The organism is Mesorhizobium sp. M0016 (assembly GCF_040324035.1).
GTDB lineage: Bacteria > Pseudomonadota > Alphaproteobacteria > Rhizobiales > Rhizobiaceae > Mesorhizobium.
The window spans coordinates 1-56,893 of sequence record NZ_JAMYVM010000034.1 but is presented as its reverse complement, the minus strand read 5'-3'; the positions used below and the strand labels follow the sequence as shown (position 1 = coordinate 56,893).

General features: G+C 64.0%; 50 protein-coding genes and 3 pseudogenes (1 of these 53 cut by a window edge). 22 read left to right on the top strand and 31 right to left on the bottom strand.

Going from position 1 to position 56,893, the window contains the following annotated elements; genetic code table 11:
- From NKJ88_RS30530 to hisS, 5 genes are all read right to left on the bottom strand, one after another.
- Positions 1-564: the 5' portion of a calcium:cation antiporter gene (locus NKJ88_RS30530; protein WP_023823631.1), read on the bottom strand. Its footprint begins 540 nt before the window's first position; 564 of the gene's 1,104 nt are visible here — the first part of the coding sequence; the start codon lies at positions 562-564; the stop codon falls past the left edge of the window.
- Positions 565-660: 96 nt separating this feature from the next.
- Positions 661-2,421, bottom strand: a complete 1,761-nt coding sequence (locus NKJ88_RS30525; protein ID WP_023823632.1) for an AMP-binding protein — start codon at positions 2,419-2,421, stop codon at positions 661-663.
- A gap of 231 nt (positions 2,422-2,652) precedes the next feature.
- On the bottom strand, positions 2,653-3,354 hold the full coding sequence (gene hisG / locus NKJ88_RS30520) for an ATP phosphoribosyltransferase (RefSeq protein WP_023710119.1): 702 nt from the start codon (positions 3,352-3,354) through the stop codon (positions 2,653-2,655).
- Positions 3,351-4,472, bottom strand: a complete 1,122-nt coding sequence (locus NKJ88_RS30515) for an ATP phosphoribosyltransferase regulatory subunit (protein WP_352446649.1) — start codon at positions 4,470-4,472, stop codon at positions 3,351-3,353. Before NKJ88_RS30515 ends, hisG begins: the two co-directional genes overlap by 4 nt.
- Before the next feature lie 172 nt (positions 4,473-4,644).
- Positions 4,645-6,150, bottom strand: coding sequence for a histidine--tRNA ligase (gene hisS / locus NKJ88_RS30510; protein WP_023823633.1), 1,506 nt, complete (start codon positions 6,148-6,150; stop codon positions 4,645-4,647).
- A gap of 203 nt (positions 6,151-6,353) precedes the next feature.
- On the opposite strand from hisS, the gene NKJ88_RS30505 reads away from it, so the two are divergent.
- The gene (locus tag NKJ88_RS30505) at positions 6,354-6,596 is read left to right on the top strand and encodes a hypothetical protein (protein WP_023735722.1); all 243 of its coding nucleotides are present in this window, start codon (positions 6,354-6,356) and stop codon (positions 6,594-6,596) included.
- 124 nt (positions 6,597-6,720) lie between these two features.
- Here NKJ88_RS30505 and NKJ88_RS30500 read toward each other — a convergent pair whose 3' ends face one another.
- Positions 6,721-7,359, bottom strand: a complete 639-nt coding sequence (locus tag NKJ88_RS30500; protein ID WP_352446648.1) for a DNA-3-methyladenine glycosylase I — start codon at positions 7,357-7,359, stop codon at positions 6,721-6,723.
- A 209-nt stretch (positions 7,360-7,568) separates the two neighbouring features.
- On the opposite strand from NKJ88_RS30500, the gene NKJ88_RS30495 reads away from it, so the two are divergent.
- Complete coding sequence (locus tag NKJ88_RS30495; protein WP_023715642.1) at positions 7,569-8,312, top strand: L,D-transpeptidase; 744 nt, start codon at positions 7,569-7,571, stop codon at positions 8,310-8,312.
- 271 nt (positions 8,313-8,583) lie between these two features.
- Positions 8,584-9,504 carry a bifunctional 5,10-methylenetetrahydrofolate dehydrogenase/5,10-methenyltetrahydrofolate cyclohydrolase gene (locus NKJ88_RS30490; protein ID WP_352446647.1) on the top strand — a complete coding sequence of 307 codons (921 nt, stop codon included), beginning with the start codon at positions 8,584-8,586 and terminating at the stop codon, positions 9,502-9,504.
- Positions 9,505-9,508: 4 nt separating this feature from the next.
- On the opposite strand, the gene glcF is transcribed toward NKJ88_RS30490, so the two are convergent.
- The 4 genes from glcF to NKJ88_RS30470 form a co-directional block, all read right to left on the bottom strand.
- On the bottom strand, positions 9,509-10,834 hold the full coding sequence (glcF, locus tag NKJ88_RS30485; RefSeq protein WP_023745707.1) for a glycolate oxidase subunit GlcF: 1,326 nt from the start codon (positions 10,832-10,834) through the stop codon (positions 9,509-9,511).
- Positions 10,835-10,838: 4 nt separating this feature from the next.
- Positions 10,839-12,050 (bottom strand): FAD-binding protein, encoded by a 1,212-nt coding sequence (locus NKJ88_RS30480; RefSeq protein WP_352446646.1) that lies wholly within the window; start codon positions 12,048-12,050, stop codon positions 10,839-10,841.
- Positions 12,051-12,285: 235 nt separating this feature from the next.
- Entirely contained in the window at positions 12,286-13,782 is a 1,497-nt protein-coding gene (locus NKJ88_RS30475; protein ID WP_352446645.1) for an FAD-linked oxidase C-terminal domain-containing protein, read from the bottom strand.
- A gap of 258 nt (positions 13,783-14,040) precedes the next feature.
- Complete coding sequence (locus NKJ88_RS30470) at positions 14,041-15,363, bottom strand: DUF3422 family protein (protein ID WP_352446644.1); 1,323 nt, start codon at positions 15,361-15,363, stop codon at positions 14,041-14,043.
- Between the two features lie 205 nt (positions 15,364-15,568).
- Between NKJ88_RS30470 and NKJ88_RS30465 the strand changes: the two genes are divergently transcribed.
- From NKJ88_RS30465 to NKJ88_RS30455, 3 genes are read left to right on the top strand one after another with little or no spacing between them, the layout of a single operon-like run.
- Positions 15,569-16,366, top strand: coding sequence for an FCD domain-containing protein (locus NKJ88_RS30465; protein WP_023815111.1), 798 nt, complete (start codon positions 15,569-15,571; stop codon positions 16,364-16,366).
- 12 nt (positions 16,367-16,378) lie between these two features.
- Positions 16,379-17,515 (top strand): alpha-hydroxy acid oxidase, encoded by a 1,137-nt coding sequence (locus NKJ88_RS30460; RefSeq protein ID WP_352446643.1) that lies wholly within the window; start codon positions 16,379-16,381, stop codon positions 17,513-17,515.
- Between the two features lie 55 nt (positions 17,516-17,570).
- A complete protein-coding gene (locus NKJ88_RS30455; protein ID WP_352446642.1) occupies positions 17,571-18,338 on the top strand; it encodes a metallophosphoesterase family protein in 768 nt (255 codons plus the stop codon).
- On the opposite strand, the gene NKJ88_RS30450 is transcribed toward NKJ88_RS30455, so the two are convergent.
- Both NKJ88_RS30450 and NKJ88_RS30445 read right to left on the bottom strand, forming a co-directional pair.
- Positions 18,335-18,475 carry a hypothetical protein gene (locus NKJ88_RS30450; protein WP_006206855.1) on the bottom strand — a complete coding sequence of 47 codons (141 nt, stop codon included), beginning with the start codon at positions 18,473-18,475 and terminating at the stop codon, positions 18,335-18,337. The genes NKJ88_RS30455 and NKJ88_RS30450 overlap by 4 nt on opposite strands.
- A 371-nt stretch (positions 18,476-18,846) precedes the next feature.
- The gene (locus NKJ88_RS30445) at positions 18,847-19,545 is read right to left on the bottom strand and encodes a type 1 glutamine amidotransferase (protein ID WP_023681838.1); all 699 of its coding nucleotides are present in this window, start codon (positions 19,543-19,545) and stop codon (positions 18,847-18,849) included.
- A gap of 86 nt (positions 19,546-19,631) precedes the next feature.
- Between NKJ88_RS30445 and NKJ88_RS30440 the strand changes: the two genes are divergently transcribed.
- The 4 genes from NKJ88_RS30440 to NKJ88_RS30425 all read left to right on the top strand — a co-directional run bounded on the left by NKJ88_RS30440 (position 19,632) and on the right by NKJ88_RS30425 (position 23,687).
- Positions 19,632-20,279, top strand: coding sequence for a hypothetical protein (locus tag NKJ88_RS30440; RefSeq protein WP_023692351.1), 648 nt, complete (start codon positions 19,632-19,634; stop codon positions 20,277-20,279).
- A 31-nt stretch (positions 20,280-20,310) separates the two neighbouring features.
- Positions 20,311-21,045 carry a 16S rRNA (uracil(1498)-N(3))-methyltransferase gene (locus NKJ88_RS30435; RefSeq protein WP_023681840.1) on the top strand — a complete coding sequence of 245 codons (735 nt, stop codon included), beginning with the start codon at positions 20,311-20,313 and terminating at the stop codon, positions 21,043-21,045.
- A gap of 113 nt (positions 21,046-21,158) precedes the next feature.
- Entirely contained in the window at positions 21,159-22,532 is a 1,374-nt protein-coding gene (locus NKJ88_RS30430) for a glutamate--cysteine ligase (RefSeq protein WP_023681841.1), read from the top strand.
- Positions 22,533-22,622: 90 nt separating this feature from the next.
- Entirely contained in the window at positions 22,623-23,687 is a 1,065-nt protein-coding gene (locus tag NKJ88_RS30425) for a DUF937 domain-containing protein (RefSeq protein WP_023753910.1), read from the top strand.
- Positions 23,688-23,920: 233 nt separating this feature from the next.
- Here the strand turns inward: NKJ88_RS30425 and NKJ88_RS30420 are convergent, their stop codons facing one another.
- Positions 23,921-24,211 (bottom strand): DUF1127 domain-containing protein, encoded by a 291-nt coding sequence (locus tag NKJ88_RS30420; RefSeq protein ID WP_023753909.1) that lies wholly within the window; start codon positions 24,209-24,211, stop codon positions 23,921-23,923.
- Positions 24,212-24,389: 178 nt separating this feature from the next.
- Between NKJ88_RS30420 and NKJ88_RS30415 the strand changes: the two genes are divergently transcribed.
- Positions 24,390-25,346, top strand: coding sequence for a LysR substrate-binding domain-containing protein (locus NKJ88_RS30415; protein WP_023695095.1), 957 nt, complete (start codon positions 24,390-24,392; stop codon positions 25,344-25,346).
- A gap of 6 nt (positions 25,347-25,352) precedes the next feature.
- Here the strand turns inward: NKJ88_RS30415 and NKJ88_RS30410 are convergent, their stop codons facing one another.
- Positions 25,353-27,551, bottom strand: coding sequence for a bifunctional diguanylate cyclase/phosphodiesterase (locus tag NKJ88_RS30410; protein ID WP_352446641.1), 2,199 nt, complete (start codon positions 27,549-27,551; stop codon positions 25,353-25,355).
- 91 nt (positions 27,552-27,642) lie between these two features.
- Between NKJ88_RS30410 and xseA the strand changes: the two genes are divergently transcribed.
- Positions 27,643-29,304, top strand: a complete 1,662-nt coding sequence (gene xseA, locus NKJ88_RS30405; RefSeq protein WP_352446640.1) for an exodeoxyribonuclease VII large subunit — start codon at positions 27,643-27,645, stop codon at positions 29,302-29,304.
- Positions 29,305-29,312: 8 nt separating this feature from the next.
- Entirely contained in the window at positions 29,313-30,431 is a 1,119-nt protein-coding gene (locus NKJ88_RS30400; RefSeq protein ID WP_023823645.1) for a DmpA family aminopeptidase, read from the top strand.
- A gap of 33 nt (positions 30,432-30,464) precedes the next feature.
- Here NKJ88_RS30400 and NKJ88_RS30395 read toward each other — a convergent pair whose 3' ends face one another.
- The 7 genes from NKJ88_RS30395 to NKJ88_RS30365 form a co-directional block, all read right to left on the bottom strand.
- Positions 30,465-30,707: a DUF768 domain-containing protein gene (locus tag NKJ88_RS30395; RefSeq protein WP_023670565.1), complete on the bottom strand. Its 243-nt coding sequence runs from the start codon at positions 30,705-30,707 to the stop codon at positions 30,465-30,467.
- 620 nt (positions 30,708-31,327) lie between these two features.
- The gene (locus tag NKJ88_RS30390) at positions 31,328-32,221 is read right to left on the bottom strand and encodes a sugar phosphate isomerase/epimerase family protein (protein WP_023818662.1); all 894 of its coding nucleotides are present in this window, start codon (positions 32,219-32,221) and stop codon (positions 31,328-31,330) included.
- A 66-nt stretch (positions 32,222-32,287) separates the two neighbouring features.
- The gene (locus NKJ88_RS30385) at positions 32,288-33,226 is read right to left on the bottom strand and encodes an ABC transporter substrate-binding protein (RefSeq protein ID WP_023753907.1); all 939 of its coding nucleotides are present in this window, start codon (positions 33,224-33,226) and stop codon (positions 32,288-32,290) included.
- Between the two features lie 76 nt (positions 33,227-33,302).
- Positions 33,303-34,295 (bottom strand): ABC transporter permease subunit, encoded by a 993-nt coding sequence (locus tag NKJ88_RS30380; protein ID WP_023701287.1) that lies wholly within the window; start codon positions 34,293-34,295, stop codon positions 33,303-33,305.
- A complete protein-coding gene (locus NKJ88_RS30375) occupies positions 34,292-35,788 on the bottom strand; it encodes a sugar ABC transporter ATP-binding protein (RefSeq protein WP_050588083.1) in 1,497 nt (498 codons plus the stop codon). Before NKJ88_RS30375 ends, NKJ88_RS30380 begins: the two co-directional genes overlap by 4 nt.
- Before the next feature lie 44 nt (positions 35,789-35,832).
- Positions 35,833-37,212, bottom strand: a complete 1,380-nt coding sequence (locus tag NKJ88_RS30370; RefSeq protein ID WP_023695088.1) for an FGGY-family carbohydrate kinase — start codon at positions 37,210-37,212, stop codon at positions 35,833-35,835.
- Positions 37,209-37,991, bottom strand: coding sequence for a DeoR/GlpR family DNA-binding transcription regulator (locus tag NKJ88_RS30365; protein WP_352446639.1), 783 nt, complete (start codon positions 37,989-37,991; stop codon positions 37,209-37,211). Before NKJ88_RS30365 ends, NKJ88_RS30370 begins: the two co-directional genes overlap by 4 nt.
- Before the next feature lie 192 nt (positions 37,992-38,183).
- Here NKJ88_RS30365 and NKJ88_RS30360 point away from each other — a divergent pair, with 192 nt between their 5' ends.
- From NKJ88_RS30360 to NKJ88_RS30350, 3 genes are read left to right on the top strand one after another with little or no spacing between them, the layout of a single operon-like run.
- Positions 38,184-39,227: a class II aldolase/adducin family protein gene (locus tag NKJ88_RS30360; RefSeq protein ID WP_023738259.1), complete on the top strand. Its 1,044-nt coding sequence runs from the start codon at positions 38,184-38,186 to the stop codon at positions 39,225-39,227.
- Positions 39,211-40,500: an FGGY-family carbohydrate kinase gene (locus NKJ88_RS30355; RefSeq protein ID WP_352446638.1), complete on the top strand. Its 1,290-nt coding sequence runs from the start codon at positions 39,211-39,213 to the stop codon at positions 40,498-40,500. Before NKJ88_RS30360 ends, NKJ88_RS30355 begins: the two co-directional genes overlap by 17 nt.
- Positions 40,497-41,348, top strand: coding sequence for a TIGR01459 family HAD-type hydrolase (locus tag NKJ88_RS30350; protein WP_352446637.1), 852 nt, complete (start codon positions 40,497-40,499; stop codon positions 41,346-41,348). Before NKJ88_RS30355 ends, NKJ88_RS30350 begins: the two co-directional genes overlap by 4 nt.
- Positions 41,349-41,423: 75 nt before the next feature.
- On the opposite strand, the gene NKJ88_RS30345 is transcribed toward NKJ88_RS30350, so the two are convergent.
- Genes NKJ88_RS30345 through NKJ88_RS30330 form a run of 4 tightly spaced genes read right to left on the bottom strand, consistent with a single transcriptional unit; the run spans position 41,424 to position 45,347 of the window.
- Positions 41,424-42,605, bottom strand: coding sequence for a hypothetical protein (locus tag NKJ88_RS30345; protein ID WP_352446636.1), 1,182 nt, complete (start codon positions 42,603-42,605; stop codon positions 41,424-41,426).
- 21 nt (positions 42,606-42,626) lie between these two features.
- Positions 42,627-43,637 (bottom strand): succinylglutamate desuccinylase/aspartoacylase family protein, encoded by a 1,011-nt coding sequence (locus NKJ88_RS30340; protein WP_352446635.1) that lies wholly within the window; start codon positions 43,635-43,637, stop codon positions 42,627-42,629.
- Between the two features lie 2 nt (positions 43,638-43,639).
- Positions 43,640-43,984: a RidA family protein gene (locus NKJ88_RS30335; RefSeq protein WP_023670576.1), complete on the bottom strand. Its 345-nt coding sequence runs from the start codon at positions 43,982-43,984 to the stop codon at positions 43,640-43,642.
- Positions 43,985-44,021: 37 nt separating this feature from the next.
- Complete coding sequence (locus NKJ88_RS30330) at positions 44,022-45,347, bottom strand: alanine racemase (RefSeq protein ID WP_352446634.1); 1,326 nt, start codon at positions 45,345-45,347, stop codon at positions 44,022-44,024.
- 71 nt (positions 45,348-45,418) lie between these two features.
- Between NKJ88_RS30330 and NKJ88_RS30325 the strand changes: the two genes are divergently transcribed.
- Positions 45,419-46,360 carry an amidohydrolase family protein gene (locus NKJ88_RS30325; RefSeq protein WP_352446633.1) on the top strand — a complete coding sequence of 314 codons (942 nt, stop codon included), beginning with the start codon at positions 45,419-45,421 and terminating at the stop codon, positions 46,358-46,360.
- On the opposite strand, the gene NKJ88_RS30320 is transcribed toward NKJ88_RS30325, so the two are convergent.
- The 4 genes from NKJ88_RS30320 to NKJ88_RS30305 are packed head-to-tail and all read right to left on the bottom strand — an operon-like array spanning position 46,334 to position 50,843.
- A complete protein-coding gene (locus tag NKJ88_RS30320; protein WP_352446632.1) occupies positions 46,334-47,305 on the bottom strand; it encodes an ABC transporter permease in 972 nt (323 codons plus the stop codon). The genes NKJ88_RS30325 and NKJ88_RS30320 overlap by 27 nt on opposite strands.
- Positions 47,302-48,267, bottom strand: a complete 966-nt coding sequence (locus NKJ88_RS30315; protein WP_352446631.1) for an ABC transporter permease — start codon at positions 48,265-48,267, stop codon at positions 47,302-47,304. Before NKJ88_RS30315 ends, NKJ88_RS30320 begins: the two co-directional genes overlap by 4 nt.
- Positions 48,264-49,763, bottom strand: coding sequence for a sugar ABC transporter ATP-binding protein (locus NKJ88_RS30310; protein WP_352446652.1), 1,500 nt, complete (start codon positions 49,761-49,763; stop codon positions 48,264-48,266). Before NKJ88_RS30310 ends, NKJ88_RS30315 begins: the two co-directional genes overlap by 4 nt.
- A 27-nt stretch (positions 49,764-49,790) precedes the next feature.
- Entirely contained in the window at positions 49,791-50,843 is a 1,053-nt protein-coding gene (locus NKJ88_RS30305) for an ABC transporter substrate-binding protein (RefSeq protein ID WP_023748647.1), read from the bottom strand.
- A gap of 235 nt (positions 50,844-51,078) precedes the next feature.
- Between NKJ88_RS30305 and NKJ88_RS30300 the strand changes: the two genes are divergently transcribed.
- The 5 genes and pseudogenes from NKJ88_RS30300 to NKJ88_RS30280 all read left to right on the top strand — a co-directional run.
- Positions 51,079-51,879 carry an IclR family transcriptional regulator gene (locus NKJ88_RS30300; protein WP_352446630.1) on the top strand — a complete coding sequence of 267 codons (801 nt, stop codon included), beginning with the start codon at positions 51,079-51,081 and terminating at the stop codon, positions 51,877-51,879.
- A 1,486-nt stretch (positions 51,880-53,365) separates the two neighbouring features.
- Entirely contained in the window at positions 53,366-53,683 is a 318-nt protein-coding gene (locus NKJ88_RS30295) for a hypothetical protein (protein ID WP_023704493.1), read from the top strand.
- A gap of 47 nt (positions 53,684-53,730) precedes the next feature.
- Complete coding sequence (locus tag NKJ88_RS30290; protein ID WP_023729077.1) at positions 53,731-53,859, top strand: hypothetical protein; 129 nt, start codon at positions 53,731-53,733, stop codon at positions 53,857-53,859.
- Between the two features lie 181 nt (positions 53,860-54,040).
- Positions 54,041-54,169 (top strand): annotated as a pseudogene (locus tag NKJ88_RS30285) (glutathione-dependent formaldehyde dehydrogenase); the annotation flags it as partial.
- Positions 54,170-55,001: 832 nt separating this feature from the next.
- Positions 55,002-55,109 (top strand): annotated as a pseudogene (locus tag NKJ88_RS30280) (SDR family NAD(P)-dependent oxidoreductase); the annotation flags it as partial.
- Positions 55,110-55,300: 191 nt separating this feature from the next.
- On the opposite strand, the pseudogene NKJ88_RS30275 reads toward NKJ88_RS30280, so the two are convergent.
- Together NKJ88_RS30275 and NKJ88_RS30270 are read right to left on the bottom strand one after the other, a co-directional pair.
- Positions 55,301-55,951, bottom strand: a pseudogene (locus tag NKJ88_RS30275) (SDR family oxidoreductase); the annotation flags it as partial.
- A gap of 113 nt (positions 55,952-56,064) precedes the next feature.
- On the bottom strand, positions 56,065-56,893 hold an 829-nt coding region (locus tag NKJ88_RS30270), incomplete at its 5' end, for a gamma-glutamyltransferase family protein (protein ID WP_352446629.1).

Genomic DNA, 56,893 nt, shown 5'->3' with positions numbered 1-56,893 from the left:
AAAACTTGCATAGAGCAGCACGGAAAGTACGCTCACAAGGCCAAGCTGAGCTGCCGAAAATGTGCCGGGATCGGTGGTCCGTGTATAGGTCGGCAGGATAAGCGTCATGACGGTCAGTGCGGCCAGAACCGCCAGATATGCGCTTGTCCCTTGCCGGACAATTGCCTGCTTGCGATGACGCCAGCCGCCAAACGTGAGACACGTCCCCACAACGCCGGTGGAGGCAATCATCACCGTCGAGAAGACGGACTCACGTGCAAGCGTGGGGTTGTTCTCTCCATGCAGCATCATGGAAACGATGATCGACACTTCGATTGCCGTCACGGCAAAAGTCAGCACCAATGTGCCGTAAGGCTCCCCCACACGGTGGGCCACCGCCTCGGCGTGATCGAGCACCACGAAAATAGTGATGAACATGATCGCACTCGAGAGCGCTCCGACGAGAATCCTGACGCTCGGCGAACCTTCGTCCACCGATAGCCCGCTGACTCTGACCGCAACGGCTAGTGCCAGCGCGGCCAAAGGCATCGCATAGGAAGTCGCTGATCGTGCGAAACCAGTCATTCAAGCCCCAATGCGTTCGGCGAACCTTGCGGAAGCCTGTCGAGCACCCCAGTGTCGTTTCGAAGCCGGGCAGTCCCGTCCCCCGGCGTTCAACCCTCAAGCCGTCTTCTGCACCACCAGCCCCAGTTCCTCCACCATCGCCTCGCGCATCAGAAACTTCTGCGGTTTTCCCGTCACCGTCATGGGCAGTTCGGTGCGGAAGCGGATGTAGCGGGGGATTTTGTAGTGGGCGATCTGGCCGGCGCAGAAATTCTTGATCTCCTGCTCGGTGGCGATCTGGTTGGGCTTCAGCACGATCCAGGCGCACAGCTCCTCGCCATATTTGGCGTCGGGAATGCCGAACACCTGCACCTCCTTGACCTTGGGATGGCGGTAGAGGAATTCCTCGACCTCTCTGGGATAGACGTTTTCGCCACCGCGGATGACCATGTCCTTGACCCGGCCGACAATGTTGCAATAGCCCTCGGCGTCGATGGTGGCGAGATCACCGGTGTGCATCCAGCCGTCGGCGTCGATCGCCTCGCGGGTTTTTTCCGCGTCGTCCCAGTAGCCTTTCATGACGGAATAGCCGCGGGTGCACAGCTCGCCCGGCGCGCCGACGGCGACGGTGGCGCCCTCGGCGTCGATGGCCTTGACCTCGACATGCGGATGGATGCGGCCGACAGTGGAGACGCGTTTTTCCAGCGGATCGTCGACGCTGCTCTGGAACGAGACCGGGCTGGTCTCGGTCATGCCGTAGGCGATGGTCACCTCTTCCATATGCATCAGCGTCACCACCTTCTTCATCACCTCGATCGGGCATGGTGAGCCCGCCATGATGCCGGTGCGCAGGCTGGAGAGATCGAAGCTGGTGAAGTCGGCGTGGTCAAGCATGGCGACGAACATGGTCGGCACGCCGTAGAGGCCGGTGCAGCGTTCCTGCGCCACCGCCTTCAGCGTCGCGCCGGCGTCAAAACCCTCGCCAGGAAACACCATGGTCGCGCCCTTGGTGACGCAGCCCATCGTGCCCATCGACATGCCGAAGCAGTGGTAGAGCGGCACCGGGATGCAGAGCCGGTCGTCGACGGTGAGCTTGATCGCAGCGGTGACGAAATTGCCATTGTTGACGATGTTGGTGTGGGTCAGCGTCGCGCCCTTGGGCGCGCCCGTCGTGCCTGATGTGAACTGGATGTTGATGGCCTCGCCCGGCTTCAGCCCTTCGGAGATGCGGTCGAGGCTGTCATGCTCGTCGCGGCCGGCCATCGACAGCACATCGGCGAAATTGAACATGCCGGGCGAGTTGTCGTCGCCCATGCGAATGACGATCTTCAGCGTCGGCAATTTCTGCGCCTTGAGCTTGCCGGGGGTGGCGTTGGCGAGCTCCGGCGCCAGCTTCTCGATCATGCCGAGATAGTCGGAGGTCTTGAAACTGGCGGCGGTGACCAGCGCCTTGCAGCCGACCTTGTTGAGGGCATATTCCAGCTCCGTCAGCCGGTAGGCCGGGTTGATGTTGACCAGGATCAGGCCGATGCGAGCGGTGGCGAATTGGGTGACCAGCCATTCCCAGCGGTTGGGCGACCAGATGCCGACACGGTCGCCTTTTTCGAGGCCGAGCGCCAGGAAGCCGGCGGCGAGCGTATCGACCGTGTCCGACAATTCGCTCCAGGTGAAGCGCTTGTCCTGTCCGACGAAGACGGCAGCATCCTGCGTGGCGTATCTGCCGACCGTGTCGGAGAAAAGCTGAGGGATCGTCTTGTCGAGCAGCGGCACCGAACGGTCGCCCGACACATGTGCCCGGCCGTCGAGCGGAGCGATGAACGCCCTGCCGCGCCCGCGCAGATTGGTGGCGTTCTTGAGCTCGTCGAGATTAATCGCCATCGCCGTTTCCTCCCGATGAGTGAGCCTAGCAGCCTGATGGGGTGGTGGAAAGTACAGGCGGTTCCCCTCCCCCTCGAGGGGAGGGTGCCTCGCGAAGCGAGGCGGGTGGGGTCCTCGGCGAAGTGCTCGGCTTCCTTGGTCACGGTCGACCCGGCTTGGGTGGTCTCGCGTCGAGCACTGCCGGAGCGACCCCACCCGTCCATCCGCCTTTGGCGGCTGTCCACCCTCCCCTCAAGGGGGAGGGAGCGCGCTCATCTTCGCGGCTATTTCCCGCACTAGCGCCTCATCCGCCGGCGCACGATCTTTCCGGGCAGCCACCAGGCAAGCCTGCGACTCCAGCACAACCCCATCGGCCAGCACCTTGAGATGGTTGGCGCGCAGGGTCGAGCCGGTGGTGGTGATGTCGACGATGACATCGGCAAGGCCTGCCGCCGGCGCGCCTTCGGTGGCGCCGAGGCTTTCGACGATGCGGTAGACCTGGATGCCGTGCTTTTGCGAGAAGAACTGCTGCGTGAGCCGCCAGTATTTGGTGGCGATCCTGAGCCGCCTGCCGTGGCGCTGGCGGAAATCGGCGGCGACATCGTCGAGATCGGCCATGGTGTCGACGTCGAGCCAGATGCCGGGCACCGCGACCACGACATCGGCATGGCCGAAGCCGAGGCGAGCGACGATTTCGGCGCGCGCCTCCCAGTCGGCGAGGTTTTCGCGCAGCAGGTCCTCGCCGGTAATGCCGAGGTCGACCGAACCTTGCCCAATCTCGCCGGCGATTTCGGACGCCGACAGGAACGCCACCTCGATGCCCTCGGCGCCGTCGATGCGGGCGCGGTACTGGCGCTCATCGCCGGGCAGGCTGACGGCAAGCCCGGCCCTGGCCAGTACCTCCAAGGCCTGCTCCTTGAGCCGGCCTTTCGATGGGATCGCCAGCGTGATCATTGCGGCTCTCCCCGCAGCGCTTCGATGCGGTCGAGCCAGACGGAGAAGCCGACGCCGGGGATCGGCGTCTTGGCGCCGAGCAGGGTCAGCAGCCGGTCGTAGCGTCCGCCACCGGCCAGCGGCCGCTCGCCGCCAAGTGCCGCGATCTCGAAGACGATGCCGGTATAGTAATCCAGCGGACGGCCGAAGGCAGCGTCGTAGCGAACTGTTTGCGTCGGCAAGCCGTGCGCCTCGATGGCCTTGGCGCGGGCAGCGAATTTTTCGAGCGCCGCGCCCAGCGAAAGCCCGGCAGAGGCCGCAAAACTTTCGAGCGCAGCACTCGCGCCGTCGAGCGGCACGTCAATTGCGAGGAAATCCCTGAGTGCTGCAAAGGCCTCGTTCGACAGCCGCACGCTGCGCAATTCGGCCTTTTCGATCAGCCGCCGGGCAATGTCGACTGGCGCGCGTCCGCCGGATGCCAGCAGGCCGGCCTCTTCCATGCCGCCGGCAATGTGGGCGGAAAGCGCTTCGAGATCGCCATCGAGCACCAGGGCCGCGACTTCGCCGTCAAGCTCACCGTTGCGTGGCGGGTTGGCAAGATCGGACAACGCTGCCTGCAGCATCGGCGCCGAACCGAAGGCGCGCGCAAGTCGCATGCGCCAGCCGCGCGGCAGGCCGAGGGCCGCCAGCACCGCCTCGAAGATGGTCTGGTCGCCGAGCGTGATCGCAAGAGGTTGCGCCGGCAGCACCAGCTGCAGCAGCGCGTGCGCATCGGCCAGCGAACGCGCATCGGCCTCGGCCGTATCGCGGTCGCCGAGATCCTCGATGCCGGCCTGAAAGAACTCGTTGCCGCCCTCGCGGCGCTGGCGGAACACTTCGCCGAGATAGGAATAGCGGCGCGGCGTGCCGGCCTGCGAGGCGATGTGGTCGAGGCAGACGGGGATGGTGAATTCGGGCCGCAGACACAGCGTCTTGCCGGTCTCGCTTTCGGTGAGAAAGATGCGGCGGCGCAGATCCTCGCCGGCCATGTCGAGGAATGGGTCGGCCGGCTGCAGCACCGCGACCTCGACCGCATGGGTGTTGCGGGCGGCGAAGAGTTTGGTGATTTCAAATGCGATGGCGGGATAGCGGGAGGTCATGCGTGGCGCGAGGCACCCCCCTCTGGCCTGCCGGCCATCTCCCCCTCAAGGGGGGAGATTGGCAGCTCGGAGCGCAGCGCCTCTTCTTCAACGCCGGAGATTGGCGAAACCATGCGCGACATCCAATCTCCCCCCTTTAGGGGGAGATGGCCGGCAGGCCAGAGGGGGGCGTTCAAGCGCCACCCTTCGCACGGTCAGCGGCCTGCACCGCCAAAATCTTCCTCACCTCGGCGACCAGCTCTCCCTCCGCCACCGTCACCTGCGCCGGGCGGGCAGCCCGCCATTCAGCGTTGTCGGCGATTTCAGCGGACATGCGCGCGCCTTCGATCAGATCCTTGATCTGCAACTCGCCCTTGGCGCGCTCATCGCCGCCCTGGATGATGGCGACCGGGCTACCGCGGCGATCGGCGTATTTCAGCTGCGCCTTCATGCCGGCGCCGCCGAGATACATCTCTGAGCGGATGCCGGCGGCGCGTAGCTCTGCGACCATCTTCTGGTAGCGGCCAAGGCTTCCCGTATCCTTGTCCATGACCAGCACGACGACCGGCGCGATGACATCGGTGGTGTCCAGCTTGCCGAGGTTCTTCAGCGCCGTCATCAGGCGGGAGACGCCGATCGAAAAGCCGGTCGCCGGCACCGGCTCGCCACGGAAGCGCGAGACCAGCCCGTCATAGCGGCCGCCACCACCGACCGAACCGAAGCGCACGATCTGGCCGTCTTCGTTGGGGATTTCGGCGAGCAATTCGGCTTCGAAGACCGGGCCGGTGTAGTATTCGAGGCCGCGCACGACGGAGCGGTCCATGGCGATGCGATCTTCGCCATATCCGGCCGCCCTGACCAGGGCTTCAATCGTCGCGAGCTCGCCGACGCCTTCTTGGTAAGTCGAGTTCGAGCTCACTATGGAAACCTGGTCGACCTGTGCGTTCCTTGCCGTGGCGAGAAGAACTGCTTCAGCTTGCCCGTCGTCCAAACCAGCGCCCTTGGCGAAGTCGCCCTCGCCTTCCTTGCCGCCATCCCATCGGCCCGGCCCAAGCAGAAGCTTCACGCCTTCCGGCCCGAGCTTGTCCAGCTTGTCGATGGCGCGCAGCACCGTCAGCCGGCGGCCGGCATTGTTGTCACCGCCAAGGCCGATCGCCTCCAGCACGCCGTCAAGCACCTTGCGGTTGTTGACCCGGATGACGTAGTCGCCACGCTTGATGCCAAGCGCTTCCATCACGTCGGCCATCATCATGGCCATCTCGGCGTCGGCTGCGACGCCCGGCGTACCGATCGTGTCGGCGTCGAACTGCATGAACTGGCGGAAGCGGCCCGGGCCGGGCTTTTCGTTGCGGAACACCCAGCCGGAGCGGTAGCTGCGATAGGGTTTCGGCAGCTTCTCAAAATTCTCGGCGACGTAACGCGCCGTCGGCGCAGTCAAATCATAGCGCAGCGACAGCCACTGCTCATCATCGTCCTGGAACGAGAAAACGCCTTCGTTCGGCCGGTCCTGGTCGGGCAGGAATTTGCCGAGCGCATCGGTGTACTCGATCAGCGGCTGGTCGGCCGGCTCGAAACCGTAGAGCTCATAGACCGAACGGATCGTGGCCATCATCTTCTCGACGGCGCGGATGTCTTCAGCGCTGCGGTCGGCAAAGCCGCGCGGCAGCCGCGCTTTCGTCTTTTCCGATTTGTCGGCCATGGGATGGGTCTTTTCGCTTAGTAATCGATGACTTGTTTGGAGTTGGCGTGTCCTAACCGAAGCGGCTTTGTGCGGCAAGGGTTTGCGCTTTTTCCTTGTCCCACGAAACAAACCGCACCAAAAAGGAAACAATTCCGCCATCGGCGCGGCATCGTGCCGACACAATCAGAGCCGATAAGCGCGCCGAAACAAAGGGTTGGGCCATGACTGCCGCACACAAGTTCGACATCAGAGACGACGGCTTGCATGAAGTCCGGCTGCGGCCGGCCGAGAACCGTGCGCCGGTGACGGCGAGCCTCGGTCCGTTTGAGGTCACCGCCGACGAGCGCAAGGGTTCCACCATGCGCGAGGCGCTGATGACCGGATTGCTGGTGATTTATCCGGCCTTTGCGGCACTGGCGGCGATTGTGGCGGGATTGTTCCTGACTGGCGCCAGCGGGACGTGAGTTCCTTACCCTCCCCCTTGTGGGGAGGGTCGACGCGTAGCGTCGGGGTGGGGGTGCGGCGCCAAGATACCCCCACCCGCGCCTTCGGCGCGACCTCCCCACAAGGGGGAGGTCGGGGGACGCCCTACTTCGGCCTCTTAAAGGCCTTGCGTTCCTTCTCCACCTGCTCCCGGCAAACACACCCCTCGAGATGGTCGTTGACCAGACCCATCGCTTGCATGAAGGCATAGACCGTCGTCGGTCCGACAAAGCTCCAGCCGCGCTTTTTCAACTCCTTCGAAATCCTGATCGAGACCCCTGTCGTCGGGTTGGCGCGTAGATGCGCCATGTCCACCACCGCCGGCCGCTCCTCCGGCCCCGGCTCGAACTTCCAGAACCAGGCGGCCAGCGAGCCGAACTCGTCGACCATTTCGCACGCCCGTTTGGCGTTGTTGATGGTCGAGACGATCTTGCCGCGGTGGCGGATGATGCCGGCATTGGCGACCAGGCGCTCGACATCCTCGTCGGTGAAGGCAGCGACCTTGTAGAAGTCGAAACCGGCGAAGGCCTCGCGGAAATTCTCGCGCTTGCGCAGAATGGTCAGCCAGGACAGGCCGGACTGAAAGCCTTCGAGGCAGATCTTTTCGAACAGCCTGCGGTCGTCGGCGACCGGCCGGCCCCATTCATGGTCGTGGTAGTGCAGATAGTCCGGCAGATTGCCGTGCCAGAAGCAGCGCGTGATCCCGTCGGAGCCGGTAAGCAGTCCGGTGTTGTCTTGAGTCATGGCCAATCCATCCGTTAACGCGCTTTCGCGCTGCATTTACCGCGGCTTTACCAGATTCCTGAACCCGGCGGTAACCACACCAAAAGGTTTACTGACAAAGCGGCATTTTACGCATTCCGATTCATGTTTCGGTTGCCGCTTCGCGCCAAGGATCGCGCAACCGGGGGCAAGTTCCGCCTCCGTCCGTTCGACGATCAAGGTGCGTTCCGATGAAGATCTTTTTGCGTTCCGTGCTCGGCGCCGTGGCCATTCTGGCCGCCGGCGTCACCTCGTCTGCCGCCAACGACCGCTATGCCGACAGGCCGCCGGTGATGGTGAGCCCCGACCTTTCCGCACCCTGGGTGCTGCAGCTTGGCCGGGCGCCCGGCATCGTGCGGCAGAGCCGACAGATGGTCCAGCAGCCGCGACTTCGCTATGCGCAGCCGGCGCGACCCGATCGGGTGCGCACTGCTTCCGTGCAGGCGCCGGCCAAGCGCGTGGTGATGCGGCCGCAGATCAATCCGCTCTACCTGCCGCAGGAAGTCGCCTATGACGGCCCGCAGAAGCCGGGCACGATCGTCATCGATACGACGCAGAACTTCCTGTTCCTGGTCGAGAAGAACGGCAAGGCGCGGCGCTATGGCGTCGGCACCGGCAAACCTGGCTTCGAATGGTCTGGCACGCACAAGATCACCAACAAGCGCGTCTGGCCGGACTGGCGCCCGCCAGCGGAGATGATCAAGCGCGAGGCTGCCAAGGGCCGCTACCTCCCGACCTATCTGGCCGGTGGCGAAGAGAATCCGCTCGGCGCCCGCGCGCTCTATCTCGGCACGACGGAATACCGCATTCACGGCACCAACCAGCCATGGACGATCGGCGGCTCGGTGTCTTCCGGCTGCATCCGCATGCGCAACGAGGATGTGGTTGACCTTTACGAGAGGGTCAATGTTGGAACGACCGTGGTCGTGATATAGTCGGCTACCGAATCATCTGGTCCAGAAGACTGGACCTTCAGGGATCGGGAAGAGTTTACGGGGGACGGGCCGTGTGGGGATGCGGCCAGTCAGGAAAGGGCAGCCTGGGAAACCGCGCTGCCCTTTCTCTTTGCGGCGGTAGCTGAGCCAGGCTGCGCCAGAACGTCGCGCCAGGGGGATGACGGTTCGCTTTCACGCTGCCTTGCCGCATTTCCCCTGCTATAGGGACGGCCAAACTCCCCTGCGCCAAACTCGCTGCAAAGGTTCAGCCATGTCTCCGCCAGACGATAGCCGCTATCTCCGGGGCGGCCCGGTCGCCCAGCGCATCATGGCATCCGTGCGCGAGGATGCCGCCATCGCCACCGCCGAAGGTTTTCCGCCCAAGCTGGTGTCGATCACCGTCGGCGATACCGCTGCCGTCGATGTCTATGTGCGCAACCAGCGCGCCAAGGCCGCGCTTGCCGGCATCGGTTTCGAGGAGCGGCGGTTCCCCGCCGACATCAGCGCCGGCGAACTCGAGGCGGCGATCCACGGCCTGAACGCCGACCCGCGCGTCACCGGCATCATCATCCAGCGGCCGGTGCCGGCGCATATCCCGATCAAGACGCTGCAAGCGGCGGTGCATCCACTGAAGGACGTCGAGGGCATGCATCCGGCGTCGATCGGCAATATCGTGTATAATCAGCTCGACCTTGCGCCTTGCACAGCTGCGGCCTCGGTCGAGCTGCTGAAGGAAACCGGCCTTGACCTCAAGGGGCTGGAAGTCGTCGTCGTCGGCCATTCTGAAATCGTCGGCAAGCCGATCGCCTTCCTGCTGATGAGCGAAGGCGCGACGGTAACGGTTTGCCATCACATGACGCGCTCGGTGGCGGCACATGCGCGCCGCGCCGATGCGCTGTTCGTCGCCGTCGGCAAGCCGCGGCTGATCAAGGCCGACATGGTGAAGCCCGGTGCGGCCGTCATCGACATCGGCATCAATTCCGAGATCGGCCCGGACGGCACGAGCCGCATCGTCGGCGACGTCGACACCGAGAGCGTGAAGGAAGTCGCGTCCTGGATCACGCCGGTGCCGGGCGGCGTCGGCCCGATCACTGTGGCGATCCTCTTGCGCAACACAATGGTCGCGCTCAGCCGCCAGCGCGCGCGCTACCAGGCGAAGTATGGCGTGGTGGACCGGCTGGCAGCGGAATAGCTGCTTACTCGGCGGCGACCAGGTTTCCTTCGGAGACGCCCTCCGGCTTCGGACCACCATAGGCCCAGTCGAGCAGCTTGATCGTGTGCACCACCGGCAGCTTTGCAGCCGAAGCGATCTGGGTGATGCAGCCGATATTGCCTGTGGCAACGATCTCCGCGCCGGTGGCCTCGATGTTTTTCACCTTTCGGTCGCGCAGCTTCTCCGAAATCTCCGGCTGCAGGATGTTGTAGGTGCCGGCCGAGCCGCAGCACAGATGGCCCTCGCGCGGCTCGCGCACGACGAAGCCGGCCTTGGCCAGCAACTCCTTCGGCTGGCGGGTGATCTTCTGGCCGTGCTGCATCGAACAGGCGGAGTGGTAGGCAACGACCGTGCCGGGCTTGCGCACCGGCTCCGGCAGGTCGAGGCTTGCGAGATATTCGGTGATGTCCCTGGCCAGCGCCGAGACCTTTGCAGCCTTGTCGGCATAGGCCGGATCGAGGCGCAGCATGAAGCCATAGTCCTTGATGGTGGTGCCGCAGCCGGACGCGGTGATGACGATGGCATCGAGCCCACCCTGGTCGATGGCGCGTGTCCAGGCATCGACATTCTGCCGGGCCGAGGCAAGGGCTGCTGCCTCGCGGCCCATATGATGGACCAGCGCGCCGCAGCAGGCCTCGCCCTCAGGCACCACGACCTCGACGCCGAGCCTGGTCAGCAATGCAATCGTCGTCACGTTGATGGCGGGATCGAGCACCGATTGGGCGCAGCCGGTGAGGATGGCGACGCGGCCCTTTTTCGCTCCCTGCCCGGCATGGACGCCAGGAGAGGCCATTGGCGAGGCGGCGGGAATAGAGGCCGGCGCCAGCTTCAGCATAGCACCGAGCGGCTTCAAGGCTGGGACCTTTTCGAACAGGCCGATGAACGGCTTGCCCAATCTCGCCAGCTTCAGCGCGGCGCGAAAGCGCGCGGGGTAAGGCAGCACTAGGGCCAGCAGGGCGCGGGTCAGCCGGTCGAGCAGCGGCCGCCTGTAAGTCTCCTCGATATGGGCGCGGGCATGGTCGACCAGATGCATGTAGTTGACGCCCGACGGGCAGGTCGTCATGCAGGCGAGGCAGGACAGGCAGCGGTCGATATGGGTGACGATCTCCTTGTCGGCGGGACGGCCGTTCTCCAGCATATCCTTGATCAGGTAGATGCGCCCGCGCGGTGAATCCAGCTCGTTGCCGAGTGTGACATAGGTCGGGCAGGTGGCGGTGCAGAAGCCGCAATGCACGCATTTGCGCAGGATCTTCTCCGATTCCGCGACATGCGGATCGGCGAGCTGGGCAAGGGAGAAATTGGTCTGCATCGCGTTAGCCCTGGGCCATGCGGCCGGGATTGAGGATGGCCTTGGGATCGAACTCGGCCTTGAGCCTAGCCGACAGGGCGGCCAGATGCGGCGCCTGTGGCTCGAACACCGGCACGGCGGCGCGATGCGCGGGCGCGGCGCGCACCAGCGTCGCGTGGCCGCCGCCATGTTTTCTGATCAGCCCGCGCAGCAGGGCGGCCTCGGGATCGCCCTCCTCCATGCGCAGCCAGACCAGCCCACCCTGCCAGTCGTAAAAGGCGCTGACGCCGATCTGCATGCGCAGCGTCAGTACCATCTGGTGGGCCTGGGACGGCGCCATCGAAACGCGCCAGACCGGCTTTTCACTGCCGTCGGCGAAGGGAGCGCAATCCCTGATATCACGCCAAAGGGCATGCGAGGCCTCGCCGGCAATGTCCTGCAACGGGCCGGCATTTTTCAGCAGGGTTTTCAGTGCCTCGATGCGATAGGCGACCGAAGGGCCGAACCCTTCGACGCGCAGCAGCGTCGCGGCGTCAGTGCCGAGCGCGCCGTCGGCGACACGCGCGGCGATCCGCTCCGGCAGATGGGCCGCGCTCGACACTTCGGCGCTGGAGCCGAGCGCCAGCGCCATGGCGGCAGAGGCGGCATCGTCGAGTAGGCCGCGCATGGCAAGCGTCACCTCGGTCTCGGCCGCCGGCAGCACCTTGAAGGTGACATCGGTGAATACAGCCAGCGTGCCCCAGCTGTTGGCCATCAGCTTCGACAGATCGTAGCCGGTAACATTCTTGACGACGCGGCCGCCTGATTTGAACGCTTCGCCACGACCGGCAACCGCGTTGATGCCAAGGATATGGTCGCGCGCGGCGCCCGCCTTCAGCCGGCGCGGGCCGGACAGGTTGGCGGCAAGCACGCCGCCGATCGTGCCTCTTCCCTTGATACCGCCGAACAATGGGCCGTAGTCCATCGGCTCGAAAGCAAGTTGCTGGCCGTTTTCGGCGAGCAGGCTTTCTATATCGGAAAGCGGTGTGCCGGCCTTCGCCGACAGCACCGTTTCGGCCGGCTCGTAGAGGGTGACGCCGGTGAGCTTCGAAAGATCGAGCGTGTGTTCGCTCTGCTGTGGCCGGCCGATGCCGCGCTTGGAGCCGTGGCCGATGGTCTCCAGCGGCGATTCCTCCGCAGCCGCCCATTGGACGGTGGAGAGGACTTCGGTGGACGAGGTGGGAGTGAAGGTGGTCATGGCGACGCGCCGCTTGCGAGTGCAGAGACGTCGAGTTCCTTCGTGCCCCCCTCTGTCCTGCCGGACATCTCCCCCACTTGGGGGGAGATTAGCAGCTTTGGCGACCGCGCCTCTCTAGCAACGTCGAAGATTGGCGAAGGCAGAGATGACTGGTGATCTCCCCCCAAGTGGGGGAGATGTCCGGCAGGACAGAGGGGGGCGCGAAGGATCGCCGACGTGAGACATTCCGCCCCCATCAAAACCTCGGAATGTCCGGAAACGCCACCTGGCCGCGATGCACATGCATGCGTCCAAGCTCCGCGCAGCGGCGCAGTTGCGGGAACACTTTTCCCGGGTTGAGCAGATGGTTGGGATCGAAGGCGCATTTGACGCGCATTTGTTGGTCGAGGTCGATCTGGTTGAACATTTCAGGCATCAAGTCGCGCTTCTCGACGCCGACGCCGTGCTCGCCGGTCAAGACGCCGCCGACCTTGACGCAGAGCCGCAAGATGTCGGCGCCAAAACTTTCCGCCTTGTCGAGTTCGCCCGGCACGTTGGCGTCGTAGAGGATCAGCGGATGCAGATTGCCGTCGCCGGCGTGGAAGACATTGGCGACGCCAAGGCCGTATTTTCCCGACAGTTCGCGCATGCCGGCGAGCACACGCGGCAATTCCTTGCGCGGGATGGTGCCATCCATGCAGTAATAGTCGGGTGAGATGCGGCCGACCGCCGGGAAGGCCGCCTTGCGGCCGGCCCAGAAACTCAGCCGCTCCTGTTCGGATTGCGAGATGCGGCAGGTGGTGGAGCCGTTCCTGTAGGCGATCGCTTCGACGAGACCGATCAGGTGATCGACCTCGACGCCCGGCCCGTCGAGTTCGACGATCAGCAGCGCCTCGACATCAAGGGGATAGCCGGCGTGGACGAAATCTTCCGCGGCATGGATCGCCAGCCGGTCCATCATCTCCATGCCGCCAGGGATAATGCCGGCGCCGATGATGTCGGCGACGCATTGGCCGCCCTGCTCGCTGGTCGGAAAGCCGATCAGCAGAGCGCGCGCCGTCTCCGGCTTCTTCAGGATGCGTACCGTGACCTCGGTGACGACGCCGAGCAGGCCTTCGGACCCCGTCATGACGCCGAGGAGATCATAGCCTTCCGAGTCCAGATGATTGCCGCCCAGGCGCACCACCTCGCCGTTCATCAGCACCATCTCGATGCCCAGCACATTGTTAGCGGTCAGGCCGTATTTCAGGCAGTGCACGCCGCCGGAATTTTCAGCGACATTGCCGCCGATCGAGCAGGCGATCTGGGAGGATGGATCGGGCGCATAGTAGAAGCCCTCCTGCTCGACGGCGGTGGTGATGCCGAGATTGGTGACGCCGGGCTGAGCGACGACGACGCGATCGGGATAGTCGATCGCAAGGATGCGGTTGAAGCGGCTCATGACCAGCAGCACGGCATCCTCGAGCGGCAACGCGCCGCCGGAGAGTGAGGTGCCGGAGCCGCGCGGCACGACACGGATGTTGCGGTCGTTGCAGTATTTCAGCACCCGCGACACCTGCGCCACCGTTTCCGGCAGCACCACGACCAGCGGCAATTGCCGGTAGGCGGTGAGACCATCGCTTTCGAAGGCGCGCATTTCGTTGGTGGCGTCGACGACGCCCTCGCCCGGCACGATGATGCGCATATCGGCGACGATCTCCGCCCGCCTTCGCATCGTGGCGTCGTCTGGCTTGGGCATGACAAGGCCGGACATCGGCGGCGTCCTCCACTTGGCTGGTAAAAATCTTTTACCAGTTACATCCGGATGTTGCAAACACCGCGTCGGGCAAAGAGCGTACTGCCAGCCTTCCGCAGCGGCAATCTGCCGCTATTCACCCTCCCCCTTGTGGGGAGGGTCGCGAACGCAGTGAGCGGGGTGGGGGTCCGCGCGACGAAGCTCTTTACGAGCACCCCCACCCCGATCCGCTATGCGGATCGACCCTCCCCACAAGGGGGAGGGTAAAGTGCGCTCCTACTCCCCCGGATGTTTCGCCGGCTCGGAGTGCATCCGCCTCACTCGCCGCACACCCCACCAGACCAGCACGATGGCGACCGGCACCGCGACGGCCGTGACGACTTCGGGCGCAATGGCATGGCCGAAGATCGAGGCGCCCTTGGCAAGGTAGGAGATCAGACCGACGACATAGTAGGACACTGCCGCCACCGACAGGCCTTCCACCGTCTGCTGCAGCCGCAGTTGCAGCCGGGCGCGGTTGTTCATCGACGCCAGCAGATCGCGGTTCTGCTTCTCGACCTCGACATCGACCCAGGTGCGCAGCAGCGTGGTGGCGCGGGTTAGTTTGCGCGACAGGTTGGCCTGGCGCTCCTCGACCGAACGGCAGGTGCGCATGGCGGGTGCCACCCGCCGCTGCAGGAAGCCGCCCCAAGTGTCGTAGCCGGGCACGGCTTCTTCGTCCAGCGCTTCCAGCCGCTCGACAACGATGCCGTCATAGGCGCGGCTGGCGCCGAAGCGATAGAGGCTGGAGGCGGCATCAGCCTCGAGTTCAGCGGCAAGCTCGGTCAGGTCGGCGAGCAGCGTCTGGCTGTCGCGGGTTTCAGCGACCTTCATTTCCAGCGTGGTCTGCGCCAGCCGGTCCTCGATGCGGCGGGCGCGGCCCGACAGCGTCAGCGCCAGCGGCAGGCCGAGCATGGCAAGCGTGCGATAGGTCTCGACGTCGATCAGCCGCTGCGACAGCGCGCCGGTCCGCGCCGGCGTCAGGCCGCGATCAAGCACCAGGATGCGGGTCAGGCCGTCGCCGTCCTGGCGGAAATCGGTGACGATGGCCGCATTGCCGCGCTCGACCAGCGAATAGCAGAGGCTCGTCGGGTCGAAGGCCGCAATCAGCTTCTCGCTTGCCGGCGTCCATTTGCGGATCTCCAGCCTTATGCCTGAGATCACCGTTCCCGGCGGCGAGAACCCGTTGCCGAAAGGAGAATCCTCCTGCGCCCTGCCGCTTTCGGCAAGCGGCCCTTCCCAAAGATAGGTCGAGAATTCCGTATGCCGCTCCCAGCGCAGCGTACCCTTGCCCCACTTCATGGCGTGGTGGCGGGCATGACGGTCGGGCGCCGCGATGCCGAGGCGCCGCGACAGTTCGGAGAGCACGGCCATGTCGACGCTGGAGCCGCCCTCGGTCATGAAGGCGAGTTGCACAAGCACGCGCGGCTTCTCGATCAGCGGATGCGGCCGGGCATGGACCTCGCCGATCGCGCCGGGCCGTCCCTCATGCGCGGGAAAGCCCATCACGCTGCCCTGGGCGCGCGGCTGGAATTCGAGGTTGGACGTCTCGTCCGACACGGTGGTCCCCCTGTTCTCGACCCTTCGTGTGATGGCGTCCTCTAAAGGCAATCCATGAGGCGCGTAAACACCAAAGTCTAGCATCGTAGGTCCTGCCGGCGCGACGCGCAGACCGACCCGATTGGGCGAATTGGATAAATAATTTGACCAGTTGGCGACGCTGGCTTTATCTTGCGCGACACCGGTTCAATTTCCCAGGCCCCCGTTGAGCGATATTTTCTCCAGGATCGAGCATTCGCGCACCGCCGACGAGGTGGTGCAGCAGATCGAAAGCCTGATCCTTGAAGGCGTGCTGCGCACCGGCGACCGGCTGCCGGGCGAGCGCGAGCTGGCGCGCCAGTTCGACGTGTCGCGGCCGATCCTGCGCGATGCGCTGAAGGCGCTGGAAGGGCGCGGGCTGCTGATCACCAAGGCCGGCGGCGGCACCCATGTCGCCGACGTCATCGGCCAGTTGTTCACCAAGCCGGTGACCGACCTCGTCTCCATGCACCGCAAGGCGGTGACCGACTATCTGGAATACCGCCGCGAGATCGAAGGCGTGGCGGCCGAATATGCGGCGCGGCGCGCGACAGCGGACGACATTGCGCTGCTCGACCGCATCATGGCGCGCATGGACGAGGCGCACCGCACCGGCGATTTCGACGACGAGGCGGAAATCGACGTCGAGTTCCACCATGCTGTGTGCGAATGCGCGCACAACATCATCCTCTTGCACACGCTGCGCTCCTGCTACCGGCTGCTGTCTGAAGGCGTGTTCCAGAACCGGCTTCTGGTGTTCAGCGTGCCCGGAGCGCGGGAGGCGCTGCTGGCCCAGCACGGCGCGATCTACAAAGCCGTGAAGGCCGGCGATCCCTCAGCTGCCCGCCAGGCGGCGATGGACCATATCTCCTATGTCGAGCGCTCGATGCTCGAGGCCGAACGCAGCGGCGACTGGCAGCGCGTGTCGCGGCTCAGGCTTAAGCAGCGGTCCGACGCCGACGACGGCTTCAAGACGACTGGCTAACGAGGAACCACCATGAGCGACATCCTCACCATTGCCGATCTCAAGGACCTGGCGCGCCGGCGGGTGCCGAAGATGTTCTACGACTATGCCGATTCCGGCGCCTGGACCGAAAGCACCTACCGCGCCAACGAGGAGGACTTCCAGAAGATAAAATTCCGTCAGCGCGTGCTGGTCGACATGAGCAACCGCTCGCTGGAATCGACCATGATCGGCGAGAAAGTGGCGATGCCGGTGGCGCTTGCCCCAACTGGATTGACCGGCATGCAGCATGCCGATGGCGAGATGCTGGCGGCGCGGGCGGCAGAGGAATTCGGCGTGCCGTTCACGCTGTCGACTATGAGCATCTGCTCGATCGAGGATGTCGCGTCGGTGACGAAGAAGCCGTTCTGGTTCCAGCTCTACGTGCTTCGCGACAAGGATTTCGTGCTCGACCTGATCGACAGGGCGAAGGCTGCGAAATGCTCGGCGCTGGTGTTGACGCTTGACCTGCAGATCCTGGGGCAGCGCCACAAGGATGTCCGCAACGGGCTGTCGGCGCCGCCCAAGATGACGCTGGCCAACATTGCCAACATCGCCATGCGGCCACGCTGGCTGATGGGCATTGCCGGCACCAAGCGCCGCACCTTCCGCAACATTGTCGGCCATGCCAAGGGCGTCGGCGACGTCGCTTCGCTGGCATCGTGGACTACGGAGCAGTTCGACCCCCATCTGTCGTGGAAGGATGTCGCCTGGATCAAGGAACGTTGGGGCGGCAAGCTGATCCTGAAAGGCATTCTCGACAAGGAGGACGCGCTGATGGCGGTCGAGACCGGCGCCGACGCCATCATCGTTTCCAACCATGGCGGGCGCCAGCTCGACGGCGCATCGTCGTCAATCATGGCGCTGGAAGAGATCGCCGATGCCGTCGGCGACAGGATCGAGGTGCATATGGACGGCGGCATCCGCTCGGGCCAGGACGTGCTGAAGGCGCTTTGCCTCGGCGCCAAGGGCACCTATATCGGCCGCCCGTTCCTGTACGGGTTGGGCGCCATGGGCAAGCAAGGCGTGACCCTGGCGCTGGACATCATCCGCAAGGAGATGGACGTCACGCTGGCACTGTGCGGCAAACGGCTTGTGACCGAGATGGGCAAGGACCAGTTGCGGCGATAGGGTCTTGTTCACCGATTAGACCCTAGCCTCGCTGGATCACGGAGACGAAGCCGCCTTGACCGAGACCGGCATCCACTACCTCGACGCGCGCGCGCCGGATGGCATGCGCCTGTATGCGATCGGCGACGTGCATGGCCGGCTCGATCTGCTTGCCGCCATGCATCGCCGCATCGAGAGCGAACTCGAATACAAGCCGACCAGCGATTGGCGTGTCATCCACCTCGGCGACTATGTCGACCGTGGGCCTGAGTCCAAGGGCGTCATCGACTTCCTGATCGAGGCACAGAAACGCGATCCGCGGCATCTGATGCTCGCCGGCAACCACGATATCGGCTTCCTCGACTTTCTCGACGAGCCTGACCCGGAAGGGTTGTTCATGCGCTATGGCGGCGTGCAGACGGCACAATCCTATGGCGTCGACTTGACGGGACACGCAAGCTGGTTCGGCAAGACCGACGCGGTGCGGCGCGGGCACGCCGACCTGGTAAAGGCCGTGCCGCAAGGCCATGTCGACTTCCTGCAGTCGCTGCAATTGTCACTGATATCAGGCGATTTCTTCTTCTGCCATGCCGGCATCAGGCCTGACGTGCCGCTGGAGAGCCAGAGCCCGCAGGACCTGGTCTGGATCCGCGACGTCTTCCACAACCATCCAGGGCTTTACCCGAAGGTGATCGTGCACGGCCACACGCCGGTGCCGGAGGCCGAAGTTGTGCCCAACCGCGTCAATGTCGACACGCTCGCCTGGCAGTCAGGAATGCTCAGCGCGCTCGCCGTAGACGGCGCGGACAAGCGTATCCTGACGGTACAGGGAAAAGCGTTTTAACGGAGGGCGGCGGTGACGCCGTAGCCGTCGACGGCTTGGTGGTTGTTGGCTGCATCGGCGGAATATATGCCGAGACCGCACAAAACGATGGCAGACAGCATGACAAAGGACAGAAGCGCTGCTTTCACGGACGTCATCTCTAGTTGAGCTTCCTGCATCTGGGCACGAGGCGGTTACCAATGCGTTGAAACAACGAATTCGTCTCAAAGTTTCGACGATTTCGCGCTTGTAGGTCGATTCTGTATCGGCGGTGTGTCGCGCGGAGCACACAGAAGGTTCATCGCGGTTGCATTGCCGATTCAGAGCGCGCGCCTTGTAGGATAGCGTTCGGCCACAAACCAAGGACGAAAGAAGTTGTCCCCGGCAGATTCCCCGCCGCGTGCCAATTATGCAACGGATAGAGCGGTTCGCCGCTACGGCGAACCGCTCTATCTTTTTATCTGACGCAATTCCGGACGGAAAACCGCTTCACACTTTTCCTGGAATTGCTGACTGAGCGCGGCCAGTCTCAGATCGTCGCCACCCAGGCGCGGGCAATGGCCAAGCCCGCGGCGTCGGCCTCGGGGCCGTTGCGTGCCATTTCGCTGTCGAGGCGATCCTGCCAGTCGGGATGGCGATCGGCAATCAGCGGCGCGAAGGATGTGCTCCAGTCCCTCACCATCGGCTGGTCGGCCTCGAAATGGAACTGGAAGCCGTAGACGGCGCGGCCGATACGGAACGCCTGGTTCTCGGCAATTTCGCTGCCGGCAAGCCGCACCGCATTTGACGGCAGCGCGAAAGTGTCGTCGTGCCATTCGAAGATGGGGAAATCCTGGGGAAGTGCGCCAAGCACCGGATCGGTTCTGGCGTCCGGCGTCAGCGATACCTTGTGCCAGCCGAATTCCGAGGCGCCGCCGATCTGGTTCTCACCGCCGAAAGAGCGGGCAACCAACTGGCTGCCCAGGCAGATACCGAGAACCGAGCGATCCTTGGCGGCGAAATCGCGGGTCAGTTCGAGCAGCACCGGGAAATACGGGTAGTCATCGTCGGCCAGCGCATTCTGGCCGCCGCCCAGCATCACCATGGCATCGTGTCCGGTCGCGTCGTCCGGCAGCGCATCGCCCTTGTAGGGCCGGCGCAGGTCGAGATCGGCGCCGGCTTCGGCGAGCGCGGCACCAACCTGGCCAAGGCCGGTGTTGTCGTAGTTCTGGACCACCAGCACCCGCATCGCAAAACCCTGCTGACATGAAATGACGCGACGAGCGATATCATGTCGCCAGCATTGCAGCCAAGATGCGTATTCGGGAGAGAGCTATGCCACTGCAGAACCGGGTCGATCCGTTCGGCGCCATCCATGCCATATCCGAGCGCGGCCTGTTCACCGGCAATCGCGGCATCATCCACGATCCTGAGACCAAGACGCTGCTGAAAAAGCGTTGGGCCTTGCCGGCCTGGATCATCTGCGTCTGCCAATTCCGCAATGTGCGGCGCGAGCCGATGGGCAGGAATCGGCCGGGCGGCAGGGCCGGCTGGACCGAGTTGTTCTTCCTCGACGAGGTGACGGCGCTGGCCGCCGGGCACCGTCCCTGTTTCTATTGCCGGCGTGAGCGAGCCACGGATTTTGTCGGGCGTTTCGGCAAAGTCTTCGGTGTAAACGAACCGCGCGCGCCAATGGTGGACAAGCGGCTGCACAAGGAGCGGCTGGCTTCCGGCGGCAAGCCACCTGATGTCACCATGGGAGAGCTTGCCGAATTGCCGGACGGAGCGATGATCGCGGATGGCGGCTCGGCCTATGCGCTGCGCGGCGGCAACGCGCTGCCCTGGTCGTTCGCAGGCTATGGCGATGCGGCGGCCTTCGACAGCCTTGCCGGCCGGTCGCTGCGCCTGCTCACACCGGCCACGACCGTTTCGGTGCTGCGGCACGGTTTTGAACCGGTGTGGCATCGTTCCGCCGAGACTTGACGCCAGGCACCGCCTCGCCCATTCCTCGGCGATGCGCGCCAATTACAAGATGCAGCGGCTGTTCGTGCCGGACGACCTCGCGGCAGGCATCGAATTCGATGCCGGCCAGCAGCAGAGCCATTACCTCATGCATGTGCTGCGGCTCGGCGAAGGCGCCGAGATTCTGGTCTTCAACGGCCGCGACGGCGAGTGGTCGGCGGCGATCGCTTCGAAGTCGAAGAAGGCGGTGCGGCTGAGAGTGCTCAGCCAACAGCGGCCGCAACCGCCTTTGCCCGATCTAGTTTATTGCTTCGCGCCGCTGAAGCAGGGGCGGCTCGACTATCTCGTGCAGAAGGCGGTGGAGATGGGCGCCGGCATCCTGCAGCCGGTGATCACCCAGCACACGCAATTGGCAAAACCCTCCATCGACCGGCTGCGCGCCAATGTCGTCGAGGCGGCCGAGCAATGCGGCATACTGGCGGTGCCGGAAGTGCGAGAAGCCGAGAAATTCGAGCGTCTGCTCTCCGGCTGGGACAAGGAGCGGCGACTGATCTTCTGCGACGAGGACGCCTCGACCAACAACCCGCTGCCGGCATTGCAGGCGGTGCCGGAGAAGAAGCTGGCGCTGCTGGTCGGACCGGAAGGCGGCTTTTCCGACGACGAACGCAAGATGCTGCGGGCGCTCCCCTTCGTCACTGCCATCCCGCTCGGACCGCGCATCCTGCGCGCTGACACAGCAGCTGTAGCGGCGCTTGCGGTGATGCAGGCGACGGTCGGAGACTGGTAAGAAGCGTAAAGATCAATTCCTGTGACCTGTGGCTCAGGATTTTTCGCTTGATCGGCTGCTGACATTTCGTCCATTTAGCGCCGGCGGGCTCCGAGAGCCGCAGAGGGGGCCCCATGGCGCGCGACACAACCGATTTCCGGCCAATCGAAGACATCGACGAACTGGTCGAGCATCTGGCCGAAGGCAACAAGCCGCGCGACAAGTGGCGCATCGGGACCGAGCACGAGAAGTTCCCCTTCTATGTCGACGGCAACGCGCCGGTGCCTTATGGCGGCGAGCGCGGCATCCGCGCCATCCTCGAAGGCATGCAGCAAAAGCTCGGCTGGGACCCGATCATCGATGACGGCCGCATCATCGGCCTGGTCGAGCCGACCGGCCAGGGCGCGATCTCGCTCGAGCCGGGCGGCCAGTTCGAGCTGTCGGGCGCGCCGCTGGAAACGATCCACCAGACCTGTCGCGAGGGCAATGCGCATCTGGCGCAGGTACGCGAGATCGCCGAGCCGATGGGCATCCGCTTTCTCGGCCTCGGCGGCAGCCCGAAATGGTCGCTGGCCGAGACGCCGAAAATGCCGAAATCGCGCTACGAAATCATGACCCGCTACATGCCCAAGGTCGGCACCAAGGGTCTCGACATGATGTATCGCACCTGCACCATCCAGGTGAACCTCGACTTCGAAAGCGAAGCCGACATGCGCCGCAAGATGCAGGTGTCGCTGAAGCTGCAGCCACTGTCGACGGCGCTGTTTGCCAACTCGCCCTTCACCGACAGCCGGCCGAACGGACTGCAGAGCTGGCGCGGCGACATCTGGCGCGACACCGACAACCAGCGCTCGGGCCTGCTCGAATTCTGCTTCTCGCCCGAGTTCGGCTTTGCCGACTATGTCGAATGGGCGCTCGACGTGCCGATGTATTTCGTCATCCGCGACGGCCACTATCACGACATGACGCACATCACCTTCCGCCAGTTCATGGCCGGCGTTGCCCGCAATGAAGTACCGGACGGACTGCCCACCATGGGCGACTGGGCGAACCATCTGTCGACCCTGTTCCCTGACGTCAGGCTGAAGCGCTTCCTCGAAATGCGCGGCGCCGATGGCGGGCCGTGGCGCCGCATCTGCGCGCTGCCGGCCTTCTGGGTCGGGCTGCTCTATGACGAGGCCGCGCTCGACGCCGCCGAGGCGCTGACTTCGAGCTGGACCTATGAAGAAACGCTGGCGATGCGCAATGCGGTGCCGGAACAAGGCATTTCCGCGCCGTTCCGCAACACGACGCTGCGTGAGATCGGCCGCGATGTAATGACGATTTCGCGCCTTGGGCTGAAAAATCGCGGCAGGAAGAACCGCGACGGCTATGACGAGACCTCGTTCCTCAACACGCTGGACGAAGTCGTGGCGCGCGGTACCACCAGTGCCGAGGAAATGCTGTCGGCCTACCACACGCGCTGGGGCGGCTCGATCGAGCCGGTGTTCATGGAATATGCGTATTAGCGTCGCGCCTTGAGCAGCGGCAAAAGCCGCTTCAATCGAACATCGAAACGAACTAGGTTCTCCCTGGAGGATTTCCCGGAGGAGAAACCGATGCCTACCTTGTTCGACATATTGGCGCAGGCGCAGAACGGCAACGGCATGCAGGCGCTTGCCCAGCAGTACGGGCTTTCCATGCAGCAGACGCAGGCGGCTGTCGCCGCTCTGCTGCCGGCCTTCTCGCAAGGGCTGCAACGCAACACCGCCGATCCCTATGGGCTAGGCGCCTTCATGACGGCGATGGCGAGCGGCCAGCACGCCAAATACTTCGAGGACGCGACCAGGGCTTTCTCACCGCAAGGCGTCAATGAGGGCAATGGCATTCTGGGTCATCTGTTCGGCTCGAAGGAGCTGTCGCGCGCGGTGGCCAGCCAGGCCGCGCAGGCGACCGGCGTCAGCCAGCAGATCCTGCAGCAGATGCTGCCGGCCATCGCTTCGATGGTGATGGGCGGATTGTTCAAGCAGACGACAAACCAGTTGACCGGGGGTCAGATGCAGGCCGCCGGTGGCTTCGGCGGCGGCGGCAGCAATCCGCTCGGCGAGATCATCGAACAGATGATGCGGCAGGCGGGCGGCGGGGCACAGCCTGCGCCGCAGCCAGCACCCAATCCTTACGGTGAGAACCCGCTGGGCAAAGTGCTGCAGGACATGTTCGGCGGCGGCGCCCAACAGCCGCAAAGCCAGCCGCAACAGGCGCCCAACCCATATGGCGACAATCCGCTGGGCAAGGTGCTGCAGGATATGTTCGGCGGTGGCGCGGCACAGCAACCGCAGGGCCGGCCGCAGCAGCCAACACAGCCGCAACAGACGCAGAGCCCTTACGGCGACAACCCGCTGGGCAAGATTTTTGAAGAGATGATGCGGCAAGGCGGTGGTGGCGGCTTCGGCCTGCCCGGTGGGCAGCCGGCGCCGCAGCAGCCGCAAGCACCCCAGCCGCGACAGGCACCGCAGGAGCGCCAGGCGCCGCAACCGCAGGCCAATCCGAGCGGCAGGCCACGCAATCCGTTCGACGATATTTTCGGCAAGATGTTCGAGACCGGCGCCCAGCAGCGCGACGACTATCAGAAGGGCGTGGAAACGATCTTCGACCAGTTCAAGCGGGACATGGACCGGCGGTAGTTGGCGGTAGTTGGGCGCTGACCTTCGCGGCTTCGGAGCAAGGAACGAAGCGACGCGGCGCAGACCGCACGATGACGACGGAGCTTTAAAAGAAAAGCCCGGTCCTGGAGGAGGACCGGGCCAGTGTGCAGGCTGGCCGGCGGGGAACCGGCAGGGAGTGGGGAGCCTGCTATACTCGTTGGTCGTAGCGAGCCTGAGAAAGGTTCACGGCAACCGAAACAATGCGCCCGATATCACGCTATCTGGCGGGCGAGATCTTCGATTGTATCGGCGCGATCGCTCGCAATCGCACGCAGCTTCACGGTCGGATCGGCGCCGAACGGCACATCGATGGCGACATGGAGATCCGCGCGCGTCAGGCCGATATCGGCGAGTTCGGCGTCCGACATCTCGCCGAGGCGATAGAAGGCCCGGCGATTTTTCCAGGCCTGGTAGGCATTGAGAAGGGTGTTGGCCACGCGCGTCGCAACGGCCGGACGCGAGGTGATGCGCGAGGTCGCGGTGGCGAAATCAAACGTGGTCATGTCGGTCTCCTTCAGACTCGAACTGGACAAGACCAGGCGATCGGCGCTGGGGACAGCGGCCGTTCCGGTCTCGATTCACATGCCTTCATGTGGACAATGTGAATTTGCCACGCACCGATTGATTAATCCAACGAATGTTTCTAATCTTTAGCATCAACGCTACTGATGGATTGGACCGATGAAAGCGCCACTCGATCTCGACCAGTTGCAGACCTTCATCTCGATTGCCGATACCGGCAGCTTTACCCGCGCGGCCGAGGAAGTGCTGCGCACGCAATCGGCGGTGTCGATGCAGATGCGCCGGCTGGAAGAGCGGATCGGCAAGCCGCTGTTCGAAAAGGACGGCCGCACCAACAGGCTGACCGAGGAAGGCGACAAGCTGCTCTCCTACGCGCGCCGCCTGCTCTATCTCAACCGCGAAACGCTGGCCGCCTTCGATGACCAGCGGCTCGAAGGCACCATCCGCATCGGCACCCCCGACGACTATGCCGACCGGTTCCTGCCCGAAATCATGGCACGCTTCACACGGTCAAACCCGCGCGTCGAACTGACCGTCATCTGCGAGCCTACGCCAGGCTTGGTCGAGCATATCAAGCGCGGCAATCTCGATCTTGCGCTGGTGACGCACAACGATACGCGCGGCCAGTCGGAAGTGGTGCGGCGCGAGCCGCTGCTATGGGTGACCTCGGCCAACCATGCCACGCACGAACAGGAAGTGCTGCCGATGGCCTTCGGCCGGCCGAACTGCATCTGGCGGCGCGCCGCCGTCGATGTGCTCGACCGGCAAAACCGCGACTATCGAATCCTGTTCACCAGCTTCTCGGCCACCGTCATCACCGCCGCGGTGCTGTCGGGGCTGGCGATCTCGGTGCTGCCGGAATGCGCGCTGCGGCCCGGCATGCGAGTGCTGGGCGAAGCCGACGGTTTTGGCGCCCTGCCCGACTGCCGCATCGGCATCATGCGCGGCCAGACCTCGCGTCCCGAAATCGTCGACGCTCTGGCCCGACACATCTCGGAAAGCCTCGACAATATTTCCGTGCCGCTCGGCGAAGAAACGGGAAGCTTCGATTTCGCCTCGCTCGCCTTCGCCAAGATGAAGCGGAGCAAGCCGAACCAGATCCTGCCTGGCTGGTAGGAACGATCAGGCCGACGCTGCCGCCTCCGTCGTTGCGTTGGCCGACGACAGGCTGGGCAGCGCCACCAATTGCGCCGGCTCCAGCGGCGGCGACAAGAGGTAGCCCTGCAGCTGCTGGCAGCCCATGGCGACCAGCAGCGCCTTTTGCACCTCGGTCTCTACGCCCTCGGCGGTGACCTCGACCTTGAGCGCGCCGGCGAGATCGATCAGCGCCTTGACGATGGCGCCCGAATTGCCGTCGCCGTCGAGAAGCCGCACGAAGGAGCGGTCGATCTTGAGCTTGTCGATGGCATGGCGGCGCAGATAGCTCAGCGACGAATAGCCGGTGCCGAAATCGTCGAGCACAATGCCGACGCCCGACTGGCGCAAGGCTGCCAGAGCCGCTCTGGTGGTGTCGTTGTTTTCCAGGAGAACGTTTTCGGTGATTTCGAGCTGCAGGCGCTTCGGCGCCAGTCCGGTTTCGGCGAGGATCAAGGCAACCTCTTCGGCAAAGCCGGCGTCGCGCAATTGCAGCGGCGAGACATTGACGGCGAGCCACGGCAGTTTGGTCTTCACGGCGAAGCGGCAGGCTTCCAGCAGGGCCCATGCGCCGAGCTGCCCGATCATGCCGCGTTCCTCGGCGATGGCGATGAACTGCGCCGCCGGCAGTGCGCCATGGACCTCATGCGCCCAGCGGATCAGCGCCTCGGCGCCGACAATGGTCTTGCCATCGCTGGCAAAGACCGGCTGGTAGGCGAGCTTGATACCGGTGCCGCCATTTAGCGCGCTGCGCAGCTCGCTCTCGACCTTGCGCTTGCGCAGCAAAAGGTCGTCCATGTCGCCGGCGAAGACCTGGTAGCGGCCACGGCCGTTCTTCTTGGCTTCGTAGAGCGCGATGTCGGCCTTGCGCAGCAGATCGTCTGCATCGGCATCAGGGCCTGTCGACAAGGCTATGCCGATGCTAGCGCTCATAAAGACCTGATCGTCCATCAGTTTGAACGGCTCCTGCAGTTTCTGCAGCACCCTCTCGGAAATATCCTCTGCGTTCCTTACGTCGCGGACATCGATCAGGATTACCGCGAATTCGTCGCCACCCAGCCTTGCCACCGTGTCGACGTCGCGAACAGTATGGTGAAGCCTGGCCGCCGTCTGGCGCACGAGTTCGTCGCCTGCCGGGTGACCAAGCGTGTCGTTGACATGCTTGAAGCGATCTAGATCGAGATAAAGCAGCGCGACCTTGCTTTCATTGCCGGAGGTAAGCAAGGCACGCCGCAGCCTGTCCTCGAACAGTGCCCGGTTGGGCAGGCCGGTGAGCGTGTCGTGAAAGGCGAGATATTGCGCCTGGGCCTGGCTGGTCTGCAGCGCCGATGACGCACGGCGCAGACGCCGGAGCAGAAAGGCGAGGACGCTCGCCGCAACCAGCGCGGCCAGAGCCAGGGCCGGGCTGGCCTTGCCCACCAGCGTCAGGCCGGGCCGTTCCTGGTCCCAGGCAATATAGCCGAGGATGACACCCTGTTTGTCGATAAGCGGAATGGCAGCCGAGCCAAGCGGCTGAGCCATCGGCAGGAGATGCGCCCCCGCCAGAAGATATTTCTGCGCGATCTTGCCGATCACCGCGTCGTTGATGAACTCTATGGAGACATGCAGATATTCGCTGCCGGATGCCTGGGTGACGCGATCCGAACTCGGCACCAGAGGCATGACGCTGAGTATGGCAGGCTGACCGCCAAGCGAGACCAGATCGTCGGCAACGAATTTTGCGCCGGCCTGGCTTGCGTCCTTGCTCATCATCTGGCGCAACCTGGCGATTGTCGGCCGCAAAGCGGGTTCGTCCTCGCCAAAGACGGCAGGCGACACGACCTTCCCTTCGCGCATGGCGTGGACCGGCCGGTTGGCGTCGTCCAGCACATAGACCCGGTTGTGGCCGTAATACGAGGACATCCAGACGCTGAGATTCTCTGCCATCCAGGTCTGGTTGCCGGCCTTGGCGTTGATAACGGAATCATCCCAGACGGCGACGCTTTCCTGCTCGCGCTTTACCGCGGCGACCTGGTCCTGCAGGCCGTTGGCCAGGAAAACCTTCTGCCGCTCGAGCGAGACCCGGTCGGCCTGCATGGTGGCGTAAAGGCCGAAGCCGACAACGATGGCCAGTGCAAAAACGGCAAGCGTCAGCACCGTCAGGGTGACCTGGAACGTCAACGGGCTGCGTTGTCTGCGGGCGCTCATGCGTCCTCCTTGGCCCAGAGTCAATCAGGACAGGCTTAAGATCAAGTTATGGAATCTTGACGCGGAGCGACAACAGCCGCTCAATCGGCCGATGAGCGACGCAGAATCCGAATCACGAACCAATGCCACCGAATACACGGTGAGCGAGATTTCCGGCGCGCTGAAGCGCACGGTCGAGGATGTCTTCGGCCATGTGCGGGTGCGCGGCGAAATTTCCGGCTATCGGGGGCCCCACTCTTCCGGCCATGCCTATTTCACGCTGAAGGACGACCGCGCGCGGCTTGACGCGGTGGTCTGGAAAGGCACGATGGGCCGGCTGAAATTCCGCCCCGAAGAGGGGATGGAGGTGATCGCCACCGGCAAACTCACCACCTATCCCGGCAAATCCAACTACCAGATCGTCATCGACAATCTCGAGCCGGCGGGCGCCGGGGCGCTGATGGCGCTTTTGGAAGAGCGCAAGCGGCGACTGCAGGCCGAAGGGCTGTTCGACGCCGGCCGCAAGCGGCGGCTGCCCTTCATGCCGCGCACCATCGGCGTCGTCACCTCGCCGACCGGATCGGTGATTCGTGACATCATCCATCGCATCAAGGACCGCTTTCCGCTGCATGTGCTGGTCTGGCCGGTAAGAGTCCAGGGCGAGACGGCGGGGGCGGAAGTGACGGCCGCCGTCAACGGCTTCAACGCGCTGGCCTGGGATGGCGCGATTGCCCAGCCCGACCTTCTGATCGTGGCGCGCGGCGGCGGCAGCCTTGAGGACCTCTGGGGGTTCAACGATGAAGGGCTGGCGCGCGCCGTCGCCGCCTCGCGCATCCCGGTGATTTCGGCCGTCGGCCACGAGACCGACTGGACCTTGATCGACCTCGTCGCCGACATCCGCGCACCGACGCCGACAGGTGCGGCGGAGATCGCGGTGCCGGTGAAAGCGGACCTCGAAGCGACACTAGCCAGTCTTGGCGCACGTCTCAAAGCAGCCACCTTGCGCAATTTCGAACGCAAGCGGCAGGCTTCACGTGCGGCGGCCCGCGCGCTGCCCTCGCCCGACCAGTTGCTGGCGCTGCCGCGACGGCGGCTGGACGAGGCGGCCAGCCGGCTTAGCCGGGGGCTGATGGTCTCCACCGAAAGAAAGCGAGCTCGGTTCTTCGCCGTGAAGCTCACTCCGGCAACGCTGTCGCGGCGGATTGCCGAGGCGCGACGCACCAACGACCGCAACCTTTTGCGGGCCCAAGGGGCGCTGCGCGCATTGGCGAGAGCCCGGCGCGCGGAGTTGAATCGTGCGGCGGATCAGTTGCCAAAATGTGCGAAAGCATCCCTGCAACGGCACAGGCAGCAAATGGCTTTGCTGCAAGGCCGCATTACGATCGAGCCAACGGCACGGCGGCAAACCGTGCAGAGGGATCTGCTGACAGCTTTGACGAGACGTGGCACGCAAGCGGTACTGCTCAGGCTGGAGCGACTGCGCGGCCGCATCGTCCAATCCGAGAGGCTGATGGCAACGCTGTCGCACAAGGCTGTGCTGGCCCGCGGCTTCGCGCTGGTCAAGGATGCCGACGGCGCGGTGATCAAACTGGCAGTTGATGCGGCGCCGGGCGCTGGCCTGCAGCTGGAGTTCGCCGACGGCATCGTAAATGCAGTCGCGACCGGCGACGCCGAGCGGGTGCAGGCCGTTGCCAAACCAGCGGCCAGCAAACCCGCCGCAAAGCCGACGGCCAGCAAACCGAAAGAGCCGGGCAATCAGGGCTCGCTTTTTTAGAGGACCGCATGACCGAACATGACCCGCATCTTCAAACGCCGGCGGGCAAGCCGCGCGCGCGTGCTTTCGGCATTGCCTTCGAGGGCACGCCGGGCGGCTTCAACGCCATCACCGATGTGCCCGGCGTATCGGTCGGCTATGCGACGCTGATTTCCGGCGAGGGTCTGCTCGAGGTTGGCACGGGGCCGGTGCGCACCGGCGTCACCGCCATCCTGCCGCGGCCGTTGGCTGAGCTCGCCACGCCGGTGTTTGCCGGTGTCTTCAGCCAGAACGGCAATGGCGAGTTGACGGGGTCGCACATTATCGAGGAAGTCGGCGCCTTCAACCTGCCGGTCACGATCACCAACACGCATTCCTGCGGCGTTACCCGCGACGGCACGCTGCGCTGGATGCAACGCGTGCTGCCGGCGGCGCTCGACAGCGGCTGGGGCCTGCCGGTTGCGGCGGAGACCTATGATGGTTTCCTCAACGACATCAACGGTCATCACGTCGGCTTCGAAGATGTCGAAGCCGCGCTCGACGGTGCCGCCGGTGGAGCGATCGAGGAAGGCAGTGTCGGCGGCGGCACCGGCATGATTGCCTTTGGCTTCAAGGCCGGCTCGGGCACGGCATCGCGCATCGTCGAGTGGCAGGGCATCAGGCATACGGTCGGCGTATTCGTGCAGGCGAATTTCGGCAAGCGGCGCAATTTCACACTGCGCGGCGCCCGCGTCGGGCCCGATCTGGTAGAGCCGGCGATGTGCGAAGGCACGCCGCGTGCCCAAAAGGGCTCGATCATCGCCATCGTCGCCACCGATGCGCCATTTCTGCCGCACCAGATGAAGCGGCTGGCAAAGCGCGTGCCGCTCGGCATCGCCATGACAGGCGGCTTCGGCTACCACAGTTCGGGCGACATTTTTCTGGCCTTCACCACCGCCAATCCGCAAGCAGCACTTGCACCATCGGGACGAACCGCAAACGTCGCTTACATCCCGGACGTCGATATCGATCCGTTCTTCGATGCGGTGGCGCAAGGCGTAGAGGAGGCGATCCTCAATGCAATGGTCGCCAATGAGGATATGAGCGGACGCGACGGCAATTTCGTGCCGGCGCTGCCGAAGGCCTGGCTGAAAGATCGATTTGGATAGAGGACAAGGCCTGGCGGCACCAGGCCTGTTGCGTCACGGTTTGGCCGCGTTGCTCTGGTCGGCCTCGGCCGCCTCTTCGAGCCGCGATGCGATCAGTTCCTGGATGTCGCCGACTTCTTCCTGGATATCTTCCAGCGGAATGCCGACCTCAGCGGCCTTGGCCGCGCACTCCTTGGCGAGGGTCTCGGCCTGCTTCTCGATCTTTACCGGCGAGTGCTGGCAGTGGACCTTTTCACCGATCCATCCGCGCAAGAACTCGATCGCATGTTCACTCATACTGCTTTTCCCTGGCGGCTATGCCGGTTGGTAACCGTAAACGTCCGCACCCGGTAAAGGATGCATGCTGCCATTCGAACCGAGTCGGCTTCGCCCGGCAAGTTGATCTTGTCGGAGGTCCGAAGAGCCGAATGAAGGGAAGGGTTCAATGAGCACGTTCTGATTGTTTGATAGAGTGGTACGTTGGCCGGGATCGGCTTCGGCTCTATGCTATTGTTCTTACGATCTTTTCCTGCTGTCGACGGCCGATTTGTATCACAATAGGGATCACAACGCGTAACACATTTTCTGCTGCTTCGTGGTACACCGCCACAGCTACGCGGTCGAAGCCGCCGCTATATAGTGACATCATCATGCGATGTCGACTCTATCAGCTATCCTGCTTCTTTCCGCCGCGCTGTGTCAAACGTCATCCCCGTCCAGTATGGAGATTGGATGGCCCCGGAGGGCGTATGAAAATGTTGATGTTATTGCGTTTCGTGGCCAAAATCAGAAACCTCTCGTCAGCGTCACCCCGCTCGACTGCCTCCGCCACACTCAGCGCCTCCGACGTCGATTCCTTGCACGTAAGGCGCGGGCCGGATGAACGACAACATTGGCGCTTTGGCAGTGCGCTCCTGCTAAGGACGATGTCTCGATGCGACAAGCTCTGCCTTGCGCTGCGCCGTCTCCAACCCGATTGCGATGAAGGCGCGCGCATGCCGGGCCAGTTCCATATTGTCGGCCCACAGATTGCGCCAGATCGCGGTCTTCCGTGACAGGTTCTCGTCGACGATCTTCGACGAGAAGGATTCAAAGCTGAGGTCGTCCCTATAGCCGATTGCGGTTAGCGCATCGAAGATGGCGGCAAAGTCGATATTGCCGGTGCCGAGGAAACCGCGATGGCTCTCGCCGATATGGACATAACCGATCTTGTCAGCGGCATGGCGGATAGCCAGTCCGACATCGGCCTCCTCGATGTTCATGTGGAAGGTATCGAGATGCAGGAAGATGTTGTCGGAGTCGGTGTCCGCGATGAAGGCCAGGCCTTGTGAAGCGGTGTTGAGCAGATTGCTTTCGAAGCGATTGACGATCTCCAGATTGAGCGTGACACCGGCGGACTTGGCCGTCTCCGCAACCTTCGCAAGTGTCCCCGCGCTGCGGTTCCACTGATCGCGCGTCGGCGCCTGCGTCTGCAAGCCGTGGCTGGTACTGAGGATGCCGCCAATCTTCTGGCCGCCGAGATCGCGGGTGAGCGCGATCGTCTCGTTGAGGATCTTGACGCCGCGCGCGGCAACCGCCTTGTCGGCACTCGAAATGTCGCCGTCGGCCGGCAGGCCGATGCTGATCGCGACGCCAAGCTTGAGGTCGGCGATGCGCCTGGCCAGCCCGCCAACGTCGACATTGGCCGGGTCAAGATAGGAGAACTCGATCAGGTCGAAGCCGGCCTCTCTGGTGTTGGCCAGCGTGCGTTCGAGGTCGCCTTGCGCCGAACTCGCCGACCAGACGAAGGAATGAATACCGATGCGCGACATGATCGTCTCCCGTTTCTGGAATTGAGATGCGGCCGGGTTGCCCCGGCCGCATCGGCCTTGGGAGGCTTAGCGGGCTGCGGTCCAGCCCTTGTAGTCTTTCAGGTTCTCGGCCGTGATCAGCTTCGGGTCGAGCAGCACGGTCGGCTCCGCCGGCTTCTTGCCGGCAAGCAGCTCAGCCGCCATCGTCAGCGACTGGCCAGCCATCACGTAGGGATCCTGCGAAGCCGAGGCCTTGATCAACGAGGTGCCGGAAGCGAGTTCCTTCTCGATATCGGGAGCGCCATCCACTGCGGTGAAGATGAACTCCGAGCGATTGAGCTGCTTGGCCGCAAGCTGGGCGCCGATCGCCGTCGGATCGTTGATGGCAAACACCGCATCGATCTTGTCGAAGCGGGTGAGCAGCGACTGGAAGACCTTCAGGCCGCCGTCGCGCGAGCCTTCGGCATTCTGGTCGTCGGAGAGGATCTTGATGTCGGGGTGTTTTGCAAGGACGTCCTTGCAGCCCTTCACCCGCTCCAGGATCGACGACGACGCCGGGCCGTTGAGGATAACGTAGTCGCCCTTGCCGCCGGTGTGGTCGACCAGATACTGGCAGGCCTCTTCGCCGGCCTTGACGTTGTTGGTCATCACGGTGACGTCGGCGCCTGGCGCCGAGACGTCGAAGGCGGCAACGACGATGCCCGCTGCTTGCGCCTTCTTCACCGCCGGGCCGATCGCCTTGGCATCGACCGCATTGAGCATGATCACGTCGACCCCGGCGGCGATGAAGGAATCGACCTGAGAGACCTGCTTGTTGAGGTCGTAGTCGGCCGACACTGACGTCACCTCGACCTTCGGGTTGATCTTCTTGGCCGCGTCCTCGATGCCCTTGATGGTGGCGACGAAGAAGGGGTTGCCGAGCAGGCCGACCGAGATGCCGACCTTGTTGAGGTCCTTGGCCGATGCGGGCGCGATGGCGGCAGCCGCGAGTGCGACGCCGCAGAGCAGTTTAGCGATGGTCTTCATTGCTTTCCTCCAATTGCCCCGCGCCTCTCACGGTGCGTTACACAAACCGGTCGTTTACGCCGGCGACCAAGGTCAATCACGTTCTCGCTCCTGCCTGGAGCCTGTAGCGGTCGAGGGCGACTGCCACGATGATGACCAATCCCTTGATGATGTACTGCCAGATGTCCGAGACACCGGCCAAGATAAGCCCGTTGGAGAGCACCGCTATGATCAGGCCACCGATCAGCGTACCCCAGATCGAGCCGACGCCGCCGACGAAGCTGGTGCCGCCGAGAATGACCGCGGCAATGGCGTCGAGTTCGTAAGACTGCCCAAGCTGCAGCCCGTTGGCCGCATAGAGCCGGGCCGCTGACATGGCGCCGCCAAGGCCGGCCAGCAGGCCGGAAACGCCATAGACAAAGAGCAGCACCAGCGGCACCTTGATGCCGGTCAGCCGCGCCGCTTCGGCATTGCCGCCAACGGCATAGATCCAGGTGCCGAGCACGGTGCGCTTGAGCACCAGCCAGGACAGCACCACGATCGACAAGGCGATGATGACCAGCCACGGAATGCCGAACAGCGAACCGTTGCCGATGAAGTCGAACGGCAGGTCCGAGTTGAACACCGTGGTGTCCTGGCCGAGCAGGCGGGCGACGCCGCGCACAGCGGTCAGCGACCCCAGCGTGACGATGAAGGGCGGCAGTCTGATATAGGCGATCAGCAGCCCGTTGATGACGCCGAAGCCGAGGCCGACGAGAATGGCCGCCGGCACGCCCAGCAGTCCCCAATCGGGCACCAGCGACACCATCACCGCCACCATCGCCGAGGCGGCAAGTATCGAGCCGACGGACAGGTCGATCCCGCCGGTCAGGATGACGAAGGTCATGCCCGCTGCCAGCACGATGTTGATCGACGATTGCTGCATGACGATCAGCAAATTGGTCTGGGTGAAGAAGCGCGCGTTCATCAACTGGAAGCCGACCGCCAGCAGGATCAGGATCGGCAGCATGCCAAGGGCGGCGAAGGCGGTGCGCAACCGCCGGCTCCTGCCGACAACCTGGCCACTGATCTCGGTCGCCTTGTCGGTCATCCCTTGGCCGCTCCCGTTGCAAGTTCCATGATTGCTTCCTGGCGCAGCGGCTGGTCTTTGGACGCCGTAACCTCGCCGGCAATCGTGCCGTCGCGCATTACCAGCACGCGGTCGGCAACGCCGATCACCTCCGGCAGTTCGCTGGAGATCATCAGGATGGCGATGCCCTTTTTGGCGAGATTGTCGATCAGCCGGTAGATTTCCGACTTCGCTCCGACATCGACGCCGCGCGTCGGTTCATCCAGGATGACCACTTGCGGCTCGGTCTCGAGCAGGCGGGCAAGCAACACTTTCTGCTGGTTGCCGCCCGACAGCGAACCGGCATTGGCCTGTACCGACCTGGTGCGGATGGAGAGATCCGAAACGGCAGTGGCAGCACGTCTCTCGGCGGCTTTGAAATCGCGCAAGCCGCCGGGCCGCGCATCCCTGGCCAGCACGCCCATGCTGATGTTGTCGGAGATCGACATGTCGAGAAAGAGGCCGAGCTCCTTGCGGTCCTCGGTGAGATAGGCGATGCCGGCATTCAGTGCCTCGCTTGGCGAGCCGATGGTTACGGGCTTGCCGTCGAGTTCCAGCGTGCCGGCGATGCGTCTGTCGGCACCGAAGATCAGTCGCGCGAGTTCGGTGCGGCCCGAGCCGACAAGGCCAGCCAGAGCCAGCACCTCGCCCTTGTACAGTTCGAAGGAGCAGTTCTTCAGGAGATTGCCGTCCGCCATGCCGCGCACCGACAAGGCGACCGCGCGCTTGTTGTCCGGCGGGCGATGATCCTTCCTGTAAAAAGCGGACAGGTCGCGGCCAACCATCATCGAGACGAGGCGCGAGGCGTTCAGCTCGGCACGCTCGAGTGTGCCGACATAGCCGCTGTCGCGCAGCACGCTGACACGGTCGGCCAACTGGTAGACCTCTTCCATGCGGTGGCTGATGTAGATGATGGCGATGCCTTGCGACTTCAGCGTCGCGATGACCTCGAAGAGACGGTCGGTCTCGCGCGAGGTCAGCGAGGTGGTTGGCTCGTCCATGACGATGATGCGCGCGCTGGTCGAAAGCGCGCGGGCGATTTCGACCAGCTGACGCTCGCCGAGCGACAGGCTGGAAACCTGAGCCCGTGCGGAGAAGGACACGCCGAGACGCTTGATGATCTCATTGCTGCGCCGGTAGCATTGGTCGCGGTCGACGATGCCGAAACGCCTCGGCTCATTGCCGAGGAAGATGTTCTGCGCGACCGTCAGGTTGGGCGCCAGCGACAGTTCCTGATAGATAACCGCAATGCCGTGAGCCCGCGCCTTGATCGGGTCGCCGGTGGCGACCGGCACGCCGTCGATCAGTATCTCGCCGCCGGCATCAGGCCGATAGGCGCCGGACAGCACCTTCATCAAAGTCGACTTGCCAGCACCGTTTTCACCCATCAGCGCATGGACTTCGCCGGCATGGACGGTCAGCGACACGTCCTGCAAGGCGCGGACTGGCCCGAACGTCTTCGAGATGTGCCGCATTTCCAGCACTGGCTGGCGCGTGACTTCGGCCTGAGCAGCGACAATCACCGTGCGCCTCCCGCTGCCGCGCGGGGGATGCCCTGCTCGCCGATGAGGCCACGCCATGTGTCGCGATATCGGGCAAGTCCGGTGAAGCTTGCGGCACGCACGGGCTCCGGCACTTCCGCGGCAAATTCGCGGCCGACGGTCTCGAAGGCCAGCGCCGCCGCCCCGGTGGCGCTGCCCTCCAGTGTGGCCCCTTGCAGGAAGGCCTGGCTGGGACGCAGTTGCGCCACTAGCCCGGCGAGCAGGCCGCCAGCGTTCAGTCCGCCATCGACGATCACGGTGTTGTCCGAATGGATCTGGTCGAGGCAGAGGTCGACCATCAGCGCGACGTAGAGCAGCGCCACGGCTGCGCGTTCCTCGGCGCTTGGCATGCGGCCGACCAATTTGCCGGCGCGGCCGGGCATTGGGCCGCCCGGCGCGAAGCTCGGCAGCGCCATGCTGCCGGCGTTGATCACCCGCTGCACTGTCGCCGGCGCGATCGCGCCTTGCCAGCCGTCGCTGATCGTGGCGAATTCGCGCCCGCCCATAAAGCGGATGGTCGGCACAGGGCCGCCGTCGACATCGACATTGACCAGCATGTCGCGCTGGCCATCGAGCGCGTCGAGCAGGCAATCCGGATTAAGCACGACCACCCAGGTGCCGGTCGAGACGACGGTGACCGGGCCAAGCTCCTGCCGGCGATAGGCATGGAGCGCGGCATTGCTGTCATGGACACCATTGTGGATGGCGATCCGCCGCTTCGTATCGCCGAGGCGTTGCTCGCCGACAACCGAGCCCGCCCGCTCGAAAGCGGGCATCCGGTCGCGCCAGCCCTCAATGTCGACCAGCGAACTGAAGTCGCGCTTGCGCGGCGCCCATAAATGCGAGTGGCAGCCGAGATAGGACACTTCCGAGACCGCCCGGCCGCCAAACCGCCAGCTCCAGTATTGTGGATAGCCGAGGATCGATTTCGCGGCCGTGAATGCACCGGGTTGCACCGCCTGTAGCCACAGCATGTGGCGACCGTAGTTGAAGCCGAGCGGCAATCGCGGCGAGAAGGTCTCGGTGAAATCCGGAACGAGGCGATCAATTTGCGCGGCAATATCAGCCGGCGGCTCTTGCTCGTAATCGAGTATCGGATGCGTCAGCGCCGCCTCGTCGACCAGGGCAAAGGTGCAGCCATGGCCCGACACCATCACGCCCTCTACGCCATGGATGTCGGCGGCCTCGCTTACGGCGCGAACCGCCCAATCGTGAAGTGCTGCCTCATCAAGCACGCTGAAGCCATCTTTGCGCATCCAGTTCGGCCGGGTCCGGCGCTCGTCGACGATGCGCCCGTCCTGAGCGAAGACGAACAGCTTCGAATTGGTCTTGCCGAAATCGAGGACGGCCATCTTCACTGGATGGCTCCCGAAGCCGAGGCGACGCGCACCATGACGCCCGCGTCTTCCAGCATGCGCGCGTCGACGTCGGACAGGCCGTCATCGGTCACCAGCGTGCCGATGCGCGACAAGGGCAGCGCGATGTTACGGGCGTGGATCGACAGTTTGCGGCTGTCGGCCAGCACCACGATCTGGTCGGCACACAGGCTGAGATCGGCGATGGAGCGGACCAGCAGCGGGTGCGATTCCAGCACGCCCTCCTGGCCAAGGCCTTGCGCGCCGAGAAAGAACTTCGATGCGTAGAACGGCTCCGCCTGGGTCGGTGAATGGATGACGCCCGGCTCACGATGCAGATCGCCGCCGGCAACGGTCAGGCTGCAATGGCCGTGGTCGCTCAGATAGGCCGCGAGCGGCATCGAATTGGTATAGAGACGGATGCTGCGCTCAGCCAGCTTGACCCCAAGGTGGAAGCAGGTCGAACCGCCATGCACGATGACCGCATCGCCGTCGCGCACCATCGTGGCCGCGAGAGCGGCGATCTGCCGCTTGGCCTCGACCGCGAGGTCGCGGTTCTCGTCATAGGGTCTGGCATAGGCAACACCCGCCTGTGAAGCGCCGTCGAGCGCCGAGATGCCGCCATAGACCTTCCGTGCTTCACCGGCCTCGTCGATCTTGTCGATGTCGCGCCGCACCGTCGCCGCCGACACGCCGAGCTGCTCCTGCAGTTCGCGCACCGACGCGAAGGGACGATCCCGCAGCAACTCGACGATCTGACGCTGGCGGCCGGAGTCGCTCAATCGTTTTCCTCCCGGAAGCCGTTTTTGCCACGGCATTTGACGTAACTTACTCAACATCTTTCCGATTGCAAGAACTTTTGATGACATTAGATCACTATTGACGTAAGTCGCTCGCATCTGCGATACACATCAACATCCCACGACGGGTATCCGAAGCTGCGAGGCTGGCGGGGCTGATAGAGGAAATGCGCCATGGCGACCTATGCGGATGCGCAGGAAATGGCTGCCTTGCGGGCGCTTTCGGCCAGCATCGGGCGCAGCCCAAACCTGACCCAGGCCGCCGGCGGCAACACCTCGCTGAAAGCCGGCGACACGCTGTGGATCAAGGCTTCCGGCACATGGCTGAAGGATGCGCTCTCCGAAGATATCATGGTGCCGGTGGCCATGGCGCCGCTGCTCAGGGCTGTCGAACAGCGCGACAGCGCCGCCGACCAGCCGCAGATCTTCGCCATCGAGACGCTCAACGCCCGGCGCCTGCGCCCTTCGATTGAAACCACCGTTCACGCGCTGATGCCGCAGCGCGTCGTCCTGCATGTCCATTGCGTCGAAACCATTTCGCTGGCGGTACAGGCCAATTGCGAGGTGGAAGCCGCCAGACGCCTTGATGGTCTCAAATGGGCGTATGTTCCTTATTTCCGGCCAGGCCTGCCGCTTGCCCAGGGTATTGCCGAGCGGCTTCAGGCTGGGGTCGACGTGCTGATCCTTGCCAATCACGGGCTGGTCGTCGCGGCCGATACCGTCGCCGAGGCCGAAGTGCTGCTGCGCCGCGTCACGCTGCTTCTGGCGCGGCCGGCGCGCCAAGTGGCGGAACCGGATGTTGCGGGATTGGCGGCGCTGGCCGGGAAAACCGGTTACAGGCTGCCGGCGGAAATCGAGGCGCACGCGGTCGCCATCGATCCCGAAAGCCGCCGCATGGCGTCCGGGGGCAGCCTCTACCCCGATCACGTCATCTTTCTGGGTCGGGGGTCGGTGGTGGCAAAGCCCGGTGAGGATGTGCCGCGCGTCATCGAGCGGTGCGGTGCAAACCCCGTGGCGATCCTGTTTCCCGGGCTGGGCGTGCTGATGCGCGGCGATGCCAGTGCGGGCGCCGACGCCATGCAACGCTGCCTTGCCGACGTGACGGCACGCATCGACATTGCAGCGCGGCTGAACTACCTCACCGCCGCGGAGAACGATGAACTGGTCAACTGGGACGCCGAGAAGTATCGCCAGAAACTCAATGCCGCCAGCCGCTGACACGCCGCTTGCCATAGGCATCGACATCGGCACGTCCGGCGCGCGCGCGGTCGCCATGCGTCCAGATTTTTCCATTGCCGCGCGTTCCGCCGTTTCGCTCGAGTTGTTTGGCCGGAATGCCCGCGACCCTGCAGTGTGGTGGTCAGCGGTCGGCGCAGCGCTGGCGGAACTGCTTTCGGGCATCGACCGAACAGCGGTCCGGTCGATCGCTGTTGACGGCACTTCAGGTACGTTGCTGCCGGTCGACGGCGCCGGGCGGCCGCTGGCCGAGCCGCTGATGTACAACGATACGGTCGCCGACAACGCCATTCTGGTCGCGATCGCTCGCGAAGCCCCAGCGACCAGTGCCGCACTTGGGGCGACGTCCGGTCTCGCCAAGGCGCTCTGGTTCCAGCGCACGCCCGGTGTTGCCGCGGTGCTGCATCAGGCGGACTGGATCGCGGGACAATTCTCCGGTCGCTTCGATGTCAGCGACGAGAACAATGCCTTGAAAACCGGTTACGACATCACGGCCCGCTGCTGGCCGGACTGGATTGCGGCCACCGAAATGCGCATGGAGTTGCTGCCCGGTATCGCCAGGCCGGGCGATGTCGTCGGCAAGCTCACCGCGGATGCCGCGGATATGTTCGGCTTACCGCGCAAAATCGCCGTCGTCGCCGGAACGACCGATGGCTGCGCCTCGTTCCTGGCGACAGGTGCCGCGGCAATAGGCGACGGCGTCACCGCGCTGGGGTCGTCGTTGACCGTCAAGATCCTGTCCGACCGGCCTATCTCGGCGCCACGCTTCGGCATCTACAGCCATCGGCTTGGAGATGTCTGGCTGGCGGGCGGCGCATCGAACTCCGGCGGCAAGGTGCTGACACAGCATTTCCCTCTGGCGCGCATCGTCGAGCTGAGCATGGCGATCGACCCGATGACCGAGACCGGCCTCGACTACTATCCTCTTGCCACTGCAGGCGAACGCTTTCCGATCGCCGATCCAGCACTGCCGCCGCGTCTTGTGCCCCGACCGGTGGAGGACGCCGACTATCTGAAAGCCATGTTGGAGGGTATCGCCGCGATCGAGGCGCTCGGCTATGACAGGCTCGCTGAGCTCGGCGCGCCGCGGCTGACGTCGGTCAGAAGCGTCGGCGGCGGTGCGGCGAATGCCGCCTGGACGGCGATCCGGCAGCGCAGACTTGGTGTTGATTTCCTGCCGGCGCTTTCGGACGAAGCCGCCGCCGGCACGGCGCGGCTGGCGCTGATGGGCGCAAGCCTGGCGGGGCTTCTATGAGCGCGAAAACAGTCGAACACCTCAACGGAATCAGTCAGCTGGCCGAGCGCTATGATGTTTTCCTGCTCGATCAGTTCGGCGTGCTGCATGACGGCGCCAGCCCCTATCCAGGGGCGGTGGAAGCACTATCGGCGCTGAAGCGCGCCGGCAAGACCACTGTGCTGATTTCGAACTCCGGCAAGCGGGCGGGGCCCAACGAGACCCGGCTGCTAAAGCTCGGCTTCGAACCGGGAAGCTGGGACCATTTTGTTTCTTCCGGCGAGGTCGCGTGGGAGTTCTTCCACGACATGGCGGTATCCGGAAAGCTACTGCCAAACACGAAATGCCTGTTGATGAGCCGCGACGATGACCGCTCGGCGATCGAAGGTCTGCCCTTCGCATTGACCAAGGACGGTGACGATGCCGGGCTGGTGCTGATTTCGGCCAGCGAGGGCGACCGCTATGATCTTGAGCACTACCGCCGACTTCTTGCGCCGGCTGCGGTGCGGCAGGTGCCATGCTTCTGCACCAACCCTGACAAGATCATGCTGACGGCAGTGGGGCCGCGCTTCGGCGCCGGCCGGCTGGCGGATCTCTACGAGGACCTCGGTGGTAGCGTCACGCGTATCGGCAAGCCTTACCCCGCCATATTCGGCGCCGCACTGGCGCTGGCAGGCAATCCAGACCGCGGCACTGTGGTCTGCGTCGGCGACAGTGTCGAACACGACATCGCCGGCGGACTTGCTGCCGGCGTGGCCACGGTGCTGGTTCTGTCAGGAATATTGGCGGAGACCCCTGACCTGTTCGATCTGTTCGACACGATGGACGCCTACCCGGATTACACCATGGATGGCTTCAGGTTTCGCTGATTTGATTAACCCGGCAGCGCTCGCGCCCGAATCCGGCCTCAACGCCTCGTGGCCGACGAGCATTGGCCGGCTGGCTCAAGACCGCCGAACAGCGCCGATCCAGTCGAGCCGCGCGGCTGGAATGAGGCCGTAATTGTAGAAATTGATGCCGTCAACACCGGGCGCCAGCGCCGGCTTCACCTTGGCCGCCAGGATGTCGGGGCGGGCCATTTCCGGATAGAACAGCCGGTAGCCGGCGCCGAGGAATTTGTCCGCGCCCAGTGCCGCACGGCCGGCCGCCATCAGGCTGGCGACATCGCCGGCCTGCATGTCGTAGGCGCACAGGATCGCCCCGTCGCAGACCTTGCCCAGCGCTGCCAGATCGCAACCGCCAAGCCAGCCGTCTTTCAGATCGATAATAACGACCCGCGTCGTGGGATCGGCTACCTCGCGCAGTTCGGCGACCAGGCTGGTCACTGGCTCGAATCGCCACAAGAGATAGGCATGGAGTTCCGGCCATGGGGCAAAGGCGTCGGGCCCGCAGGCGGGAAAATTGGGAAAGCGCCGCTCAGGCACCGCACGCTCGCAGGTCTCGACGATCCATTGCCTGGTGAGCTTGCTCGCCGCCTCGGCATCGATGCCGGCTTTTGCCGCACGGGAGACGCAGGACGGACAGAAGCACAGAGACAAAAGAAAATCGTCTTCCGGCGTCAGCCCGACACCGTCCTTCTCGTGATGGTATTCATGGGCAAAGCCCATGAAGGACGGGCTTTCAAGTTCTATCCGGTCCGGCCGGTAGCTGTGCGAGATGTCGGCGATCAGCGCGCGGACATAGGCGCGCGCATCGGGATGGGACGGGCAGAGATTGTAGTAATTGGCATCGCCGAAGGCGTTGCGGGTGACGGCCTGCGGATGCAGCATGCCCAGGCGGGTGTTGTGCAGGCAGACCGTCCAGCACGAAACGCCTAGTCCGCCCGCGTCGCGACGGCGGATGAGCTGACCGAGCACGTCGCCGCCCTCGGTGATCACGTCAGCCACCTTGGGCTGGATGGCTAGACTTCCCCAGCGCGCTGCGGTCGGCTTGAAATAGATGGTGCCGTCCTCAGGGAAATAGGCCTTGCGGCGCGGACTGCGCGGCTGCAGGAAGCGCCCGGCATGATAGGATGTCGCCAGGCTGATCATGTTGAGCCCGGCGCGCCCGACAAGATCACGTTCGACCGTCTCCAGGCCGAGATCCTGGATGTCCCAGGGATAGGTCCACATGGACAGTTGCTGCATGGAATATCCTCTGCCTTTGGCTCAGCCGTCGACCGGCTCTGCAACCTGCATTAGGCAGTCGCCCGCCTCACACATCGTGTGCAGCCGGCGCGACAGCACCAAGCCGCTTTCGGCGAAATGCAGGGCCTCCTCGGCAACATCGAGCCGCTCGAGATCGTGGTACCAGCCGGCCAATTGTCCTGAAGTGACACTGTCGCCGAGCCTGGCGGCGGGCTCGAACCAGCCGCGGCGGGTGGCATAGAGGCCCTGGCTGTGCCTGGACAGGGACAGCAGCCTTGTCGGCGCCGAAGGCTTTTCGCCCGCGCCAAGAACCGGCGCGTCGACCACACCCATTGCTATCATCAGACGGTCGAGCGCGCGGGCCGTGATCGCCATCGAATCGACCGTTGCGGTGCCACCGCCGCCGAACTCACCGCCGACGCCGACGGCGCCGGCGCGGCGCGCTGCGCCCATCGAGGTTGGCGAGGCCTGGCCGTTGTCAGCGATAAAGCCGTAGGGCATGCCGAGCGTGCGCATCAGCTCGACGCCACGCCGGTGGCGCTCGGGATCGGCGTTGCGTTCGACCAGCGCGGTCGGCAGATGCTCCATCGACGTGCCGCCCGAATGGATATCGAAGACGACGTCGTGACGGGGGAACAGCTCCGTCTCAAGGAAATTGGCGAGCCGGCTTGTCGGCGTTCCCGAGGGATCGCCGGGAAACGCCCGGTTGAGATTGCCGCCGTCGAGCGGCGAGCAGCGCTTGGCGGCCATCACCGCAGGGGCGTTGGCCATCGGCATGATGGTGATGCGGCCCTTGATCCGCTTCGGATCGAGCCGGCGCGCCAGTTTTGCCAGCGACAGCTCGCCCTCATATTCGTCGCCGTGATTGCCGGCCATCAAAAGCAGTGACGGGCCGTCGCCATTGCGGATGAGGCAGATCGGCACCTTGACCTGAAAGTAGGGCGAGCGATCGATCGAGAACGGAATGCTTAGATGGCTGAGCGTCTTGCCGTCGCGGTCGAAATCGAGCGTGTGGGCGAGGCCGGTGTGCATGGTCAGACCGCCGCGACCGCGGTGATTTCGATGCGCAAATCAGGGTCGGCAAGCCGCGCCTCGACGCAGGCCCGCGCCGGCAGGCGGGCAGGATCGATCCAAGCATCGTAGATGCTGTTCATGGCCTCGAAATCACCGATCTGCGGCAGGAAGATGTTGACCGCCACCAGCTTCGACTTGCTGCTGCCGGCTTCGACCAGCAGCGCCTCGACTTTGGCCAGCACGTCGCTGGTCTGGCCTTCGATGCCGGCCTTGCGATCGTTGGCCACCTGGCCGGCTATGTGAACGAGGCCGCCATAAACGACTGCCTGCGACATGCGCGAGCCTGACTGAAAATACTTGATCATATCGGATCCTTTCGAGGTTCTCTTTCTGGGGATCTGGTCAGCCGAACCAGGTGGGGAAAGCGTGGCGGACGTGGCCGGTTGCGTCGACGCCGAAGATCACGCGATAACGGTCGAGGCAGGTGCAGGGGTGCGAGATGCCGAATTCGATCACGTCGCCGACGGCGATGTCGTCGCTCGGCGCAATCGACAGGAAGGCATGCTGGTCGTTGAGCTTGACCACCTCGGCGCGCGCGATGGGCATCGGCGACGGCTTCCCGGCGCGGAAGACCGTGAGCAGCGTTGGAAATCCCTGGTCGAACGACACGTCGCGCATCCCCATGCCGCAGATGACGAGGCCGGGCTCAGGCCGCGACAGCACTTCGGCCCATAGGCGTAGCGCAGGGCGAAAGGAATGCCGCGCCGAAGCGCTGCTGCCGCCTATGGCAAAACCCTTGCGGGCATCGAGGGCGCCGAGCGAACGGTCATAGGTGCCGTGGTCGTGGAAGAAGATGGCGCCGCTGCGCAGCACCAGCGTTGCGTTGCCGTCGCTGAAAACCACCGGCGAAAGTGCTTCAACCACTCTATCGAAGAAGGCGGAGCCGCCGGCTGTGACGATCAGCGGTGCGTCGCCGCCGACGCGGGCACGCAGCCGCAGGAACATGTCGGCGGTCATTGCCAGCAGGCGGGATATCACCTCATCGGTGCGACCGGGCTCGGGTTGCGCCGCCGCCCCTTCATAGGTCGTAACGCCAGCGATCAGCAGCCGCCCGCCGGCAGCCGTGATCGCATCGGCGATGGCCTCGGCTTGCGCGGTGGTGCGGGCGCCCGCCCTGCCCGCACCAAGTTCGACCAGCACGCGCAGCGGCGGCAGCGCCGCATTGGCGCGCCAGGCCTCGGCGAGCGCATTCACGGCGTCGACCGAGTCGGCAAAGACATAGACCTCGGCATCCGGCCAGGCAGCAGCAAGCACCGCCAGCCGGTTGGCGCCGCCGGCTCCGCCAACCTCATTGGCGATGATCAGCCGTGTCAAGCCGGCCTTCAGCATCACTGTCGCTTGCCTGATGTCGGCGACCGTCGTGCCCCATGCGCCGGCCTCGACCAGCGACCGGGCAAGGTCGGGCGCCATCGGCGTCTTGGCATGCGGAGCGATCTCAACATTGTGTTCGCGCGCATAGCGCAGGAACAGGTCGCGATTGGCGGAGAAGGCCGCCTCGTCGAGGGTCAGCACCGGAAGCGCCATGCGTCCATCGGCGGGATGCCAGTGCTCGCCCGCGACAACGCTGCTGTCAAGCCCGGTTGTGCCGGGAGGCACGCCGCGGATGCGGTCGTCGAGCTGAAAATTTTCGCGCACTGAAAGGGCTGGAACTGGTGAGTTTTCAGTCATGCGATGCTAACCCTTTTACCGTCGCAGAACGAAGCCAGGATCGATCGCCGGTCACAGCCTGAGAGAGATACGTGCCAGAACCTTACGCCGGACCGATCATCGACGCCCATCATCATCTTTGGGATCTCAGACTGGGACGGCATCCCTGGCTCGCCGCCACGGCCGGCGAGCGCGGCGGCCTGGGCGAGCTTGGCCCCTTGCGGCGGAACTATCTGCCCGGGGATTATGCGCGCGATGCCATAGGGCATAATGTCGTCGCCACCGTCCATGTCGAAGCCGGCTGGGCGAGTGGCGACTGCATCGGAGAAACGCGCTGGCTTGAAACACTCGACAAATCGCGCGGCGTCGCCGCCCGCTATGTCGTTCACGTGCCGCTCGCCGATCGCCAGGCGCCGGCGCTGATCGAAGCGCAAGCCGCGTTCGAGCGTGTCGCCGGCGTGCGCGACATATTGAGCTGGGATCCCGACCCTGCCCGCCGTTTTGCGGCCCGTGACGGCATCATGGACGATCCGGCCTGGCGCGCCGGGCTTGCCTTGCTTGGCCAGCATCGGCTGGCCTTCGACCTGATGGTGTTTCCGCGCCAGCTCGCCGACGCGGGGCGGCTTGCCAGGGCCTTCCCCAACCAGCAATTCGTGATCAACCATTGCGGTAGCCCGATCGACCGCGACGCCGATGACATGCAGGTGTGGCGCGACGGGCTGCGGCTTCTGTCGCAATGCGACAACGTCGCCATTAAAATATCGGATCTGGTCGCCTACGATCATGACTGGACGCTCGACAGCCTGAAGCCCGTCGTCCTGCATTGCATCGATTGTTTCGGCACCGGTCGCGCCATGTTCGGCAGCGACTTTCCGGTCGCCGGTCTGCATGCCTCGTTCGATGACATATATGACGGCTTCAAAACCATCACAGTGGACTTTTCCGTCGACGAGCAGACGGCGCTGTTCTTCGGCAACGCAAGGCGCATCTATCGGCTCGACGATGTGTCATCGGCGCGCCTGCTCCCGGCCTGAGAGCAGCAGCAGGCCGAGGATCAGCGAGCCGAACAGGATGCTGCGCCAGCCGGGCGATGCGTTGACGACGGTGATCAGCGCGGTGATGGTGACCAGCAGGATGGCGCCGGGGATGGTGCCGGCATAGGTGCCGAGCCCGCCGAGGATCGAGGTGCCACCGAGGACCACGGCGGCAATCGAGGCGAGCAGATAGGGATCGCCGATGCCGACATAGCCCTGTCCGTTCATGCCCAACACGAGCACGCCGGCAAGTCCCGAGCAGAAGCCGCTGATGCCGTAGACCGCAAGCGTCGTGGACGTGACCGGAACACCGGACAGTGCCGCGGCAAGCGGGTTGGCGCCCATGGCGAAAATCCGGGCGCCGAGCGATGTCGCATGCATCGTGGTCAGCACGATCACCGAGACGACCACCCACAACAATACGCCAGCGGGAATGCCGGCCGGCCGGCCATTGCCGAGCCAGTGGACCAGCGGGTTCTCGGCGGTCACGGCGCTGCCGCCGGCGATGATGATCAACAGACCCTGCAGGAATGTCGCCATGGCCAATGTCATGATCATCGGGTGGACGCGCAGCAAAGCGACGCCGAGCCCGTTGACCAGGCCGATTGCCGTGGTCAGCACCAGAACGGCAAGAATGGCGGTGATGCCGGTCGGATCCACCTGCCACGACAGCAGCGGCAGGCTGACGGCGCTGACCGTGACGATGGCCGCGACGGAAAGGTCAATGCCGCCGGCGATCACCACAAAAGTCTGGCCCGCGGCAACCAGGCCGATGACGGCGCCGAGCTCCACCAGATAGCGCAGATGGCCATAAGCGCCGAAGCCCCGCGAAACGAAGCTCGCCACGATCCAGACCGCGGCAACGATGGCAACGGTGAGAAACGGCCGGCTGCGCAGGACCGTCAGGGCGCGTTTGCGGCCCGCGCTGTCATTCCATGCTGTCATTGCTGTGCCTTGCGGAATTGCGGGATGGCGACCGCGCCGATGATGATCAGGCCCTGGGCCACATATTGTGCGACCGGCGTGAAGCCGAGGAAGAACATGACGCTGATCATCAGGCTGAGCAGCAGGCTGCCGGCAAGCGCGCCGCGCATCGTGCCCTGGCCGCCGAGGAAGCCGATGCCGCCGAGCACCGCAGCGGCAATCGAGTTCAGGGTAAAGGCGGCGCCGATGACCGGGTCGCCCGAACCGGTCTGTGCGGCGACGAACAAGCCGGCGCCGGTGGAGAGCAGACCGCTGATCGCATAGGCCGCAACGCGCGCGCCGTCGACCGGCACGCCGGAGCGATAGGCGCCGACCGGATTCTCGCCGGCGGCATAGAGGCTCAAGCCAAGCGGCGTGGCGAGATAGAGCTTCCACAGGAGAATGATGACCACCAGCAGCACGAATGCCGCCGGTGTGTTGCCGGCAAGCAGGTCGGACAGCCACGCCGGGATTGCGCCGCCGGGCCGCGGCAGGATCAGCAGTGCGGCGCCGCCGATGATGAACGACCCGGCAAGCGTCACCACGATCGCCGGCAGGCGAAGCCGTACCACGATGAAGCCGGTCGCCGCCCCGATGCCGAGTCCCGTCAGCGCCACTGCGGCAGTGCCCCCGGCGACGCCCAGCGGCCCGGCCATCGTCGTCGCGGCGATGACCGCGCCCAAGCTGACCGTCGCGCCGATGGCTAGGCTGATGCCGCCGGTGAGCATCAGGATCGCCTGCGCCATGGCGACCAGCGCCAATGGAAACCAGCTCTGCGTGAATTTGGCGAAGCCGGACGCCGTGAACAGGCCCGGAAAGAGGACGCCATAGGCGATGAGAAACACCAGGACGACGGCAAACAGGCTGCGCACGCCGACATTGCGACGCATCTGCACCGGCCAGTAGAGCGCATCGGTCTGCCGGGCGGAGGAAGATCCGTTCATGCCGCAACCTTCCGCTGTTCGGCGCCCATCGCCGCGGAGACGATGGCTTCCTCGCTCAGCGCTCCACGCGCCATCATGGCGACGATGCGGCCTTCGCGGACGATGGCTACACGGTCGCAAAGGTGCACGAGTTCGGGCGTGTCGGAACTGAGCAGCACGACCGCCTTGCCGGCGGCGGCGAAATTGCGAAGCATCATGTAGATCTCACGTTTTGTTTCGACGTCGACGCCGCGCGTCGGATCGTTGAGCAGAAGCACCAGCGGGTCGTGCGGCATCCATTTCGCCAGCGCCACCTTCTGCTGGTTGCCGCCCGATAGAGCCTGCGCCGCCCGCCCGAGGTGACCCTTGATGCCGAGTTGGACGGCAAGGCTTTTGGCCGTCTCGCGCTCTGCGCGGCGGCTGCGCAGCTTCAGCGCCGGCAGCCTGGCAAAGGCGGGCAGCATCATGTTGGTGATGATGGGATGGATCAGGTGCAGGCCCTCGCGCTTGCGATCCGCGGGCACATAGGCCAACCCCAGCGCGTTGGCTTTCGGCACGCCGCCGGGCAGGCCGGAGGCGCCGTTGACGGTCGCCGACGCCGTCCGTGCCGGAATGGCGCCGTAGAGACCGAGCAGCAGATCTTCCTGCCCTTGCCCGACCAGACCGCCAATGCCAAGCACTTGGCCCGTTTTGATATCTAGATCGACGTCGCGCATCAGGCCGGCCGAAAGATTTCGGACGGAGATAGCGTCGGCAGGCAAACTGGAAGGCTGCCATTGCGGAAAAAGATCACCGGGATCGCGGCCGACCATCAGCCGAACCAACCCGGCGGCGTCGGTGCCTTCCAGGGTGCGGTCGGCCGTGCAGGTGCCGTCCTTCAGCACGGTGACGTGCTGGCATAGCGCCATGACTTCGTTCAGTCGGTGCGAGATGTAGAGAATGGCGATGCCTTCGCCGCGCAACCGCTGCAGCAGATCGGTGAGGATTTTGGTTTCGGTTGCCGATAGCGACGATGTCGGTTCGTCGAGAATGAGCACGCGCGGCCGGCGGTAGAGCGCCTTGGCGATCTCCACCATTTGGCGGCGGCCGAGCGACAGATGCCCGACCGGCGTCGACAGCGGCTCGTGCAGCCCGACAAGTTCGCATGCGGTCCTCGCCCGCGCAGCGAGTTCGCGGTAGTCAATCAGGCCGAACCGTTTGGGATAGGCGCCGAGACCAATATTTTCGGCGATGGAAAGACTGGCCGTCAGGCTGAGTTCCTGCTGGACGACGGCGATGCCGGCCTGCCGCGCAACAGCCGGCGTCATGCGTGAGACCGCGCGTCCATCGACCTCGATCGTCCCGCCATCCGGTCTCAAGGCGCCGGACAAAAGGTTGATCAAGGTCGACTTTCCGGCGCCGTTCTCGCCGAGCAGCGCATGCACGCGGCCCGGCTGGAGAGCGATTGAAACGTCGCGCAGGACGGGGTTGCCGAAGAAAGACTTCGACACACCCCGCGCCGCGAGCAGCGGAGCCATGGTTGTCAACGCTACAACCCTTCAGGCTTATTTCTGAGCCAGCAGCTTCTTGAACAGCTCCTCATCGTAAGGAGAAAAGATGTAGCCGTCAGCCGGGAAGTCCTTGGCCCGGGCGAGGTATTCGTCGATGTTGGAATTGTCGATTACCGGCAGCGGAATCTTGACGAAAGCCGGCACATCCTTGCCTTCCAGCGCCTGGACGGCAGTGTAGGTGGCGAAGGCGCCGAGCCAGTTCGGCTGCATCGTCGCCCAGCTCTTCAAGCCCTTTTCTTTCCAGAGTTCCAAAAACTGCCGGGCGTTCTCACCGGTGATCGGCACCTGTTCACGGCCCTGCTTGTCGAGGGCCAGCACGGCGCCTGCCGACAGAGCGCCGCCGAGCGACAGGATGCCGTCGATCTCGGGGTTGGCGAAGAGCAGGCTGGTGACGGCTTCCTGTGCCGGCGCGACGTTGTAGGGCGTGTTGGTCTCGGCAAGCACCGTCACGTCGGGATGGGCCTTGAGCTCAGCGTCGGCGCCTTTGCGCCTGTCATCGCTGACCGAAACCCCGGCGGGGCCATTGAGGATCAGGATCTTGCCCTTGCCGCCGATGGCGTCGATCAGGAACTTGGCGGCCTGGTCGCCCCATTGCGAAGAATCGGTGTTGACCTTGGCGGTGACCTTGTCGGTGTCGACGAGGCTGTCGAAGTTGATGATGGCGATGCCCTTGGCGCAGGCGTCGGCCAGAACGCGTGCCGGTGCGGTCGACGAACCGGCGATCAGGATGATGGCGTCGACATCGGAATCGATCATCGACTGAATCTGCTGGATCTGGACGTTGGCATCGCCCTGAGCGTCGGTGACGACGAGCTTGTCGACCAGTCCCTGCTTCTTCAGGGTCTCGACTTCGGCTTCGATCGTGCCTTGGGTCTGCTTCATCCAGGTCGGCACGGAATAGATGTTGGCCCAGCCGATCGTGTACGGCGCCTTGCGGTCGCCCTTGATGCAGTTGGCGGCGGCATTGGCCTGCGAGGCGACGCCAAAGCTCAGCACGAGACCGAGGCAAAGCGCGCTGGCGGATGCGAAAAACGGTGATTTCATCATGACTGTTCCCTTCAGAGGTTGTGGCCTCGACGTGCAGAACAAGGGCGAGGAAACCCGTCGGTCGCCGGGTCTTGGAAACCGTGTGTCCTCTCGGGATTTGTCTGCGTCAGGCTCGTTAGTTTGTCTGGTATTTCAGACAATGTGTCTGTATATCGGACAAATTGGATGCTAGACCGAGCCTTGACATCTTTCAAGCGCCTTGAGACGAGAACCGAAATGATTTTGGCGGATGGTCATGAGCGACGGCACTAACGATGCGATCGGGAAGGAAGCCGGCGCGGAGCCGCGCCACGGCGAACGACGACGCGGCATTGACCGCGTCATCATGCTGCTCGAGGCGTTGCTGCGGCACCGCGCGCCAATGCGCGTCGGCGACATCGCCAAGATGATCGGCGCGCCGCGTTCGACCACCTACGAGATCGTCAACAGCCTGCTCGACGCCGAAATGCTCGAAAACGTCGGCGGTGAAGGTTACGTCTATTTCGGACGCGCCATGCATCTGTTCGGCTGGGCCTACTCACATCACAACGCCCATTACCGTCGCATCATCGAGACCTTGGATAAGTTGGCCGCCGAGACAGGCGAGACGGTCCAGCTATGCGGCCTGCGTGGCAACAAATACGTCGTTCTGGACTGCCGAGATTCGCCGGGCCCGTTCCGGATCTCAAGCGATGTCGGGGTCGAGGTGCCGATCCCATGGACGGCATCCGGACGGCTGCTCCTCGGCCATATGAACGAGCAAGAGTTGAGGGACTTCATCCCATCTGGCGACTACAAGCTTCCCGACGGCCGCATCATTGCACCAGCCGAATTCTTTGCCGATGTTGCCCTGGCCCACCGGCAGGGTTTCAGCGAGACCGCCGCTCTGGCGGACCGCTTCACCTGGTGCATGGCAGCGCCCATCCACGACGGCCACGGCGCCATCAAAAGGACCTTGTGTCTGGTGTTACCCGTCGACACGCCGGAGCCACGGCGCGACGAACTGCTTGCCTTGCTGCGCGAGCGCGCCCGTGGACTGTCTCTGGCGGGAGGCTGACGATCAGCCGTCGTGCCCTCTGGTTGAAGCCTCTTAAAGGCACATGGATTCCGCTCTTCCCCATTGGTTCCATTTAGGTTCGGGACCTTAGTCCCATAGTCGGTGGATAAGGTCCGAACCAGGGAACACGCAACCGGAAGCCACATTAGGAGAAGACCGTCGATCAAAGTCCCTTCATCGCCGGTTGAGGATCCCGCCGCTCTTACTGTCGAGAGCGCGGCGGGATCCTTATGCGCGGAGCGAGCACATGAGATTTGTCGAAATTTTCACAGATGTGCTTACGGCCCTGCTTCTCGCTTTATTCGTGTGCGGGATATTCGCTGTTTTCGGAGGCCATCTGGTTCCTCCACGCTACGCAAAGATGGTGTTGCTGCCGGACCTCGATAAGATGACGACTGCATCATCTACACCCAGCTTGCCCGATTCCATCGACTTGCAAGTTCAAAAGCGCCCAGAGGTGCAAAGGCCTGCCGGCGTGACACAGCGCGGAGTCGGTCTGGAGCCGCCAGTGCCATCCAGCAAGCGGTAAGAATCAGCGGAGGTTTTCGTGGCTCCCCAGCTATCAGAGAGCGCCGGCGATTATTGACAGACCCGGCTCTTGAAATTGGCTGAAATCGCCGCTCCACATTTCCGCATCTGTTTGAATTGTGTTTATCAACTAGTGCGAACGCTATGGCGAAGCAGGTTGAGTTGGCGGCGTTCCTGGCTGATCCCCGCCAGTGCTTGATCGCGGCGTGGGATCCTTGTCGAGCTTGGGATTTCGGTCCACCGGTTCGCCATTCACATCGTCGGCCTTGGAGTTTGCAGGGTCCGTTTGGCCAGGATTTGGGCTGTAAGTATCTGGCGATGGAACCCGGCTGTTTTGTTGTGTCGCCGGTGTCTTAGCCTGCTCGCCATAGATTTCAGCGATCCCCCAGGCAACGAGCGCCAAGACAAGGCCTGCCAAGAGCACGCCAAGGACCGGTCGCCCCAAGCCACCCTGCCTGGCCCGCTTTTCCGGAATGTTTCTGCTCATGATCGCAACCTTGGGCTAAGAGGAGTGGCCCGCGCTCCAGGAGCGAAGACGCGGGCAGTCAAGAGCTCCGGATGTTGGCCATGCGGCGAACAGGGAACTCGCTGCACATACCGAACTCGCTGGCGCTGTTGATGTTCCCACGGAATCCAAACAGCGCGCCGCCGGGAGCCGGACTGGCAATTTGGGTTGGAGTGGCTGGAACGAGCCAGCTCAAGGTCAACGAGCGGCGGTGTGCGTAAGCGGGCATTGCGAGCCAGACTGGAACTTTGCCGAATCTGCCGCGTTGCCGACCATGGCCGACTACAACGAAACCACCATCCGGTGCTGACCGGTTGCAAGGCCGCGTTGCCACCAGGGACATCTGTTTGAAGGCTATCTGAAATTTGCTCCTCGTTGTCGGCGATTCCGCCCAATGGAACATCCTGATCCGCTCGCGGTTGGGGAAGCCCGGGCCAGCTCAGGAGCATCATCATGAACGTCGAACGTAACCCGGCCGAAGACAGAGGCGATATTCAGTCTGGGGTGACAGAGGACAAGACGCCGGGATTCGACCCGGCGGCGGCGCCTATGGAAACCGATGCCGAAGCGGCAGACACCGGCGCCGTGCCGGTTCCCGCAGCGACGGGCACGCCGGCTTTCGCTAATCAAGCAAGCTTCGCCAATGCGATGCGGCGGCCGGACGACGAGAGCGCCCCGGCCCCGAGTAAAAACGGCCCGGTGCTGGCCATTGTCGCGCTTGTCGTCGTTGCCGCCGTCGTGTTCGTTGTCGCCGCGATGCTGGCGCGATAGCAGATCCTGCGCTTGCGCCAAACCTCTGCCCTTGGACGCGTTCAAGGATGTGGCCGTGGGCAGCAGGCGATCAGCGGCTGGAAAAGCAGGTTGCAGCCGCGCATGCCACGCCGGCCGGCACCCCGACCGAGCAGCATTGCGGCATGGCCGAACCCGGCTCGGCCGCCAAGGGTTGAGGCCGGATGCTCGTTCGAAGCGGGAACATTTCACATCAAGCCAAGTTCGGGCTCGCAGAGCTTGTCGTCAAGGAACAGCACATGAAGGCCCTGACATGGCACGGCAAAGGCGACATACGTTGCGAACAGGTGGCCGATCCGACGATCCAGGATGAACGCGACATCGCTGCAGAAAGTTCGGAACGGCGATATCGACCCGTCATTCGTGATCACCCATCGGGCTGGCCTCAAGGCCGGGCCCGCACTTTACAAAACCTTCCGCGACAAGGAGGACGGCTGCATCAAAGTCGTGATGCGCCCGCACGGCTGACCGTTCTGTCCAATGGCCCGACTTTGTTGTCCGGCCGTCTGCATGCTGAAAAGGCGAGAGTTGAAAATGGCCAAGGACAAACCCGTATCGACAAACCCGGCCGCCACACCTTCGGTCAGATCGCCTGAGGCCGCCGGCCTGCCACATCCCCGTCGCGATGCTGAAGACAGCGATTCCGGCGCCAAGCCGACGGCGCCCAAGACCGCTGGCGCCCAGCAAGCGTCCAGATCGCCGCTCGACAGCCGCGTTGCAAATCGCAATGCCGGCCGTCCTCGTCAGGCAGGCACGACACCTCGGCCGACCGACGAACCGCTGGAGTAAAATGAAACCTTAGATGCGGCGCGGGTATCTGCACCGCGGTGTGTGTGCAGTCAGGGTCTTCCTGCCTGCCGACAGCGCCATACAGGTCTTGATCTCCCGTGGATCGCCGGGATCGGCAATCAAGACTTTAGCGGGAAATTCGATGGTACCGTTGGCTGGATCGGCTTCGGCTCTACACGATTGTATTTACTATGTTTTTCCTAGCGTCGACAGCCGATTTGTATCACAATAGGTATCACAACGCGTAACACATTTTCTGCTACTTCATGGTACATAACCACACGCGGTTGAAGCCGGCGCTACGATGCCGCTTCTCGGCCGCTTTCATCAATTGATCTGCCAAGTCGCTGGCGGCGATCGGATCGTCTCGCGCCGCAATGGGGAGTTGCTCGGCAACCCACCCTGTCCAAAAACTTCAGTCCGGGAACACTCAAAATTCCAAGCGGGGTGCGCACCGGGCTGAAAGTCCGGCGTTTTTGTCCATATCTCGTCGTACCAACGACAGAGATACATTGATGCCGAAATTCTTATCACCGGTGCTTCGTCGGGTTTCGGTCTCGCCACGGCAGAACTCTTCCTTGCTCGGGGTTGGGAGGTCGTCGCGACCATGCGCACCCCCACGCACACAAACTTCAGCCTCGGCGAATGCGTTGGCGATGCTATTTCGCTTTCCATAACCCGCGACCTGATCGTGAACGACCTCGTTTCGGAGTCAGCCCTTGCGCTCCTGAAGACTGTTGCCGCCGTCAGGGCGCCGTTGACGTAACTCGCGCCTTCCGATGCCAGGAACACCACCGCTGCGGCAACCTCGTCCGGTCGCCCGGCCCGCGCCGGTGGCGTGTGCAGGGCAGCTTGCCGCTCCATTGCGCTAGACGAGCCCGTTTCGATCCAGCCGGGGGCCACGGCATTGGCCGTGATGCCGCTTTTTGCCACTTCGAGCGCCAGCGTGCGCGTCAGGCCGACCATGCCGGCCTTGGCGGCGGAATAGGCTGCTGTGCCTTCGAAAGACACCAGCGGCCCGGTAACCGACGCCACATTGACGATGCGCCCATAGCCTGCCTCTACCATCGCCGGCAAAAACGCGCGGGTGACCAGGAATACGGTCTTCAGGCTGACGTCGATCCCTTGGTCCCAGTCTGCCTCGGTCATGGCAAGAAACGCCTTATCGGACGAGGGCGATGCCAGCGAACCCATGCCGGCATTGTTGACCAGGATGTCGACAGCGCCGACATCAGCCCGCAGCCGCGCGACTTCGGCCGCGATGGTGAGATCGGCGACCGCAGCTTTGGCATTGATGCCCTCGGCGCAAAGTTCGGCGGCGCGATCGAGTACACGCGCGCTGGCACCGTTCAGGAAAACGGCATGACCGGCAAGACCGAGCTGCCGCGCTATGGCAAAGCCGATGCCGTCGGCAGCACCCGCCCCGGTGATCAGTGCTCGCTTGATGATAGAAGAAGGCATGGTCAAATCAGACTCCGCTGGTTGCTACGAGGATGAGCCCATAGGCCCAAGTATGCGAGATGGCCGGACAGTGGCCTCGACCTTTGTTCCTCGTCCAACACCTGTGTAGCGTTCTAAATGCCGATTGCGCAGCCGTCCTTGCGTGGGTCTGAACCGCCCTGCAGCGTTCCATTCATCCAGTCGATCATGATCGCTTGGGCGCCCCCGATCGGCTCTTCCGCCGGGACGATGCGGAATCCGCGACCGGCCAGTTCCTCCTGAACCGCGACTGGAAGCGTGCTCTCGACCTCCACGTCCATCGTGCCAGGAATTGGAAAGACGCGGGGCAGATCAATGGCTTGCTGAAGGTCGAGGCCAAAATCAAGAACTTTTGACAGGAAGTGCGCGTGACCCATGGCCTGATACGCTCCACCCATCACACCGAAAGGCATAACAACGCGCCCATCCTTCACCAGCATGCCCGGAATGATCGTGTTCAGCGGGCGCTTGCCTGGTTCGATAACGTTTGGGTGGTTGGGATCCAGCGAAAAACTTATACCGCGATTGTTGAGTATCACGCCCGAGCGCGCCGCGACGATGCCGGAGCCAAAACCATAATAGATCGAGTTGATGAAACTGACGGCGTTGCGATCCTTGTCGACGACGGAAATATAGACCGTGTCGCGATGCACCGGAATATCTAATGAAGGAAGATCCGCGCGCGCGCGGCCAAGATCAATCATCCTCGCCAGACGATCCGCCGTCGCGCTTGAAAGCAGTTGCTCGACCGGCACCGCCACCTTCGCCGGGTCGGCGAGCAAAGCATCGCGCGCCGCATAAGCAAGTCGCGTCGCCTCGATCTCGATGTGCAGCCGGTCGGCGGATTGAGGGTCACCCTTGGCCTCGAAGCGCGACAGGATATTGAGGATCATGAGCGCTATGACGCCTTGGCCATTTGGCGGA

Coding starts and splice junctions, on each gene's coding strand:
- NKJ88_RS30450 (WP_006206855.1), bottom strand. CDS start 18,475: ATGACGTCCGTGAAAGCAGCGCTTCTGTCCTTTGTCATGCTGTCTGCC.
- NKJ88_RS30410 (WP_352446641.1), bottom strand. CDS start 27,551: ATGAGCGCCCGCAGACAACGCAGCCCGTTGACGTTCCAGGTCACCCTG.
- glcF (WP_023745707.1), bottom strand. CDS start 10,834: ATGCAGACCAATTTCTCCCTTGCCCAGCTCGCCGATCCGCATGTCGCG.
- NKJ88_RS30375 (WP_050588083.1), bottom strand. CDS start 35,788: ATGCGGCACATCTCGAAGACGTTCGGGCCAGTCCGCGCCTTGCAGGAC.
- NKJ88_RS30490 (WP_352446647.1), top strand. CDS start 8,584: ATGTCTCCGCCAGACGATAGCCGCTATCTCCGGGGCGGCCCGGTCGCC.
- NKJ88_RS30500 (WP_352446648.1), bottom strand. CDS start 7,359: ATGACTCAAGACAACACCGGACTGCTTACCGGCTCCGACGGGATCACG.
- NKJ88_RS30300 (WP_352446630.1), top strand. CDS start 51,079: ATGAGCGACGGCACTAACGATGCGATCGGGAAGGAAGCCGGCGCGGAG.
- NKJ88_RS30495 (WP_023715642.1), top strand. CDS start 7,569: ATGAAGATCTTTTTGCGTTCCGTGCTCGGCGCCGTGGCCATTCTGGCC.
- NKJ88_RS30290 (WP_023729077.1), top strand. CDS start 53,731: ATGTGGCCGTGGGCAGCAGGCGATCAGCGGCTGGAAAAGCAGGTTGCA.
- NKJ88_RS30435 (WP_023681840.1), top strand. CDS start 20,311: ATGCGCGCCAATTACAAGATGCAGCGGCTGTTCGTGCCGGACGACCTC.
- NKJ88_RS30355 (WP_352446638.1), top strand. CDS start 39,211: ATGCCGCCAGCCGCTGACACGCCGCTTGCCATAGGCATCGACATCGGC.
- NKJ88_RS30315 (WP_352446631.1), bottom strand. CDS start 48,267: ATGAACGGATCTTCCTCCGCCCGGCAGACCGATGCGCTCTACTGGCCG.
- hisS (WP_023823633.1), bottom strand. CDS start 6,150: ATGGCCGACAAATCGGAAAAGACGAAAGCGCGGCTGCCGCGCGGCTTT.
- NKJ88_RS30385 (WP_023753907.1), bottom strand. CDS start 33,226: ATGAAGACCATCGCTAAACTGCTCTGCGGCGTCGCACTCGCGGCTGCC.
- NKJ88_RS30480 (WP_352446646.1), bottom strand. CDS start 12,050: ATGACCACCTTCACTCCCACCTCGTCCACCGAAGTCCTCTCCACCGTC.
- NKJ88_RS30310 (WP_352446652.1), bottom strand. CDS start 49,763: ATGGCTCCGCTGCTCGCGGCGCGGGGTGTGTCGAAGTCTTTCTTCGGC.
- NKJ88_RS30420 (WP_023753909.1), bottom strand. CDS start 24,211: ATGACCACGTTTGATTTCGCCACCGCGACCTCGCGCATCACCTCGCGT.
- NKJ88_RS30440 (WP_023692351.1), top strand. CDS start 19,632: ATGCCACTGCAGAACCGGGTCGATCCGTTCGGCGCCATCCATGCCATA.
- NKJ88_RS30380 (WP_023701287.1), bottom strand. CDS start 34,295: ATGACCGACAAGGCGACCGAGATCAGTGGCCAGGTTGTCGGCAGGAGC.
- NKJ88_RS30445 (WP_023681838.1), bottom strand. CDS start 19,545: ATGCGGGTGCTGGTGGTCCAGAACTACGACAACACCGGCCTTGGCCAG.
- NKJ88_RS30295 (WP_023704493.1), top strand. CDS start 53,366: ATGAACGTCGAACGTAACCCGGCCGAAGACAGAGGCGATATTCAGTCT.
- NKJ88_RS30425 (WP_023753910.1), top strand. CDS start 22,623: ATGCCTACCTTGTTCGACATATTGGCGCAGGCGCAGAACGGCAACGGC.
- NKJ88_RS30390 (WP_023818662.1), bottom strand. CDS start 32,221: ATGTCGCGCATCGGTATTCATTCCTTCGTCTGGTCGGCGAGTTCGGCG.
- NKJ88_RS30305 (WP_023748647.1), bottom strand. CDS start 50,843: ATGATGAAATCACCGTTTTTCGCATCCGCCAGCGCGCTTTGCCTCGGT.
- NKJ88_RS30475 (WP_352446645.1), bottom strand. CDS start 13,782: ATGTCCGGCCTTGTCATGCCCAAGCCAGACGACGCCACGATGCGAAGG.
- NKJ88_RS30400 (WP_023823645.1), top strand. CDS start 29,313: ATGACCGAACATGACCCGCATCTTCAAACGCCGGCGGGCAAGCCGCGC.
- xseA (WP_352446640.1), top strand. CDS start 27,643: ATGAGCGACGCAGAATCCGAATCACGAACCAATGCCACCGAATACACG.
- NKJ88_RS30415 (WP_023695095.1), top strand. CDS start 24,390: ATGAAAGCGCCACTCGATCTCGACCAGTTGCAGACCTTCATCTCGATT.
- NKJ88_RS30345 (WP_352446636.1), bottom strand. CDS start 42,605: ATGCAGCAACTGTCCATGTGGACCTATCCCTGGGACATCCAGGATCTC.
- NKJ88_RS30335 (WP_023670576.1), bottom strand. CDS start 43,984: ATGATCAAGTATTTTCAGTCAGGCTCGCGCATGTCGCAGGCAGTCGTT.
- NKJ88_RS30515 (WP_352446649.1), bottom strand. CDS start 4,472: ATGACCTCCCGCTATCCCGCCATCGCATTTGAAATCACCAAACTCTTC.
- NKJ88_RS30360 (WP_023738259.1), top strand. CDS start 38,184: ATGGCGACCTATGCGGATGCGCAGGAAATGGCTGCCTTGCGGGCGCTT.
- NKJ88_RS30330 (WP_352446634.1), bottom strand. CDS start 45,347: ATGACTGAAAACTCACCAGTTCCAGCCCTTTCAGTGCGCGAAAATTTT.
- NKJ88_RS30350 (WP_352446637.1), top strand. CDS start 40,497: ATGAGCGCGAAAACAGTCGAACACCTCAACGGAATCAGTCAGCTGGCC.
- NKJ88_RS30505 (WP_023735722.1), top strand. CDS start 6,354: ATGACTGCCGCACACAAGTTCGACATCAGAGACGACGGCTTGCATGAA.
- NKJ88_RS30460 (WP_352446643.1), top strand. CDS start 16,379: ATGAGCGACATCCTCACCATTGCCGATCTCAAGGACCTGGCGCGCCGG.
- NKJ88_RS30395 (WP_023670565.1), bottom strand. CDS start 30,707: ATGAGTGAACATGCGATCGAGTTCTTGCGCGGATGGATCGGTGAAAAG.
- hisG (WP_023710119.1), bottom strand. CDS start 3,354: ATGATCACGCTGGCGATCCCATCGAAAGGCCGGCTCAAGGAGCAGGCC.
- NKJ88_RS30525 (WP_023823632.1), bottom strand. CDS start 2,421: ATGGCGATTAATCTCGACGAGCTCAAGAACGCCACCAATCTGCGCGGG.
- NKJ88_RS30340 (WP_352446635.1), bottom strand. CDS start 43,637: ATGCACACCGGCCTCGCCCACACGCTCGATTTCGACCGCGACGGCAAG.
- NKJ88_RS30430 (WP_023681841.1), top strand. CDS start 21,159: ATGGCGCGCGACACAACCGATTTCCGGCCAATCGAAGACATCGACGAA.
- NKJ88_RS30320 (WP_352446632.1), bottom strand. CDS start 47,305: ATGACAGCATGGAATGACAGCGCGGGCCGCAAACGCGCCCTGACGGTC.